Annotated in this window: 56 protein-coding genes (1 of these 56 cut by a window edge); 48 read left to right on the top strand and 8 right to left on the bottom strand. The window is 71.2% G+C overall.

Features of this window, described 5'->3' with window-relative positions:
- Window positions 1-960 carry the 5' portion of an elongation factor G-like protein EF-G2 gene (locus ABZZ17_RS29555; protein ID WP_356880397.1) on the bottom strand. 1,245 nt of this gene lie to the left of the window's left edge, so 960 of the gene's 2,205 nt are visible here — the first part of the coding sequence; its start codon is at window positions 958-960; its stop codon lies off the left edge, out of view.
- 242 nt (window positions 961-1,202) lie between these two features.
- Here ABZZ17_RS29555 and pgsA point away from each other — a divergent pair, with 242 nt between their 5' ends.
- The 3 genes from pgsA to ABZZ17_RS29540 are packed head-to-tail and all read left to right on the top strand — an operon-like array spanning window position 1,203 to window position 3,954.
- Window positions 1,203-1,886 (top strand): phosphatidylinositol phosphate synthase, encoded by a 684-nt coding sequence (gene pgsA, locus ABZZ17_RS29550; protein ID WP_356880395.1) that lies wholly within the window; start codon window positions 1,203-1,205, stop codon window positions 1,884-1,886.
- Window positions 1,886-2,788: a phosphatidylinositol mannoside acyltransferase gene (locus tag ABZZ17_RS29545; RefSeq protein ID WP_356880393.1), complete on the top strand. Its 903-nt coding sequence runs from the start codon at window positions 1,886-1,888 to the stop codon at window positions 2,786-2,788. The genes pgsA and ABZZ17_RS29545 overlap by 1 nt, the downstream gene beginning before the upstream one ends.
- Complete coding sequence (locus tag ABZZ17_RS29540) at window positions 2,788-3,954, top strand: glycosyltransferase family 4 protein (protein ID WP_356880391.1); 1,167 nt, start codon at window positions 2,788-2,790, stop codon at window positions 3,952-3,954. Before ABZZ17_RS29545 ends, ABZZ17_RS29540 begins: the two co-directional genes overlap by 1 nt.
- Window positions 3,955-3,978: 24 nt before the next feature.
- On the opposite strand, the gene ABZZ17_RS29535 is transcribed toward ABZZ17_RS29540, so the two are convergent.
- On the bottom strand, window positions 3,979-4,569 hold the full coding sequence (locus tag ABZZ17_RS29535; protein WP_356880389.1) for a hypothetical protein: 591 nt from the start codon (window positions 4,567-4,569) through the stop codon (window positions 3,979-3,981).
- A gap of 111 nt (window positions 4,570-4,680) precedes the next feature.
- Between ABZZ17_RS29535 and ABZZ17_RS29530 the strand changes: the two genes are divergently transcribed.
- The 12 genes from ABZZ17_RS29530 (at window position 4,681) to ABZZ17_RS29475 (ending at window position 16,965) form a co-directional block, all read left to right on the top strand.
- Window positions 4,681-5,223 carry a hypothetical protein gene (locus tag ABZZ17_RS29530; RefSeq protein ID WP_356880387.1) on the top strand — a complete coding sequence of 181 codons (543 nt, stop codon included), beginning with the start codon at window positions 4,681-4,683 and terminating at the stop codon, window positions 5,221-5,223.
- A gap of 138 nt (window positions 5,224-5,361) precedes the next feature.
- Entirely contained in the window at window positions 5,362-6,279 is a 918-nt protein-coding gene (gene pdxS / locus ABZZ17_RS29525; RefSeq protein ID WP_030706266.1) for a pyridoxal 5'-phosphate synthase lyase subunit PdxS, read from the top strand.
- A 7-nt stretch (window positions 6,280-6,286) separates the two neighbouring features.
- Window positions 6,287-6,880 carry a pyridoxal 5'-phosphate synthase glutaminase subunit PdxT gene (pdxT, locus tag ABZZ17_RS29520; RefSeq protein WP_356880385.1) on the top strand — a complete coding sequence of 198 codons (594 nt, stop codon included), beginning with the start codon at window positions 6,287-6,289 and terminating at the stop codon, window positions 6,878-6,880.
- Window positions 6,881-6,937: 57 nt separating this feature from the next.
- On the top strand, window positions 6,938-7,690 hold the full coding sequence (locus ABZZ17_RS29515) for a YebC/PmpR family DNA-binding transcriptional regulator (RefSeq protein WP_356880383.1): 753 nt from the start codon (window positions 6,938-6,940) through the stop codon (window positions 7,688-7,690).
- 125 nt (window positions 7,691-7,815) lie between these two features.
- Window positions 7,816-8,346 (top strand): crossover junction endodeoxyribonuclease RuvC, encoded by a 531-nt coding sequence (gene ruvC / locus ABZZ17_RS29510; RefSeq protein WP_356880381.1) that lies wholly within the window; start codon window positions 7,816-7,818, stop codon window positions 8,344-8,346.
- On the top strand, window positions 8,343-8,975 hold the full coding sequence (gene ruvA / locus ABZZ17_RS29505; protein ID WP_356880379.1) for a Holliday junction branch migration protein RuvA: 633 nt from the start codon (window positions 8,343-8,345) through the stop codon (window positions 8,973-8,975). The genes ruvC and ruvA overlap by 4 nt, the downstream gene beginning before the upstream one ends.
- Before the next feature lie 53 nt (window positions 8,976-9,028).
- The gene (gene ruvB / locus ABZZ17_RS29500; RefSeq protein WP_356880377.1) at window positions 9,029-10,102 is read left to right on the top strand and encodes a Holliday junction branch migration DNA helicase RuvB; all 1,074 of its coding nucleotides are present in this window, start codon (window positions 9,029-9,031) and stop codon (window positions 10,100-10,102) included.
- A gap of 164 nt (window positions 10,103-10,266) precedes the next feature.
- Window positions 10,267-10,737, top strand: coding sequence for a preprotein translocase subunit YajC (gene yajC / locus ABZZ17_RS29495; protein ID WP_356880375.1), 471 nt, complete (start codon window positions 10,267-10,269; stop codon window positions 10,735-10,737).
- Between the two features lie 152 nt (window positions 10,738-10,889).
- The gene (secD, locus tag ABZZ17_RS29490) at window positions 10,890-12,713 is read left to right on the top strand and encodes a protein translocase subunit SecD (RefSeq protein WP_356880373.1); all 1,824 of its coding nucleotides are present in this window, start codon (window positions 10,890-10,892) and stop codon (window positions 12,711-12,713) included.
- Window position 12,714: 1 nt separating this feature from the next.
- Window positions 12,715-13,785 (top strand): protein translocase subunit SecF, encoded by a 1,071-nt coding sequence (secF, locus tag ABZZ17_RS29485; protein WP_356880371.1) that lies wholly within the window; start codon window positions 12,715-12,717, stop codon window positions 13,783-13,785.
- A complete protein-coding gene (locus tag ABZZ17_RS29480; protein WP_356880369.1) occupies window positions 13,782-14,336 on the top strand; it encodes an adenine phosphoribosyltransferase in 555 nt (184 codons plus the stop codon). Before secF ends, ABZZ17_RS29480 begins: the two co-directional genes overlap by 4 nt.
- Before the next feature lie 190 nt (window positions 14,337-14,526).
- The gene (locus tag ABZZ17_RS29475; RefSeq protein ID WP_356880367.1) at window positions 14,527-16,965 is read left to right on the top strand and encodes a bifunctional (p)ppGpp synthetase/guanosine-3',5'-bis(diphosphate) 3'-pyrophosphohydrolase; all 2,439 of its coding nucleotides are present in this window, start codon (window positions 14,527-14,529) and stop codon (window positions 16,963-16,965) included.
- 121 nt (window positions 16,966-17,086) lie between these two features.
- On the opposite strand, the gene ABZZ17_RS29470 is transcribed toward ABZZ17_RS29475, so the two are convergent.
- The 3 genes from ABZZ17_RS29470 to ABZZ17_RS29460 form a co-directional block, all read right to left on the bottom strand.
- Window positions 17,087-18,337, bottom strand: coding sequence for a hypothetical protein (locus tag ABZZ17_RS29470; protein ID WP_356880365.1), 1,251 nt, complete (start codon window positions 18,335-18,337; stop codon window positions 17,087-17,089).
- Between the two features lie 193 nt (window positions 18,338-18,530).
- The gene (locus ABZZ17_RS29465; protein ID WP_356880363.1) at window positions 18,531-19,760 is read right to left on the bottom strand and encodes a DUF349 domain-containing protein; all 1,230 of its coding nucleotides are present in this window, start codon (window positions 19,758-19,760) and stop codon (window positions 18,531-18,533) included.
- Window positions 19,761-19,950: 190 nt separating this feature from the next.
- Window positions 19,951-20,733, bottom strand: coding sequence for a peptidylprolyl isomerase (locus tag ABZZ17_RS29460; RefSeq protein ID WP_356880361.1), 783 nt, complete (start codon window positions 20,731-20,733; stop codon window positions 19,951-19,953).
- 152 nt (window positions 20,734-20,885) lie between these two features.
- Between ABZZ17_RS29460 and ABZZ17_RS29455 the strand changes: the two genes are divergently transcribed.
- From ABZZ17_RS29455 to ABZZ17_RS29435, 5 genes are all read left to right on the top strand, one after another.
- Complete coding sequence (locus tag ABZZ17_RS29455; RefSeq protein WP_356880359.1) at window positions 20,886-21,596, top strand: MBL fold metallo-hydrolase; 711 nt, start codon at window positions 20,886-20,888, stop codon at window positions 21,594-21,596.
- Between the two features lie 8 nt (window positions 21,597-21,604).
- Window positions 21,605-22,864 (top strand): histidine--tRNA ligase, encoded by a 1,260-nt coding sequence (hisS, locus tag ABZZ17_RS29450; protein ID WP_356880357.1) that lies wholly within the window; start codon window positions 21,605-21,607, stop codon window positions 22,862-22,864.
- A 144-nt stretch (window positions 22,865-23,008) separates the two neighbouring features.
- Window positions 23,009-23,623 carry a vitamin K epoxide reductase family protein gene (locus ABZZ17_RS29445; RefSeq protein WP_356880355.1) on the top strand — a complete coding sequence of 205 codons (615 nt, stop codon included), beginning with the start codon at window positions 23,009-23,011 and terminating at the stop codon, window positions 23,621-23,623.
- Between the two features lie 44 nt (window positions 23,624-23,667).
- The gene (locus tag ABZZ17_RS29440; protein WP_356880353.1) at window positions 23,668-25,020 is read left to right on the top strand and encodes a replication-associated recombination protein A; all 1,353 of its coding nucleotides are present in this window, start codon (window positions 23,668-23,670) and stop codon (window positions 25,018-25,020) included.
- 58 nt (window positions 25,021-25,078) lie between these two features.
- The gene (locus ABZZ17_RS29435) at window positions 25,079-25,792 is read left to right on the top strand and encodes an HNH endonuclease family protein (RefSeq protein ID WP_356880351.1); all 714 of its coding nucleotides are present in this window, start codon (window positions 25,079-25,081) and stop codon (window positions 25,790-25,792) included.
- Here the strand turns inward: ABZZ17_RS29435 and ABZZ17_RS29430 are convergent.
- A complete protein-coding gene (locus ABZZ17_RS29430) occupies window positions 25,789-26,469 on the bottom strand; it encodes a DUF2470 domain-containing protein (RefSeq protein ID WP_356880349.1) in 681 nt (226 codons plus the stop codon). The two genes, ABZZ17_RS29435 and ABZZ17_RS29430, sit on opposite strands and share 4 nt — an antisense overlap.
- A 286-nt stretch (window positions 26,470-26,755) precedes the next feature.
- Here ABZZ17_RS29430 and rpsD point away from each other — a divergent pair, with 286 nt between their 5' ends.
- Complete coding sequence (gene rpsD / locus ABZZ17_RS29425; RefSeq protein ID WP_030294564.1) at window positions 26,756-27,367, top strand: 30S ribosomal protein S4; 612 nt, start codon at window positions 26,756-26,758, stop codon at window positions 27,365-27,367.
- 20 nt (window positions 27,368-27,387) lie between these two features.
- Here rpsD and ABZZ17_RS29420 read toward each other — a convergent pair whose 3' ends face one another.
- Window positions 27,388-29,655 carry an AAA family ATPase gene (locus ABZZ17_RS29420; RefSeq protein WP_356880347.1) on the bottom strand — a complete coding sequence of 756 codons (2,268 nt, stop codon included), beginning with the start codon at window positions 29,653-29,655 and terminating at the stop codon, window positions 27,388-27,390.
- Between the two features lie 146 nt (window positions 29,656-29,801).
- Here ABZZ17_RS29420 and ABZZ17_RS29415 point away from each other — a divergent pair, with 146 nt between their 5' ends.
- From ABZZ17_RS29415 to nusB, 14 genes are all read left to right on the top strand, one after another.
- Window positions 29,802-30,245, top strand: a complete 444-nt coding sequence (locus ABZZ17_RS29415; RefSeq protein WP_356880345.1) for a DUF948 domain-containing protein — start codon at window positions 29,802-29,804, stop codon at window positions 30,243-30,245.
- 8 nt (window positions 30,246-30,253) lie between these two features.
- Window positions 30,254-30,598 (top strand): DUF6167 family protein, encoded by a 345-nt coding sequence (locus ABZZ17_RS29410; RefSeq protein WP_356880343.1) that lies wholly within the window; start codon window positions 30,254-30,256, stop codon window positions 30,596-30,598.
- Entirely contained in the window at window positions 30,598-33,267 is a 2,670-nt protein-coding gene (gene alaS / locus ABZZ17_RS29405) for an alanine--tRNA ligase (protein WP_356880341.1), read from the top strand. Before ABZZ17_RS29410 ends, alaS begins: the two co-directional genes overlap by 1 nt.
- A gap of 2 nt (window positions 33,268-33,269) precedes the next feature.
- Entirely contained in the window at window positions 33,270-33,740 is a 471-nt protein-coding gene (gene ruvX, locus ABZZ17_RS29400) for a Holliday junction resolvase RuvX (protein WP_356880339.1), read from the top strand.
- A 127-nt stretch (window positions 33,741-33,867) separates the two neighbouring features.
- Window positions 33,868-35,715, top strand: coding sequence for an endolytic transglycosylase MltG (mltG, locus tag ABZZ17_RS29395; protein WP_356880337.1), 1,848 nt, complete (start codon window positions 33,868-33,870; stop codon window positions 35,713-35,715).
- Between the two features lie 6 nt (window positions 35,716-35,721).
- Window positions 35,722-36,543, top strand: a complete 822-nt coding sequence (locus ABZZ17_RS29390; protein WP_356880335.1) for a shikimate dehydrogenase — start codon at window positions 35,722-35,724, stop codon at window positions 36,541-36,543.
- 212 nt (window positions 36,544-36,755) lie between these two features.
- Complete coding sequence (aroC, locus tag ABZZ17_RS29385; RefSeq protein WP_356880333.1) at window positions 36,756-37,940, top strand: chorismate synthase; 1,185 nt, start codon at window positions 36,756-36,758, stop codon at window positions 37,938-37,940.
- Window positions 37,937-38,455 carry a shikimate kinase gene (locus ABZZ17_RS29380; protein WP_356880331.1) on the top strand — a complete coding sequence of 173 codons (519 nt, stop codon included), beginning with the start codon at window positions 37,937-37,939 and terminating at the stop codon, window positions 38,453-38,455. Before aroC ends, ABZZ17_RS29380 begins: the two co-directional genes overlap by 4 nt.
- Window positions 38,452-39,543, top strand: coding sequence for a 3-dehydroquinate synthase (gene aroB, locus ABZZ17_RS29375; protein ID WP_356880329.1), 1,092 nt, complete (start codon window positions 38,452-38,454; stop codon window positions 39,541-39,543). The genes ABZZ17_RS29380 and aroB overlap by 4 nt, the downstream gene beginning before the upstream one ends.
- Entirely contained in the window at window positions 39,540-39,980 is a 441-nt protein-coding gene (gene aroQ / locus ABZZ17_RS29370; RefSeq protein WP_281205782.1) for a type II 3-dehydroquinate dehydratase, read from the top strand. Before aroB ends, aroQ begins: the two co-directional genes overlap by 4 nt.
- 45 nt (window positions 39,981-40,025) lie before the next feature.
- A complete protein-coding gene (locus ABZZ17_RS29365; RefSeq protein WP_356880327.1) occupies window positions 40,026-40,760 on the top strand; it encodes an AAA family ATPase in 735 nt (244 codons plus the stop codon).
- Window positions 40,761-40,847: 87 nt separating this feature from the next.
- Window positions 40,848-41,954 (top strand): aminopeptidase P family protein, encoded by a 1,107-nt coding sequence (locus tag ABZZ17_RS29360; protein WP_356880325.1) that lies wholly within the window; start codon window positions 40,848-40,850, stop codon window positions 41,952-41,954.
- A 61-nt stretch (window positions 41,955-42,015) separates the two neighbouring features.
- Window positions 42,016-42,582: an elongation factor P gene (gene efp / locus ABZZ17_RS29355; RefSeq protein WP_356880323.1), complete on the top strand. Its 567-nt coding sequence runs from the start codon at window positions 42,016-42,018 to the stop codon at window positions 42,580-42,582.
- Window positions 42,583-42,584: 2 nt separating this feature from the next.
- Window positions 42,585-43,022, top strand: coding sequence for a transcription antitermination factor NusB (nusB, locus tag ABZZ17_RS29350; RefSeq protein WP_356880321.1), 438 nt, complete (start codon window positions 42,585-42,587; stop codon window positions 43,020-43,022).
- A 190-nt stretch (window positions 43,023-43,212) separates the two neighbouring features.
- Here nusB and bldD read toward each other — a convergent pair whose 3' ends face one another.
- Window positions 43,213-43,713 carry a transcriptional regulator BldD gene (gene bldD, locus ABZZ17_RS29345; protein ID WP_007263032.1) on the bottom strand — a complete coding sequence of 167 codons (501 nt, stop codon included), beginning with the start codon at window positions 43,711-43,713 and terminating at the stop codon, window positions 43,213-43,215.
- A 249-nt stretch (window positions 43,714-43,962) separates the two neighbouring features.
- Here bldD and pyrR point away from each other — a divergent pair, with 249 nt between their 5' ends.
- From pyrR to ABZZ17_RS29280, 13 genes are all read left to right on the top strand, one after another.
- A complete protein-coding gene (pyrR, locus tag ABZZ17_RS29340) occupies window positions 43,963-44,547 on the top strand; it encodes a bifunctional pyr operon transcriptional regulator/uracil phosphoribosyltransferase PyrR (RefSeq protein WP_356880318.1) in 585 nt (194 codons plus the stop codon).
- 114 nt (window positions 44,548-44,661) lie between these two features.
- Window positions 44,662-45,648 carry an aspartate carbamoyltransferase catalytic subunit gene (locus ABZZ17_RS29335; RefSeq protein WP_356880316.1) on the top strand — a complete coding sequence of 329 codons (987 nt, stop codon included), beginning with the start codon at window positions 44,662-44,664 and terminating at the stop codon, window positions 45,646-45,648.
- Window positions 45,649-45,650: 2 nt separating this feature from the next.
- Complete coding sequence (locus ABZZ17_RS29330; RefSeq protein ID WP_356880314.1) at window positions 45,651-46,937, top strand: dihydroorotase; 1,287 nt, start codon at window positions 45,651-45,653, stop codon at window positions 46,935-46,937.
- Window positions 46,934-47,515 (top strand): hypothetical protein, encoded by a 582-nt coding sequence (locus ABZZ17_RS29325; RefSeq protein ID WP_356880312.1) that lies wholly within the window; start codon window positions 46,934-46,936, stop codon window positions 47,513-47,515. The genes ABZZ17_RS29330 and ABZZ17_RS29325 overlap by 4 nt, the downstream gene beginning before the upstream one ends.
- On the top strand, window positions 47,512-48,660 hold the full coding sequence (gene carA / locus ABZZ17_RS29320) for a glutamine-hydrolyzing carbamoyl-phosphate synthase small subunit (RefSeq protein ID WP_356880310.1): 1,149 nt from the start codon (window positions 47,512-47,514) through the stop codon (window positions 48,658-48,660). The genes ABZZ17_RS29325 and carA overlap by 4 nt, the downstream gene beginning before the upstream one ends.
- Window positions 48,653-51,961: a carbamoyl-phosphate synthase large subunit gene (gene carB, locus ABZZ17_RS29315; protein WP_356880308.1), complete on the top strand. Its 3,309-nt coding sequence runs from the start codon at window positions 48,653-48,655 to the stop codon at window positions 51,959-51,961. Before carA ends, carB begins: the two co-directional genes overlap by 8 nt.
- Window positions 51,962-52,049: 88 nt before the next feature.
- Window positions 52,050-53,159, top strand: coding sequence for a quinone-dependent dihydroorotate dehydrogenase (locus ABZZ17_RS29310; RefSeq protein ID WP_356880306.1), 1,110 nt, complete (start codon window positions 52,050-52,052; stop codon window positions 53,157-53,159).
- Window positions 53,156-53,998, top strand: a complete 843-nt coding sequence (gene pyrF, locus ABZZ17_RS29305) for an orotidine-5'-phosphate decarboxylase (RefSeq protein WP_356880304.1) — start codon at window positions 53,156-53,158, stop codon at window positions 53,996-53,998. Before ABZZ17_RS29310 ends, pyrF begins: the two co-directional genes overlap by 4 nt.
- Window positions 53,999-54,316: 318 nt before the next feature.
- Window positions 54,317-54,640, top strand: coding sequence for an integration host factor (locus ABZZ17_RS29300; protein ID WP_356880302.1), 324 nt, complete (start codon window positions 54,317-54,319; stop codon window positions 54,638-54,640).
- 61 nt (window positions 54,641-54,701) lie between these two features.
- Window positions 54,702-55,265: a guanylate kinase gene (gmk, locus tag ABZZ17_RS29295; protein WP_356880300.1), complete on the top strand. Its 564-nt coding sequence runs from the start codon at window positions 54,702-54,704 to the stop codon at window positions 55,263-55,265.
- Window positions 55,266-55,335: 70 nt separating this feature from the next.
- Entirely contained in the window at window positions 55,336-55,608 is a 273-nt protein-coding gene (rpoZ, locus tag ABZZ17_RS29290; RefSeq protein WP_004948662.1) for a DNA-directed RNA polymerase subunit omega, read from the top strand.
- A gap of 110 nt (window positions 55,609-55,718) precedes the next feature.
- Window positions 55,719-56,945, top strand: a complete 1,227-nt coding sequence (gene coaBC / locus ABZZ17_RS29285; RefSeq protein WP_356880298.1) for a bifunctional phosphopantothenoylcysteine decarboxylase/phosphopantothenate--cysteine ligase CoaBC — start codon at window positions 55,719-55,721, stop codon at window positions 56,943-56,945.
- Window positions 56,946-57,140: 195 nt separating this feature from the next.
- Window positions 57,141-57,244: S-adenosylmethionine synthetase N-terminal domain-containing protein (locus ABZZ17_RS29280; protein ID WP_356880409.1), on the top strand; the 104-nt coding region annotated here is incomplete at its 3' end.

The following is a 57,244-nucleotide window of genomic DNA, read 5'->3' as shown; positions in this document are numbered from 1 at the left end:
GTCGGGGGAGGTGACGGTGAGCGGGGCGCGTTCCAGGGGGGTGGGGAAGCCGCCCGTGATCAGTTCGAGGAGTTCCACCGTCCCCAGGCCCTGGCGGGCGCCGTCGGGCGCGGGGGCGGCCATCAGGACGGGGTGGAAGGTGCCGCGGGCGACGGCCCGCTCCAGGTCGTCGACCAGGGTCTTCAGGTCGATGTCCTCGCCGCCGAGGTAGCGGTCCATGAGGCTCTCGTCCTCGCTCTCGGCGATGATCCCCTCGATGAGGCGGGAGCGGGCGGACTCGATGAGGGCGAGCTCCGCCGGGTCCGGGTCGCGGTCGGCGCGCTCGCCCGAGGAGTAGTCGTAGACGCGCCGGGAGAGCAGTCCCAGCAGGCCGGTGACCGGGGCGTGGCCGTCGGCGCCCGCGGGGCCGTGCAGGGGCAGGTAGAGCGGTATGACGGCGTCCGGGTCCTCGGCGCCGAAGATCTCCCCGCAGACGGTGGTCATCTGCGTGTAATCGGCGCGGGCTGCCTCCAAGTGGGTGACGACGATGGCGCGCGGCATGCCGACGGCCTCGCACTCGTCCCAGACCATGCGGGTGGCGCCGTCGATGCCGTCGGAGGCGGAGACGACGAAGAGGGCCGCGTCCGCGGCGCGCAGACCGGCCCTGAGCTCACCGACGAAATCGGCGTATCCGGGGGTGTCCAAGATGTTGATCTTGATTCCGGCCCATTCGACGGGGACCAGCGAGAGCTGGACGGACCGGTGGCGCCGCTGCTCGATCTCGTCGTAGTCGGAGACGGAGGTGCCGTCCTCGACCCGTCCGGCCCTGTTCACGGCCCCGGAGGTCAGGGCCAGGGCCTCGACGAGCGTGGTCTTGCCGGCGCCGCTGTGGCCGACCAGCACGACGTTCCGTACGGAAGCGGGGCGGTCGGCCGTCAGTGCCCTGCCGGCGGCCCCGGCTGTGTGTGATGTGGCTCCCATGGTGCTCGTGCCTCCCGGTGTCGCGGTGAGGAGGATGATCGGGGTCCTTCGAGCTTTGCACCGGCGTCACACTGCGTCCATACGTCGTACCCGCCACGGCCCCGGGCGTGAACCGGGTCCCGCGGGCGGATTGCCCGGAGCGAACCGGTGGGTGCGCGGCGATCGGGGCCCCGGGCGCTGGCTACGATGGGCCAGCCGGTGGCCGTGGTGGCCGTGCGGCCCAGCGACCCTCCGGGAAGGCCATGCTGAACAAGTACGCGCGTGCATTCTTCACGCGTGTTCTCACGCCGTTCGCCGCGTTTCTCCTCCGTCGGGGGGTGAGCCCGGACGCGGTCACCCTCATCGGCACCGCCGGAGTGGTGGCCGGAGCGCTGGTCTTCTTCCCCCGGGGCGAGTTCTTCTGGGGCACGATCACGATCACCCTCTTCGTGTTCTCCGACCTGGTGGACGGGAACATGGCCCGCCAGGCCGGCGTCTCCAGCCGGTGGGGCGCGTTCCTCGACTCGACCCTCGACCGGGTGGCGGACGCGGCGATCTTCGGCGGGCTCGCGCTCTGGTACGCGGGCTCCGGGAACGACAACATCCTCTGCGCGGTGGCGATCTTCTGCCTGGCCAGCGGCCAGGTGGTCTCGTACACCAAGGCCCGCGGCGAGTCGATCGGGCTGCCGGTCGCCGTGAACGGGCTCATCGAACGCGCCGAACGGCTGGTGATCTCCCTGGTCGCGGCCGGCCTGTCCGGCCTCCAGACCTTCGGGGTGCCCTCGTGGATCGGCGTCCTGCTGCCGGTCGCGCTGTGGGTTGTCGCCGTCGGCTCGCTCGTCACGCTGATCCAGCGCGTGGTCACCGTCCGCCGCGAGGCGGCCGAGGCCGACGCGGCCGCGGCCGGCCCGGCGTCGCCGTCCTCCTCCGAGAGCGGTGGCGCCTGATGGGCACGACGCGGGACAAGCTGGTCGACGGGCTCTACGGGCTGGGCTGGGCGGGGGTGAAGAAGCTCCCCGAGCCGGCCGCGGTGGCCCTCGGCCGCAAGATCGCCGACGTGGTCTGGAAGCGCCGGGGCAAGAGCGTGCTGCGCCTGGAGTCCAATCTGGCCCGCGTGGTCCCGGACGCGTCGCCCGAGCGGCTGCGGGAGCTCTCGCAGGCCGGCATGCGCTCGTACATGCGGTACTGGATGGAGTCCTTCCGGCTGCCCGCCATGGACCCCTCCCGCTTCGGCACGGACGTCGAGTTCCAGGACGAGCACCTGCTGCGCGAGGCCCTCGCCACCGGGCGCGGGGTCGTCGTGGCCCTGCCGCACCTGGCCAACTGGGACCTCGCCGGAGCCTGGGCCATCGGCCACATCGGCGTTCCCTTCACCACCGTCGCCGAGCGGCTCAAGCCCGAGACCCTCTACGACCGCTTCGTGGCCTACCGCGAGAGCCTGGGCATGGAGGTCCTGCCGCACAACGGCGGAGCCGCCTTCGGCACCCTCGCCCGCCGGCTGCGCTCCGGCGGGCTGGTCTGCCTCGTCGCGGACCGGGACCTGTCGGCCTCCGGGGTCGAGGTCGACTTCTTCGGGGCCACCGCCCGCATGCCCGCCGGGCCCGCCCTGCTGGCCCAGCAGACCGGCGCGGTGCTGCTCCCGGCGACCCTGCACTACGGGGACACGCCGAAGATGTACGGCCGGATCCACCCCGAGGTGACGGTGCCGGAGACCGGGACGCGGATCGAGAAGACCGCCGTGATGACCCAGGCCGTGGCGGACGCCTTCGCGTGGGGCATCGCGGAGCACCCGCAGGACTGGCACATGCTGCAGCGGCTGTGGCTGGACGACCTGGAGGAGCGCCCGTAGTGAAGATCGGCATCGTGTGCCCGTACTCGTGGGACGTCCCGGGCGGCGTCCAGTTCCACATCCGTGACCTGGCGGAACACCTGATCCGCCGCGGCCACGAGGTGTCGGTACTGGCCCCGGCCGACGACGAGACCCCCCTGCCGCCCTACGTGGTCTCGGCGGGACGGGCGGTGCCGGTGCCCTACAACGGGTCGGTCGCCCGGCTGAACTTCGGCTTCCTGTCGGCGGCGCGCGTACGGCGCTGGCTGCACGACGGGGTCTTCGACGTGATCCACATCCACGAACCCGCCTCCCCCTCGCTCGGACTGCTGTCCTGCTGGGCGGCCCAGGGGCCGATCGTGGCCACCTTCCACACCTCCAACCCGCGGTCGCGGGCGATGATCGCCGCGTACCCGATCCTCCAGCCGGCCCTGGAGAAGATCAGCGCCCGCATCGCGGTCAGCGAGTACGCCCGGCGCACCCTGGTGGAGCACCTGGGCGGCGACGCGGTGGTCATCCCGAACGGGGTCGACGTCGACTTCTTCGCCGAGGCCGAGCCCAAGGCGGAGTGGGGCGGTCAGACCCTGGGCTTCATCGGGCGCATCGACGAGCCCCGCAAGGGACTGCCCGTGCTCATGGCGGCCTTCCCGAAGATCGTCGAGGACTGCCCCGACGTGCGCCTGCTCGTCGCGGGCCGCGGCGACGAAGAGGAGGCCGTGGCCTCCCTGCCCGCGGAACTGCGCTCGCGCGTGGAGTTCCTCGGCATGGTCTCCGACGAGGACAAGGCCCGCCTGCTGCGCAGCGTGGACGTCTACGTCGCCCCCAACACCGGCGGCGAGAGCTTCGGGATCATCCTGGTCGAAGCCCTGTCCGCGGGCGCGGCCGTCCTGGCCTCCGACCTCGACGCCTTCGCCCAGGTCCTGGACCAGGGCGCGGCCGGCGAGCTCTTCGCGAACGAGGACGCCGCCTCCCTGGCCGCCGCGGCGACCGCCCTGCTGCGCGACCCGGCCCGGCGCGCGGAACTCAGCGCCCGCGGCTCCGCCCACGTACGCCGCTTCGACTGGTCGACGGTCGGCGCGGACATCCTCGCCGTGTACGAGACGGTCACCGACGGCGCGGCCGCGGTGGCCGCCGACGAGCGGGTTCCGCTGCGCACCCGCCTCGGCTTCTCGCGCGACTCCTCCTGAACCGGTTCCCAGGCCGGCCGGCCGTCAGCCCGGGCTGACCACGCGGTCCGGGCGGCCGTCGGGGGCGACGGCCACCTCGTGGACCCCGCCGTCGGCGGTGGTCATCCGGATCAGGCCGGGGCCGGTCCAGCGCACGTCGCGCAGTTCGTGCTCCCCGGTGTCGCCGTTGAAGTACCCGACGGACCAACGGCGTTCGAACGGCCAGTCGCCCTGGTGGACGTAGACGTACCAGAGCGGGTCGATCATGGCCGAACCCTCCTCGACGACCAGGACCCGGTCGTCGCGTCCGGGCGCCGCGCTGCGCCGCGTCTCCTCACCGCCGCCACCGAGCATCAGCAACGGCGGGGTGGCGCACAGGAACAGCGCCGCCGCGACGCCGAGGACGAGCAGGAGGCCCGCGCGGAGCCGGCCCTTCGCGCGCAGCCCGAGCCGGACGGCTCCGGCGAGCGCGCCCAGCGCCAGCCAGCCGAGCAGCAGCCCGTGGTTCTCGCCGGCCCCCATCGTCAGGGCCGGACCGCCGTCGATCCCGCTCGTCGCCTTGACGGCGACGCAGGCGGCGCAGACCAGCAGCAGCACGCCGGCCAGCGGCTCCCGCGCCCGTGGGCCGATCCTCATCCCGTTCCCTCCCCAGTGGACACCGGCTGCGCAGCCTAGTGCCGTGGTGACTCGGCCCCGGCCGGGCAGGGGTGAGCGGGGGGTGCGGCCGGAAGGGTAGTGTCGCGGCCCGTGATCGAAAACCTTGTCTGGATCGCCGTGGCGCTGGGCGCCGTCGGGGTCTACCTCAGCTGGACCGCCGGGCGGCTGGACCGGCTGCACACGCGGATGGACGCCGCCCGCGCCGCCCTCGACGCGCAGCTCGTGCGACGGGCCTCGGTGGTCGTGGAGGTGGCGACGTCCGGGGCCCTGGACCCGGCCTCCTCCCTCGTCCTGTACGAGGCCGCGCACGCCGCCCGGCAGGCCGAGGAGGAACACCGCGAGGTCGCCGAGAGCGAGCTCAGCCAGGCGCTGCGCGCGGTGTTCGCCGACGCCGACCAGGTCGAGGTGCTGAAGGCGGCCCCGGGCGGAGAGGCGGCCGCCGAGGAGCTGGCGGCGGCAGTGCGCCGGGTGCCGATGGCGCGGCGGTTCCTCAACGACGCCGTACGGGCCGCCCGCGCGCTGCGGCGGCACCGCAAGGTCCGGTGGTTCCGGCTGGCCGGACACGCGCCGTTCCCGCTCGCCTTCGAAATGGACGACGAGCCTCCGGCGGACCTCGCGGACCGGCCCGCGTAGAGCGGGCGACGGCACTTCCTAGAGCCGCGGGGGACAAATGAAGAAGCCACCGGCTCCACATTGGCCCTTGCAGTGGACTGGTCGGTGGGGTTTTCTCAGCCGAGTAGTACCCGTCTTCCTTTCGAGTGAGGTCAACCCGTGAGCACGCTTCCCACCTCCCCCCAGTCCGCTGAGTCGGCCATCGGCACCTCCCGCGTCAAGCGCGGCATGGCCGAGCAGCTCAAGGGCGGCGTGATCATGGATGTGGTCAACGCCGAGCAGGCGAAGATCGCCGAGGACGCCGGCGCCGTGGCCGTCATGGCCCTGGAGCGGGTCCCCGCGGACATCCGCAAGGACGGCGGCGTGGCCCGCATGTCCGACCCCAACATGATCGAAGAGATCATCGAGGCCGTCTCGATCCCGGTCATGGCCAAGTCCCGCATCGGCCACTTCGTCGAGGCCCAGGTGCTCCAGTCCCTCGGCGTCGACTACATCGACGAGTCCGAGGTCCTGACCCCGGCCGACGAGGTCAACCACTCCGACAAGTGGGCGTTCACCACCCCCTTCGTCTGTGGCGCCACCAACCTCGGCGAGGCCCTGCGCCGCATCGCCGAGGGCGCGGCCATGATCCGCTCGAAGGGCGAGGCCGGCACCGGCAACGTCGTCGAGGCCGTCCGTCACCTGCGCCAGATCAAGAACGAGATCGCCCGCCTGCGCGGCTACGACAACAACGAGCTGTTCGCCGCCGCCAAGGAGCTGCGCGCGCCGTACGAGCTCGTCAAGGAGGTCGCCGAGCTCGGCAAGCTCCCGGTCGTCCTGTTCTCCGCCGGTGGCGTCGCCACCCCGGCCGACGCCGCCCTGATGCGCCAGCTCGGCGCCGAGGGCGTCTTCGTCGGCTCCGGCATCTTCAAGTCCGGCGACCCGGCCAAGCGCGCCGCCGCCATCGTGAAGGCCACCACCTTCTACGACGACCCGAAGATCATCGCGGACGCCTCCCGCAACCTGGGCGAGGCCATGGTCGGCATCAACTGCGACACCCTCCCCGAGGCCGAGCGCTACGCCAACCGCGGCTGGTAGTCCCGACATGACGAACACCCCCGTGATCGGTGTCCTGGCACTCCAGGGCGACGTACGGGAGCACCTGATCGCCCTGGCTGCGGCGGACGCCGTGGCCAGGCCGGTCCGGCGTCCCGAGGAGCTCGCCGAGGTCGACGCCCTGGTGATCCCCGGCGGCGAGTCCACGACCATGTCGAAGCTCGCCGTGCTGTTCGGCATGCTGGAGCCGCTGCGCGAGCGCGTGCGCGCCGGCATGCCCGTGTACGGCACCTGCGCCGGCATGATCATGCTCGCCGACAAGCTGCTGGACGGCCGTGACGACCAGGAGACCCTCGGCGGCATCGACATGATCGTCCGCCGCAACGCCTTCGGCCGTCAGAACGAGTCCTTCGAGGCGAAGGTCGAGTTCGCCGGCATAGCGGGCGGCCCCGTCGAGGGCGTCTTCATCAGGGCCCCCTGGGTCGAGTCCGTCGGCGGCGCCGCCGAGGTGCTCGCCACGTACGACGGCCACACCGTGGCCGTCCGCCAGGGCAACGTCCTCGCCACCTCGTTCCACCCCGAACTGACCGGCGACGATCGCGTTCACGCGTACTTCGTCGACATGGTGCGCGCCGGGCTGTAACGGCGTCCCGGTAGGATCTGAGGCGAACATTGTTGGTGACGCGAAGGAGACAGGCAGATGTCCGGCCACTCTAAATGGGCTACGACGAAGCACAAGAAGGCCGTGGTTGACGCCAAGCGCGGCAAGCTCTTCGCGAAGCTGATCAAGAACATCGAGGTCGCGGCCCGTATGGGCGGTGCCGACATCGACGGCAACCCGACCCTCTTCGACGCCATCCAGAAGGCCAAGAAGAGCTCGGTCCCGAACAAGAACATCGACTCCGCGGTCAAGCGCGGCGGCGGCCTTGAGGCCGGCGGCGCCGACTACGAGACGATCATGTACGAGGGCTACGGCCCGAACGGCGTCGCGGTGCTCATCGAGTGCCTCACCGACAACCGCAACCGCGCCGCGTCCGACGTGCGCGTCGCCATGACCCGCAACGGCGGCTCGATGGCCGACCCGGGCTCGGTCTCGTACCTGTTCAACCGCAAGGGCGTCGTCCTGCTGCCCAAGGGCGAACTCTCCGAGGACGACGTCCTCGGTGCGGTGCTGGAGGCCGGCGCCGAAGAGGTCAACGACCTCGGCGAGAGCTTCGAGATCATCAGCGAGGCCACCGACATGGTCGCGGTCCGCACGGCCCTCCAGGACGCCGGGATCGACTACGACTCGGCCGACTCCAACTTCCTGCCGACCATGCAGGTCGAGCTGGACGAAGAGGGCGCGCGCAAGATCTTCAAGCTGATCGACGCGCTGGAGGACAGCGACGACGTGCAGAACGTCTTCGCCAACTTCGACGTCTCGGACGAGGTCATGGAGAAGGTCGACGCGTAGGCCGCCCCCGGCGGGGGCAGCCGCTTCGGACGGGCCGACGGGACACACCCCGTCGGCCCGTCGCTTTGTCAGTGGTGCCCTATAGCCTGCACGGACGCGGACAGGTGAGCGAGGGAGGGGGCGCGGTGCGAGTACTCGGCGTGGACCCGGGGCTGACCCGGTGCGGCGTCGGCGTGGTCGAGGGCGTCGCCGGCCGGCCCCTGACCATGCTCGGCGTCGGCGTCGTACGGACGCCCGCCGACGCCGAGCTCGGGCACCGGCTCGTCGCCATCGAGCGGGGCATCGAGGAATGGCTCGACGCGCACCGGCCCGAGGTCGTCGCCGTGGAGCGGGTCTTCAGCCAGCACAACGTCAGCACCGTGATGGGCACCGCCCAGGCCAGCGCCGTCGCCATGCTGTGCGCCGCCCGGCGCGGCATACCGGTCGCCCTGCACACACCGAGCGAGGTCAAGGCCGCCGTCACCGGCACCGGCCGGGCCGACAAAGCACAGGTCGGAGCCATGGTGACCCGCCTGCTCCGGCTGGCCGAACCGCCGAAACCGGCGGACGCCGCCGACGCCCTCGCCCTCGCCATCTGCCACATCTGGCGGGCCCCCGCCCAGAACCGCCTCCAGCAGGCGGTCGCCCTGCACGCCTCGAAAGGCCGTACCCGATGATCGCCTTCGTCAGCGGCCCCGTCGCCGCCCTCGCCCCCACCCTGGCCGTCATCGAGGTCGGGGGAGTGGGCATGGCCGTGCAGTGCACGCCGAACACCATCGCCGGCCTGCGCACCGGCGAGCAGGCCCGGCTGGCCACCTCCCTTGTCGTCCGGGAGGACTCGCTGACCCTGTACGGCTTCGCCGACGACGACGAGCGGCAGGTCTTCGAACTGCTCCAGACCGCCAGCGGCGTCGGCCCCCGGCTGGCGCAGGCGATGCTCGGCGTGCACAGCCCCGACGCGCTGCGCCTCGCCGTCTCCACGGGTGACGAGAAGGCCCTGACGGCCGTACCCGGCATCGGGAAGAAGGGCGCCCAGAAGCTCCTGCTGGAGCTCAAGGACAAGCTCGGCGCCCCCCTGGGGGCGAGCGGCCTGGTCGGCGCCCAGCGGGCCGTCGCCACCGGCCCCGCCCCGTGGACCGAGCAGCTCCAGGCCGCCCTGATCGGCCTCGGCTACGCCTCCCGCGAAGCCGACGAGGCGGTCTCCGCGGTGACCCCGCAGGCCGAGGCGGCCATCGCCGCGGGCGGCTCCGCGCCCGTCCCGCAGCTGCTCCGCGCCGCCCTCCAGACCCTCAACCGCGCCCGCTGACCGCCGCCCCGCACGACCGACACCCGCGCACCCCGAGAAGGCAGACCGACACCGTGAACTGGGACGACGAGACCACCGCCGAGGACGAGGCACGCATCGTCGCCGCCGCCGCGGACGGGGAGGACACCGCCGTCGAGGCGGCCCTGCGCCCCAAGGACCTCGGTGAGTTCGTCGGCCAGGAGAAGGTCCGCCAGCAGCTGGACCTCGTCCTCAAGGCGGCCCGCCAGCGCGGAGCCACCGCCGACCACGTCCTGCTCTCCGGTGCGCCCGGGCTCGGCAAGACCACCCTCTCCATGATCATCGCCGCCGAGATGGGCGCGCCGATCCGGATCACCTCCGGCCCGGCCATCCAGCACGCCGGCGACCTCGCCGCGATCCTCTCCTCCCTCCAGGAGGGCGAGGTCCTCTTCCTGGACGAGATCCACCGCATGTCCCGGCCCGCCGAGGAGATGCTGTACATGGCCATGGAGGACTTCCGCGTCGACGTCATCGTCGGCAAGGGGCCCGGAGCCACCGCCATCCCCCTCGAACTGCCGCCCTTCACCCTCGTCGGGGCCACCACCCGCGCCGGACTGCTGCCCCCGCCCCTGCGGGACCGCTTCGGCTTCACGGGCCACATGGAGTTCTACGCCCCCGAAGAGCTGGAACGAGTCATTCACCGCTCCGCCCGCCTCCTCGACGTGGAGATCGACACTGCCGGAGCCGCCGAGATCGCCGGGCGTTCCCGGGGCACCCCCCGCATCGCCAACCGGCTCCTGCGCCGCGTCCGGGACTACGCCCAGGTCAGGGCCGACGGGGTGATCAACCGCGAGGTGGCCGGTACCGCCCTCAAGGTCTACGAGGTGGACGAGCGCGGCCTCGACCGGCTGGACCGGGCCGTGCTGGAGGCCCTGCTCAAGCTCTTCGGCGGCGGACCGGTCGGGCTGTCCACCCTCGCGGTGGCCGTCGGCGAGGAGCGGGAGACCGTCGAGGAGGTGGCCGAGCCGTTCCTGGTCAGGGAGGGCCTGCTGGCCCGCACCCCGCGCGGGCGGGTCGCGACCCCCGCCGCATGGGCCCACCTGGGGCTCGTCCCGCCGCAGCACGGCGCGAGTGGATCAAGCGGACAACAAGGCTTGTTCGGGGCCTGACGGCGCGGAGGTTCGACCGGTCAGGAACTGCGGTGCCATGCTGGGCGTTGTTCCATCGGTGCGGACTCGCCTAGACTCCGCCGATGCCGACCCTTCGGGTCGGCGTGCCCACCCCCGTAGAAAAAGGCCGTCTCCCGTGCGGTCGTGCGAAGGATCTCCGTCCCGTGAATCTCGTGACACTCCTCCCGTTCATCGTGCTCATCGGGGCGATGTTCCTGATGACCCGCTCCGCCAAGAAGAAGCAGCAGGCGGCCGCGCAGATGCGCAACGACATGACGCCCGGCACCGGCGTCCGCACCATCGGCGGCATGTACGCCACGGTGAAGGAGATCGGTGAGGACACGGTGACCCTCGAAGTGGCCCCCGGCGTCCACGCGATCTACGCGAAGAACGCCATCGGTGCCGTCCTCGAGGACGAGGAGTACAACCGCATCGTCCACGGCGTCCTCGACGCTCCTGCCGACGACACGCCGGTCGTCCCGGACGACGCCTCCTCGCTCACCGACACCCCGAAGACGGACCGGCCGAAGACCGATCTGTCGAAGGACGCCGACGAGAACCCGAAGCTCGACCTGGGCAAGGGCGACGAGCCCAAGGGCGACGAGCCCAAGGACGGCGAGGCCGGCGCGAAGTAGCGCCGGCCGGGGGACCGCGGTGGCGCCTGACCGGCGGCCGCCGCGGATCCCGCCAGTGAACTTCTGCGGGGGGCAGGGGTCCCCACCACACATTTCGTGGCCGTCCGCGCGCTGACCCGGCGCGGGACGGTTGGACAGGGAGAAACGACAAGGTGGCAGCACCGAAGAAGGGCCGGCGGCCCACGGGGGCTCAGGGGAGGCCGGGGCGCGCCCTGGCCATCATCCTGATCGCGATGGTGGCGCTCACCGCGGGGATGTTCCTCACGAAGCAGACGACCCCCCGCCTGGGCATCGACCTCGCGGGCGGTACGAGCATCACGCTCAAGGCCAAGAGCGAGCCCGGCAAGCCGGACGCGGTCAACGAGACCAACATGAACACGGCGGTCGGCATCATCGACCGCCGCGTCAACGGTCTCGGCGTCTCGGAGGCCGAGGTCCAGGTCCAGGGCCGCGACCACATCATCGTGAACATCCCCAAGGGGACGAACGAGCAGCAGGCGCGCGAGCAGGTCGGTACCACCGCCCAGCTCTACTTCCGCCCCGTGCTCGCCTTCGCCGACGGGGCCCCGATCGCCCCCGAGACGACCCCGAGCGGGTCCCCGAGCCCCTCCGCGAGCGGTTCCGCCCCGCCGAAGGCCGAAGGCAACGGCAAGCCGTCCGCCCCGGCCACCCCGTCGTCCAGCGCCACTTCCCAGGGCCGTGCGCTCAGCGAGGCCCTCAAGGCCCCCAGCGCCCCCTCTCCCACCCCCTCCACGGGTGAGTCGAAGAAGGCAGACGACAACAAGGCCCCCTCCGGTTCGCCGAGCCCGGGCACGAGCGCGGCCCCCGGCGCCACCCCGACCCCTTCGGGCGAGGACGCCGCCGTCGCCGACCTGCAGGCGAAGTTCGCCGCGCTGGACTGCACCAACGACGAGCAGCGCGCCGCCGCCGGCAAGGGCGCCAAGCCCGAGGAGCCGATGCTCGCCTGCGGCAAGCGCGGCGACGCCTGGGGCAAGTGGGTCCTCGGTCCGGCCCAGGTCAACGGCCAGGACGTGAAGGACGCCAAGGGCGTCATCGACCAGCAGCGCGGCGGCTGGATCGTCCAGATGCAGTTCACCGACAAGGGCGCCGACAAGTTCGCCAAGATCACCGGCGAGCTGGCCACCAAGCAGTCCCCGCAGAACCAGTTCGCGATCGTCCTCGACGGCGAGGTCATCTCCGACCCCTCCGTCAGCCAGGCACTGACCGGCGGCAACGCCGAGATCTCCGGCGGCTTCACCCAGGAGAGCGCCCAGGACCTGGGCAACATGCTGTCCTACGGCGCCCTGCCGCTCTCCTTCAGCGAGGACAGCGTCACCACCGTCACCGCCGCGCTCGGCGGGGAGCAGCTGAAGGCCGGCCTCATCGCCGGCGGCATCGGCCTGGTCCTCGTCGTGATCTACCTGCTGGTGTACTACCGCGGTCTGGCCTTCATCGCGATCGTCAGCCTCCTGGTCTCCGCGATCCTGACCTACACGATCATGTCGCTGCTCGGAAAGGGCATCGGCTTCGCGCTGAACCTGCCCGCCGTCTGCGGCGCGATCGTGGCGATCGGTATCACGGCGGACTCGTTCATCGTGTACTTCGAACGCATCCGGGACGAGATCCGCGAGGGCCGCACCCTGCGTCCGGCCGTCGAGCGCGCCTGGCCGCGTGCCCGGCGCACCATCCTGGTCTCCGACTTCGTGTCGTTCCTGGCGGCCGCGGTGCTCTTCATCGTCACCGTCGGCAAGGTGCAGGGCTTCGCCTTCACACTGGGTCTGACCACCCTGCTCGACGTGGTCGTGGTGTTCCTCTTCACCAAGCCGATCATGACGCTGCTGGCCCGTACGAAGTTCTTCTCCAGCGGGCACCCGTGGTCCGGGCTCGACCCGCAGCGACTGGGCGCCAAGCCCCCGCTGCGCGGCTCGCGCCGCACCGTCGCGCCCGCCGCCCCCGTCGACGTAAAGGAGGCGTGAGATGTCGAAGCTGGGAGATCTCGGCGCCAGGCTGTACCGCGGCGAGGTCGGGTACGACTTCGTCGGCAAGCGATTCCTCTGGTACGGCGTTTCCATCCTGATCACCATCACGGCGATCGTGGCCCTGGCCGTTCAGGGCCTCAACATGGGCATCGAGTTCAAGGGCGGTGCCGTCTTCACCACCCCGAAGACGTCCGCCTCGGTGGCCAAGGTGACCGAGGTCGCCGAGAACGCCTCCGGTCACGACGCGATCGTCCAGGAGCTCGGCACGGGCGGCCTGCGCATCCAGATCTCCGGTCTGGACACCGGCTCCGCCGCCACCGCCGACGTGAAGAAGCAGCTGGCGACCGAGCTCAAGGTCACCGAAGCCGACATCAACGCGGACCTGGTCGGCCCCAGCTGGGGCTCCCAGATCGCGAACAAGGCCTGGACCGGCCTCGCCATCTTCATGGTCCTCGTGGTGATCTACCTCGCGATCGCCTTCGAGTGGCGCATGGCCGTCGCCGCCCTGATCGCCCTGATCCACGACCTCACCATCACCGTCGGCGTCTACGCGCTGGTCGGCTTCGAGGTCACCCCGGGTACGGTCATCGGTCTGCTGACGATCCTCGGTTACTCCCTCTACGACACCGTCGTCGTCTTCGACGGTCTCAAGGAGGGCTCGAAGGACCTCACGAAGCAGACCCGCTTCACCTTCAGCGAGATCGCCAACCGCAGCATCAACGGCACCCTGGTCCGCTCCATCAACACCACGGTCGTCGCGCTGCTCCCGGTCGCGGCCCTGCTGTTCATCGGCGGCGGCTTCCTCGGCGCCGGCATGCTGAACGACATCTCCCTGTCGCTGTTCGTCGGCCTCGCCGCCGGTGCGTACTCCTCGATCTTCATCGCGACCCCGCTGGTCGTCGACCTGAAGGAGCGCGAGCCGGCGATGAAGGCGCTCAAGAAGCGGGTGCTCGCCAAGCGGGCGGCCGCGGCGGCCAAGGGCGAGCCGGCCGAGGGCTACGAGGACTCCGAGTCCGACGACGCCCCCGAGGCCGTGGGCCCGGGCGGCCGCGGGAGGCGGCGCCGGTGACCGAGGCCTGTTCCCCCGAGGTCCGCGAGCTGCTGCTCAGCCGGATCAAGGACGTCCCGGACTACCCGAAGCCGGGCGTGATGTTCAAGGACATCACCCCGCTGCTCGCCGACCCGAAGGCCTTCGCGGCCCTGACGGACGCGCTGGCGGAGCTGGCCGTCCGGTACGGCGCGACGAAGATCGTCGGCCTGGAGGCGCGCGGGTTCATCCTCGCGGCCCCCGTCGCCGTGCAGGCGGGCATCGGCTTCGTGCCGGTCCGCAAGGCCGGGAAGCTGCCGGGCGCCACGCTCGCGCAGTCCTACGAGCTGGAATACGGCTCCGCGGAGATCGAGGTCCACGCGGAGGACCTCACCGCCGGTGACAAGGTCATGGTCATCGACGACGTCCTGGCCACCGGCGGCACCGCCGGCGCCTCGCTGGAGCTCATCCGGCGGGCCGGCGCGGAGGTCGCGGGCGTGGCGGTCCTGATGGAGCTGTCGTTCCTCCCGGGCCGCGCCAGGATCACCCCGTCGCTGGCGGGGGCTCCGCTGGACGCGCTGATCGTGGTCTGACCCACTGCGCTCACCGAAGCGGCGGGCACCGGGGAACACCCCGGTGCCCGCCGCTTCCGCATGGGGCGGGTACCGGCCGGACGGCCGGCGCGTCCCAGGGGGCGGGCGCGGGGGAACGGGCCGGCGCAACCCTCGCTACCATGGGTTATCCGGACCTGACCGGGGCCCCGGATCCGCATGAGGAGCGCTCTTGCCAGACGAGGTCCAGCCACTCTCCGCCGCGCAGCCCGACCCGCAGGCCGAGCCGGCCGCGGCGGCCGCCGCCACGCCCCCGCCGGCCCCGCCGGTCAAGCCCGCTCCGGCGAAGCCCGCTCCGGCGAAGCAGGCCGGGTCCTCCAACCGGGTGCGCGCCCGGCTCGCCCGCCTCGGGGTACAGCGTTCCAACCCGTACAACCCGGTGCTGGAACCCCTGCTCCGCATAGTCCGCAGCAACGACCCGAAGATCGAGACGTCGACGCTGCGCCAGATCGAGCAGGCCTACCAGGTCGCCGAACGCTGGCACCGGGGCCAGAAGCGCAAGAGCGGCGACCCGTACATCACCCACCCGCTCGCGGTGACGACCATCCTCGCCGAGCTCGGGATGGACCCCGCCACCCTCATGGCGGGCCTGCTGCACGACACCGTCGAGGACACCGAGTACGGCCTCGACCAGCTGCGCCGCGACTTCGGCGACGCCGTGGCCCTGCTCGTCGACGGCGTCACCAAGCTCGACCGGGTCAAGTTCGGCGAGGCCGCGCAGGCCGAGACCGTCCGCAAGATGGTCGTCGCCATGGCCAAGGACCCCAGGGTCCTGGTCATCAAGCTCGCGGACCGCCTGCACAACATGCGCACCATGCGCTACCTCAAGCGGGAGAAGCAGGAGAAGAAGGCCCGCGAGACCCTCGAGATCTACGCGCCGCTGGCCCACCGCCTCGGCATGAACACCATCAAGTGGGAGCTGGAGGACCTCGCCTTCGCGATCCTCTACCCCAAGATGTACGACGAGATCGTGCGCCTGGTCGCCGAACGCGCCCCCAAGCGCGACGAGTACCTGGCCGTCGTCACCGACGAGGTCCAGACGGACCTCAGGGCCGCCCGCATCAAGGCCACGGTCACCGGCCGCCCCAAGCACTACTACAGCGTCTACCAGAAGATGATCGTCCGCGGCCGTGACTTCGCGGAGATCTACGACCTGGTGGGCATCCGCGTCCTCGTGGACACCGTCCGGGACTGCTACGCGGCCCTCGGCACGGTGCACGCGCGCTGGAACCCGGTCCCCGGCCGGTTCAAGGACTACATCGCGATGCCCAAGTTCAACATGTACCAGTCGCTGCACACGACGGTCATCGGGCCCAGCGGCAAGCCGGTCGAACTGCAGATCCGCACCTTCGACATGCACCGCCGCGCCGAGTACGGCATCGCCGCGCACTGGAAGTACAAGCAGCAGACCGTCGCCGGCACCTCCAAGGTCCGCACCGACGTCCCGCAGGCGGCCAAGGGCAGCGCCGGCCACGACACCGTCAACGACATGGCCTGGCTGCGCCAGTTGCTGGACTGGCAGAAGGAGACCGAGGACCCGGGCGAGTTCCTCGACTCGCTGCGCTTCGACCTCTCCCGCAACGAGGTCTTCGTCTTCACGCCCAAGGGCGACGTCATCGCCCTGCCCGCCGGCGCGACCTCCGTGGACTTCGCGTACGCCGTCCACACGGAGGTCGGCCACCGCACGATAGGGGCGCGGGTCAACGGGCGGCTCGTCCCGCTCGAATCGACCCTCGACAACGGCGACCTCGTCGAGGTCTTCACCTCCAAGGCCGAGGGCGCGGGCCCGTCCCGCGACTGGCTCGGCTTCGTCAAGTCCCCCCGGGCCCGCAACAAGATCCGCGGCTGGTTCTCCAAGGAGCGCCGCGACGAGGCCATCGAGCACGGCAAGGACGCCATCGCGCGGGCCATGCGCAAGCAGAACCTGCCGATCCAGCGCATCCTGACCGGCGACTCCCTCGTGACCCTCGCGCACGAGATGCGCTACCCCGACATCTCCTCGCTCTACGCGGCGATCGGCGAGGGCCACGTGGCCGCGCAGGGCGTCGTGCAGAAGCTGGTGCAGGCCCTCGGCGGCGAGGAGGCGGCCAACGAGGACATCGAGGAGAGCATCCCGCCGGCCCGCGGCCGCAGCAAGCGACGGGGCAACGCCGACCCGGGCGTGGTGGTCAAGGGCGTCGACGACGTGTGGGTCAAGCTGGCCCGCTGCTGCACCCCGGTGCCGGGCGACCCGATCATCGGCTTCGTCACCCGCGGCAGTGGCGTATCGGTTCACCGCGCGGACTGCGTCAACGTCGACTCCCTCTCCCAGCAGCCCGAGCGGATGCTGGAGGTGGAGTGGGCGCCGACCCAGTCCTCCGTCTTCCTCGTCGCCATCCAGGTCGAGGCGCTGGACCGGTCCCGGCTGCTGTCGGACGTCACCCGGGTCCTGTCGGACCAGCACGTGAACATCCTCTCGGCCGCCGTGCAGACCTCGCGCGACCGGGTGGCCACCTCCCGGTTCACCTTCGAGATGGGCGACCCGAAGCACCTGGGGCACGTCCTGAAGGCCGTACGGGGCGTCGAGGGTGTCTACGACGTCTACCGCGTGACCTCGGCCCGCAGGCCGTAGCAGGCGGCAGCAGGCCGCAGCGGCGGGCCAACGGCCGCCGCGGGCACCGGACATGACGATGGGCGCCACCCCCGAGGGGGTGGCGCCCATCGTCATGAGGACAGGTGGCGTCCGGACCGGATCAGGGGCAGCCCCACCAGACGAAGTTGAGGTTGCCCCCGAAGAGCGCGGACACCACGGTGGCCGATCCGATGATCCACACCACCGTGCTCCTGCGGGCCCTCGCGAGCGCCAGCGCGAAGGGGAACAGCAGCGGGAAGGCGGGCATGATGAAGCGCATCTTCGAGAAGTAGAAGCCGGCGCCGCCCAGCGCCATCAGCATGATCATCGCAGCGAAGATCCACACGACCATCGGGGGCCGGCGCTTGCGGGTCATCAGCACGAACAGGACCACGGCCGTGACCACGGTCAGCGAGACGACCACGTGGTTGAGGGTGGTGTGGACCTCGGTGAAGGTCTTCTTCAGCTCCGTCAGCGTGTCGAAGCCGCCGTCGTAGACGGAACCCCACCGGCGCTGGAGCTCGAAGTAGCCGTCCCAGCGCCCGAAGTGCCAGCCCACGTAACCCACGTATCCGAACCAGCCCAGCGGGGCGATCAGCGAGGCCGCCACGATCCGGCCCACCGGCGGCCGCTTCGAGCGCCGCTTGCGCAGCCACTGCACGTACTCCCAGACGCCCGCCAGGACCACGGCCGCGACGATGGCCGAACCGGAGGGACGGGTGGCGCCGGCGGTGAAGGCCAGCACACCGGCCGTCAGCCAGGACTTCGTCATCACCGCGTACATCGCCCACACGGACAGGGCGAGGAACAGCGGCTCGGTGTACGCCATCGACTGGACCAGCGCGGCCGGCACGATCGCGAACAGGGCGCAGGTGAAGAGCGCGACGCGGCGGCCGTAGATCTTGTCGGTGACGGCGAAGATGCCCCACGCGGCGACGACCGAGGCGAGGAGCGCGAGCCCCATCGCCACCCAGTTCATGGGCAGTCCGCTGACGTACGACGTGTACCGGACCATCATCGGATAGACGGGGAAGAACGCCATCTGGCAGCTCGGCCCCGCGAACGCGCACGGAGAAGGGGTCGCCAGCGGCGTCGTCAGACCGTTCTCGGCGATGTGCAGGTAGTAGATGGCGTCCCAGCGGCCACCCAGGATCTCCAGCGGCTGCACACCCTTGCGCTCGGCCCAGACGGCCATGACGGCCAGTCCGGTGGCACGGAGCGCGATGTGGATCAGCAGCGCCTTGCGGGCACGCTGAAGGCTGGCGAGTACGCGCCGTCCGACACCTCGGAGTCCGGAGTCCTTCGTGCTCGTGAGCGGCTCGGCAACGAGTAGCGAGTCGGGGACATCAGCGCGTATCTGGGTATGCGTCACATTCGATCCTGGTCGTCGCCCGGCAGAAGGCCGCCACCTGCGGCACCGTACAACGGTACACAGGTGTCAGGTGCTACCAGTGCGCACCCTGTATTGAAACCACGTAACGAATCGGAAGAACGCACAACGGACGGGCACCACCGGACACGTCCGGTGATGCCCGTCACTTCCGTCGGGAACGGCGTCCGGCGGTTCAGCCGCCGAACTCCTCCAGGCCCTTGAGCGCCTGGTCCAGGAGCGCCTGCCGGCCCTCCAGTTCCCGGGCGAGCTTGTCGGCCTTCGCGTTGTTGCCCGCCGCGCGCGCGGCGTCGACCTGCTCACGCAGCTTGTCGACCGCCGCCTGCAGCTGCCCGGTCAGACCGGCGGCACGCGCCCGCGCCTCCGGGTTGGTACGCCGCCACTCGCCCTCCTCGGCCTCCTGGATCGCGCGTTCCACCGCGTGCATCCGGCCCTCGACCTTGGGACGGGCGTCACGCGGAACGTGACCGATGGCCTCCCAGCGCTCGTTGAGGGAGCGGAACGCGGCTCGGGCCGCCTTCAGGTCCGTCACCGGGACGAGCTTCTCCGCCTCGACGGCCAGCTCCTCCTTCAGCTTGAGGTTCTCGGTCTGCTCCGCGTCCCGCTCGGCGAAGACCTCGCCGCGCGCCGCGAAGAAGACGTCCTGCGCACCGCGGAAGCGGTTCCACAGGTCGTCCTCGGCCTCGCGCTGCGCCCGCCCGGCCGCCTTCCAGCTGTCCATCAGCTCGCGGTAGCGGGCCGCCGTCGGACCCCAGTCCGTCGACTTCGACAGCGACTCGGCCTCCGCGACCAGCTTCTCCTTGGCCTTGCGGGCGTCCTCGCGCTGGGCGTCCAGCGCGGCGAAGTGCGCCTTGCGGCGCTTGGAGAACGCGGAACGGGCGTGCGAGAAGCGGTGCCACAGCTCGTCGTCCGACTTGCGGTCCAGCCGGGGCAGGCCCTTCCAGATGTCCACCAGCGCGCGCAGCCGCTCGCCGGCGGACCGCCACTGGTCGCTCTGCGCCAGCTGCTCGGCCTCGGTGACCAGCGCGTCCTTGGCCGCGCGGGCCTCGTCCGCCTGCTTGGCCTTCTGGACCTTGCGCTCCTCGCGCCGCGAGTCGACGGTCGCCACCAGCTTGTCGAGCCGCACGCGCAGTGCCGCGAGGTCACCCACGGCGTGGTGCTCGTCCACCTGGGTCCGCAGGTGCTCGATGGCCGTCTGGGCGTCCTTGGCGGACAGATCGGTGGTCCGCACCCGCCGTTCGAGGAGGCCGATCTCGACCACCAGGCCCTCGTACTTGCGCTCGAAGTAGGCCAGGGCCTCCTCGGGGGTGCCCGCCTGCCACGAGCCGACGACCTGCTCGCCCTCGGAAGTACGCACGTACACGGTGCCGGTCTCGTCGACTCGGCCCCACGGGTCGCTGCTCACAGCGCCTCCTCCACCTGATGCCCTCGAAGGGGTTCGCCCCCCGGGCATCGTCCACAGTTTCCTGGGGCGGGCAGCGCCCGCCCTGCACAACGCCAACATAGGCGACCGCCGGGCCGGCTGTCCGCATCCCGCACGACGGAATATCGACGTACGGGAGGCGGACCGGCCGGGCCCGGGGCCGCCGCCCCGGTCAGTTCTGGGTGACCGTGGCCTTCTCGATGGTCACGGGGGTCTTCGGGGCACCGTCCGGCGCTCCGTTGGCCGTGCCGGCCTTGGCGACCTCCTCCAGGACCTTCACGCCGGCCGGGTCGATCTTGCCGAAGGGCGTGTACTGCGGGGGCAGCGGGCTGTCCTTGTAGACCAGGAAGAACTGGCTGCCGCCGGTGCCGGGCTGGCCCGTGTTGGCCATCGCCACCGTGCCCGCCGGGTAGGTCACCGTGCCCTGCTCGTTCGGCTTGCCGAGCGCGTCCAGGTTCTCGTCCGGGATGTTGTAGCCCGGCCCGCCCGAACCGGTGCCCTCGGGGTCACCGCACTGGAGCACGAAGATCGAGCCGGTCACCAGGCGGTGGCACTTGGTGTTGTCGAAGAAGTTCTTGTCGGCCAGCGACTTGAACGAGTTCACGGTCTGCGGGGTCTTCGCCGCGTCCATCTCGAACTTGATCTCGCCCGCGCTGGTCTTCAGACCGAAGGTGTACTTCGCCTTGTCGTCGATCGCCATCGCCGGCGAGGGCGACTGCTTCGGCGTCGGGGCGGCGGAGGGGGAGGAGTCCGCCGACGGCTCGACCGTCTTCTCCTCGCTGTCGAAGACACCGCCCGCGATGAGGCCCACCAGAGTGGCCACCACCACGGCCGCGGCCGCGCCGATCACCGCCAGACGCTGCCTCGACTTGCGGCGGGCCTCCGCCCGGCGCTTCTGCTGGCGCTCGTACTTCTCCCTGGCGAGCTGTCGCCGACGCTGATCGCTCGTGACCACCGGGTCGTCTCCTTGTGCGTCTCTGGTACCGCTGTCCGGGCTGGGTTAGGCCGTACCGTATATGGGTTCGCTGTGTAATGAGCGGCGCCGGTAGGCTCTGAGCAGCAGATTCCGATCCGCTGCCTCCCGCCGGACGACGATTGAGGACGAACGTGCTGATTGCCGGGTTCCCCGCCGGGGCCTGGGGGACCAATTGCTACCTGGTCGCCCCCGCCGCAGGTGAGGAGTGCGTCATCATCGACCCGGGCCACCAGGCCGCCCAGGGTGTCGAGGAGACGCTGAAGAAGCATCGGCTCAAGCCCGTCGCGGTCGTCCTCACCCACGGCCACATCGACCACGTGGCGTCGGTGGTCCCGGTGTGCGGAGCGCACGACGTACCGGCCTGGATCCACCCCGAGGACCGCTACATGATGAGCGACCCGGAGAAGGCCCTCGGCCGTTCCATCGGGATGCCGCTCATGGGGGAGCTCACCGTGGGGGAGCCGGACGACGTCCGCGAGCTGACCGACGGCAGCAGCCTGAAGCTGGCCGGCATGGAGTTCTCCGTCGCGCACGCGCCCGGGCATACCAAGGGGTCGGTGACCTTCCGGATGCCCGAGCTGGCCGACGTTCCGCCGGTCTTCTTCTCGGGCGACCTGCTATTCGCCGGCTCCATCGGACGTACCGACCTGCCCGGCGGCTCCCACGCCGAGATCCTCGAATCGCTGGCCCGCGTGTGCCTGCCGCTCGACGACTCGACCGTGGTGCTGTCCGGCCACGGTCCCCAGACCACCATCGGCCGCGAGCGGACGACCAACCCGTACCTGCGGGAAGTCGCCGCCGGCCTGGGGGACGGCACGGCCGCCCCACGACGAGGAATGTGACGAGTTTCGTGAGCACCTTCAAGGCCCCCAAGGGCACGTACGACCTGATCCCGCCCGTCTCCGTGAAGTACCTGGCGGTGCGCGAGGCCATCTCCGCCCCGCTGCGCGACGCCGGCTACGGCTACATCGAGACGCCCGGCTTCGAGGACGTCGGCCTCTTCGCCCGCGGCGTGGGCGAGTCCACCGACATCGTCTCCAAGGAGATGTACGCCTTCGAGACCAAGGGCGGCGACCAGCTGGCCCTGCGCCCGGAGGGCACCGCCTCGGTCCTGCGCGCGGCGCTGGAGGCCAGCCTGCACAAGCAGGGCAACCTCCCCGTCAAGCTCTGGTACTCCGGCTCCTACTACCGCTACGAGCGCCCGCAGAAGGGCCGCTACCGGCACTTCTCGCAGGTCGGCGCCGAAGCGATCGGCGCCGAGGACCCGGCCCTGGACGCCGAGCTGATCATCCTGGCCGACCAGGCGTACCGCTCGCTGGGCCTGCGGAACTTCCGGATCCTGCTGAACTCGCTCGGCGACAAGGAGTGCCGGCCGGTGTACCGGGAGGCGCTCCAGACCTTCCTCGGCGGACTGGACCTCGACGAGGAGACCGTCCGCCGGTCCGAGATCAACCCGCTGCGCGTCCTCGACGACAAGCGGCCCGACGTCCAGAAGCAGCTCGTCGGCGCCCCCGTGCTCCGCGACTACCTCTGCGACGCCTGCAAGGCGTACCACGAGGAGGTCCGGGCGCTGATCACGGCCGCCGGGGTCGTCTTCGAGGACGACGAGAAGCTGGTGCGCGGGCTCGACTACTACACCCGCACCACCTTCGAGTTCGTCCACGACGGCCTGGGCTCGCAGTCCGCGGTCGGCGGCGGCGGCCGCTACGACGGCCTGTCCGAGATGATCGGCGGACCGGCGCTGCCGTCGGTCGGCTGGGCGCTCGGCGTGGACCGAACGGTGCTGGCCCTGGAGGCCGAGGGCGTGGAGCTGGACGTCCCGGCGTCGACGTCGGTGTTCGCGGTGGCCCTGGGCGAGGCCAAGCCGACCGTGTTCGGGCTGGTCACGCAGCTGCGCAAGGCGGGCGTCGCGGCGGACATGTCCTACGGCGGCAAGGGACTCAAGGGCGCCATGAAGGACGCGAACCGCAGCGGTGCCCGGCTGACGGTCGTCGCGGGCGACCGCGACCTCGCCGAGGGCGTCGTCCAGCTCAAGGACATGGAATCGGGCGAGCAGGCCCCCGTGGCCCTCGCCGACCTGGTGGCCGAGGTCAAGGCCCGGCTGGCCTGACCGAGGGCGTCCGTCCGTGGGGCGGTACGGGGACCCGGTCCCCGTACCGCCCCACGTCCTTATCTCCATCGAACGGTGGACCGGTACCCCCGTACGGCACAATGGCCGGTGCTTGATGACCTTGCAGACGTGGAGCGGGCGGGTATGACGACAACAGGTGCAGACGCGGGAACCGCCCCGCGGACCATCGGCGGCAGCCGCGCCCTGGCGCTGCTGCTGGTGATCACGGGGGCCGCGGGACTGCTGGCGGCCTGGGTGATCACGATCGACAAGTTCAAGCTGCTGGAGGACCCGAACTTCACCCCGGGCTGCAGCCTGAACCCGATCGTCTCCTGCGGCAACATCATGAAGAGCGACCAGGCGGCCGTCTTCGGCTTCCCGAACCCCATGCTGGGACTGGTCGCCTACGGCATCGTGATCTGCGTCGGCATGAGCCTGATCGCCGGCGCCCGGTTCCGCCCCTGGTACTGGCTGACGCTGAACGCGGGCACCCTGTTCGGCGTCGTCTTCTGCGCCTGGCTGACCTACCAGTCGCTGTACAACATCAACTCCCTGTGCCTGTGGTGCTGCCTGGCCTGGGTCGCGACGATCTTCATGTTCTGGTACGTGACCGCGCACAACGTGCGCGAGGGCCTGCTGCCCGCCCCCGGCTGGCTGCGCGGCTTCCTCGACGAGTTCACCTGGGTCCCGCCCGTGCTCCACGTCGGGATCATCGGCATGCTCGTCCTGACCCGCTGGTGGGACTTCTGGACCTCCTGAGCCGCCCGGCCGGGAGTGTCGGTGGCCTCGCATAGGCTTCGAGTGTGGAACCAGACCTCTTCACCGCCGCCGCCGAGGACCGCCAGGAGAAGGACCCCTCGGCCTCGCCGCTCGCCGTCCGGATGCGCCCGCGCACCCTGGACGAGGTGGTCGGCCAGCAGCACCTGCTGAAGCCCGGCTCACCGCTGCGCCGGCTGGTGGGGGAGGGCGCCGGCGGACCGGCCGGGGCCTCGTCGGTGATCCTCTGGGGCCCGCCCGGCATCGGGAAGACCACCCTCGCCTACGTGGTCAGCCAGGCCACGCAGAAGCGCTTCGTGGAACTCTCCGCGATCACGGCGGGCGTCAAGGAGGTCCGGGCCGTCATCGAGGGCGCCAAGCGCGCGGCCGGCGGCTACGGCAAGGACACCGTCCTCTTCCTCGACGAGATCCACCGCTTCAGCAAGGCGCAGCAGGACTCGCTGCTGCCCGCCGTGGAGAACCGCTGGGTCACGCTGATCGCGGCGACCACGGAGAACCCCTACTTCTCGATCATCTCGCCGCTGCTCTCGCGCTCCCTGCTGCTCACCCTCGAACCCCTGACGGACGGCGACCTGACCGCGCTCATGCGCCGCGCGCTGACGGAGGAGCGGGGCCTGGGCGGGGCCGTGACCCTGCCCGCGGACGCGGAAGCGCACCTGCTGCGCATCGCCGGCGGAGACGCCCGCCGGGCGCTCACCGCCCTGGAGGCGGCGGCCGGCTCGGCCATCGCCAAGGGCGAGGGCGAGATCACCCTCCAGACGGTCGAGGAGGCGGTCGACCGCGCTGCCGTCCGGTACGACAAGGACGGCGACCAGCACTACGACGTGGCGAGCGCGCTCATCAAGTCGATCCGCGGCTCGGACGTGGACGCGGCGCTGCACTACCTGGCCCGGATGATCGAGGCGGGGGAGGACCCGCGGTTCATCGCCCGACGCCTGATGATCTCCGCGAGCGAGGACATCGGCCTGGCGGACCCGGCCGCCCTGCCGCTCGCGGTGGCGGCGGCGCAGGCCGTGGCGATGATCGGCTTCCCGGAGGCGGCGCTGACCCTGTCGCACGCGACGATCGCGCTGGCGCTCGCCCCCAAGTCGAACACCGCCACCACCGCGATCGGCGCCGCGCTGGCCGACGTACGGGCCGGCCTGGCGGGCACGGTGCCGCCGCACCTGCGCGACGGGCACTACAAGGGGGCGGCGAAACTGGGCCACGCCCAGGGGTACGTGTACCCGCACGACGTGCCGGGCGCCATCGCGGCGCAGCAGTACGCCCCGGACGAGATCCACGGCAAGCGGTACTACGAGCCGACCCGCTACGGCGCGGAGGCCAGGTACGCGGACGTGGTGGACAAGGTGCGCGAGCGGCTGCGAGGCGGGTCCTGACCCCCGGCCACCGCGAGCCGTCCGGCTCCGTACCGGGGCCGGGCATACCCTCCCGGTCATGGGACGCCGTGCTCCGCTCCTCGTCGTGACGGTGACGCTGCTCCTCGGCGGCTGCCACCACGGCCAGCCGGAGCAGGGGCGGGCGAGCGCCGCCGCCCTGGCCGCCCGGGTGCCGTCGGCGAGCCCCGGGTTCCCGCCCACCGCGGCCGGGGCGAGGGAGCGGCTGGCCGGGCTGAAGGTCGAGTGGGGCAAGAACTGGCAGACGTACAAGCGGGAGAACTTCGGCAGGTACTGGTCCGACGCGACCGACGCCGTCGGCGGCCGCAACGGCTGCGACACCCGGGACGACGTCCTGCGGCGCGATCTGAAGGAGCTGCGCGAGGGCGACCGCAATCCGTGCGTGGTGGTGTCCGGGGTGCTCGACGATCCGTACACCGGGCAGCGGCTCCCCTATTCCTACCGCCGGGCCTCGCAGATCCAGACCGACCACGTCGTGGCGCTCGGCGCCGCCTGGCGGGGCGGCGCGTACGCCTGGACGCCCCAGCGCAGGCTGGAGTACGCCAACGACCTCGACGTACTGCTCGCCGTGGACAAGCAGACCAACTACGACAAGGGCAGCAGGACCGCGGACAAGTGGAAGCCGCCGCGGCGGGCCTTCTGGTGCGAGTACGGGCGCCGGTACACCGGCATCAAGGCCAAGTACGGGCTCTCCGTCACCCCGCCGGAGAAGACGGCGCTGGCGGAACTGCTCGCCACCTGCCCCCCTCCCTAGTGCGAGGCGGCCGAGAAGAGGGTGTGCATGGCGCGGCGCAGTCCGCAGATGTCCGTGACCGGCTCCGGGAAGTCGAAGCGGGCGTCGAAGGAGGACTCCGCGGCGGCGCCGGCGAAGCGCACGCGCAGGCCGAGCCGGTCCAGGGCCAGCGGGACGGCCGTCATGCCCTCCGCCCGCCGCGGGCCCAGCAGTCCGCACAGGTCCGCGATGCGGTCCGCGTGGGCGGTGTGCAGGTGCTGGAGCAGTTCCGTCTCGTGCGCCGTCATCGGGTCCGGCTCGGCGCCGGAGAGCTCGTCGGGGTCCACGTGCTCGGCGCCCCAGAGGTCGTCCACCGAGATCTCGCCGACCTCCAGGCGGAGCATCATCCAGGCAGGGCGGCCGGAGTACGGGGGGTCGAGGGACTCGGACATGCCCAGCAGCTCGCCCACCGGACGGCGCTCGGCGAGCAGCGCGGCGCAGACCGCGCGGTCGTCCCCGCGCACCGGCGTCAGCCACCCGGCCAGCCACGCGCGGCCTCGGATACGATGGGGCACGGACACCGGCGCCACGTCCGTGATCTCGATCACGGCGGTGAGGTCGTCGTCCTGGGCGTGAGCGGCTGCCCTGGCAGCCGCGGATTCCCCGGAAACAAGGAGAATCACGTCCCCGTCCGGGGTGACGGTCCGCGCGACCGGCATCCCCGTCCCGAACTCGTCGGGCTCGTGCGTGTCACGAGCACCCGGCAGGGTGAGGGATACTGAGGCGTTGGACTCTACGAGGGTTCGTACGCGTTCGGCTCCGGTGAGCTGCCGAACGCCTTCCCTGGGACGCGGCTGACCTTGCCTATCGTCGTCGAAAGCGGATTCCGTTTCGTTGGAACCCGAACTTCGGTGCGCACTGGGCAGGGGGATCCCATGTGGTCGAGACATTACGTCCTCCTCGCTAAGGTAAGCCTCACCTAACTTACATGGAGGTAGGTTCCACGTGAACCAGAAGCGACCCAAGGTCAAGAAGTCGCGTGCCCTCGGCATTGCGCTGACCCCGAAGGCCGTCAAGTACTTCGAGGCCCGCCCCTACCCGCCGGGCGAGCACGGCCGTGGCCGCAAGCAGAACTCGGACTACAAGGTTCGTCTGCTGGAGAAGCAGCGTCTGCGCGCTCAGTACGACATCTCTGAGCGTCAGATGGCCCGCGCGTACGACCGCGCCAAGAAGGCCGAAGGCAAGACGGGCGAGGCGCTGGTCGTCGAGCTCGAGCGTCGCCTCGACGCCCTGGTCCTGCGTTCGGGCATCGCCCGCACCATCTACCAGGCCCGCCAGATGGTCGTTCACGGCCACATCGAGGTCAACGGTGGCAAGGTCGACAAGCCGTCGTTCCGTGTCCGCCCGGACGACGTCATCACCGTGCGCGAGCGCAGCCGCGAGAAGGTTCCGTTCCAGGTTGCCCGCGAGGGTGGCTACGCAGGCGAGGGCGAGACCCCGCGCTACCTGCAGGTCAACCTGAAGGCCCTGGCCTTCCGCCTGGACCGCGACCCGAACCGCAAGGAAATCCCGGTCATCTGCGACGAGCAGCTCGTCGTCGAGTACTACGCCCGCTGATCCGTCGGCAGGCGTAGCCCTCACAGGCTGGTGTCAACCCGTCGCCCCCTCCGGGGGGCGGCGGGTTTTCCCGTTCTCGGCCCCGGACCGCCCTCCCGGCCGGGCACCCACCGCGCCCGCAGCACCAGCGCGTCCACGCTCAGCTGCCGCCCCTCGGCGGCGTGCGCCGCGTACCGCTCGGGGCCCAGCACCTCGCCCGCCCGCTCCTGGCACATCAGCCGGGGCGCGTTGAAGTACCCCGAGCCGAACAGCCGCAGGCCCACCCCGTCCCACATCGGCTCCGCCGCGCCCTGGAGCACCGCCGCCTCCGCCGGCCGGCCTTCCGCGACCGTGACCAGCGCCAGCAGCTCCACCGCCAGGACCAGCCCCACCAGGTCCCGGAACGCGTGGTTCACCGTCACGCACTCGGTCAGCAGCAGCCGGGCCCCGGCCATGTCCCCCGCGTCCAGCGCCGCGTACGCCAGCACGTAGAGGGCGTACGCCTTCGTCCAGAGCTCCCCGCGCTCCTCGCAGATCTCCCGGACCTCCTCGCACAGCGACGCGGCGCCCGCGAGCTCGCCCCGGAAGGCCATCGCCATCGCCAGCTCCACCTGGCACATCAGCACGTTGCTGTTCAGCTCCCCGGTCTCCCGGTACAGCTCCAGCGCCGAGCCCAGCAACTCCCCGGCCCGCGCCATGTCGTCCGAGACCAGGGCGAGGCAGCCCATCCGGTGCACCGCGTACGCCGCCGCCACCCGGTTCCCGGTCCGCTCCGCACCGTCCCGGCACTCGTGGAGGGCGCTCATCGACGCCACCGCGTCGCCCTGGAGCGCGGCCACGTAGCCGAGCACCCACAACGCCTTCAGCCGGGAGCTCTCGTACTCCGCCTGCCCCTCGCCCGGGACCGTCTCCAGGGTGCGGTCGAGCCAGTGCCGCCCCTCGGTGAGCCGGCCGCACCCCGCCCAGTAGAACCAGAGGGTGCCCGCCAGGTACTGGCCGAGGTGCAGCTCCTCCGGCTCGTCCAGGCAGGTCTCCAGGGCGAGGCGCAGGTTCGCCAGCTCCACCTCCACCAGGGCGGCCACCTCCTGCTGGCGCGGGCTGAACCAGTCCAGCTCGCACCAGGTCGCCAGGCCCATGTACCAGTCCCGGTGGCGGCGCCGCAGCCGCGCGGCGTCACCCTGGGACTCCAGCCAGCCCGCCCCGTACAGCCGTACGGTCTCCAGCATCCGGTAGCGCACCCCGGCCGGGGTCTCCTCCCGGACCAGCAGGGACTGCGCGAGGAGCTCGCCCACCAGGTCGAGCACCCCGTCCACCGGCAGGTCCGGGCCCGCGCACACGTACTCGGCGGCGTCGAGGTCGAACTGCCCGGCGAAGACCGACAGCCGGGCCCACAGCAGCCGCTCCCCGGGGGTGCACAGCTCGTGGCTCCACCCGATCGCCGTCCGCAGGGCCCGGTGCCGGGGCAGCACCCCGCGCGGGCCGCCGGTGAGCAGGGCGAAGCGGTCCTCCAGCCGGGCCAGCACCTGGGCGGGCGACAGCGCCCGCAGCCGGCCCGCCGCCAGTTCCAGGGCCAGCGGGATCCCGTCGAGCCGCGCGCACAGCTCGGCCAGCACCGGCCGGTTCGCCTCCGTCACCGCGAAGGCCGGGTCGGCGGCGGCCGCCCGCCCGGCCAGCAGCTCCAGGGCCTCGGCGGGCGCCAGGGGGGCGAGGGGGAAGGCCTGCTCCCCGTCCAGGCCGAGCGTGCGGCGGCCCGCCGCGAGCACGCGCAGGCCGGGGGAGCGGCGCAGCAGTTCCGCCAGCAGCTCGGCCGTCTCCTCGACCAGCTGCTCGAAGCCGTCCAAGACCAGCAGCAGCCGCCGCCCCGCCAGGTGCTCCGCCAGGACCGTCCGGGGCGGCCGGGTGGTGTGGTCGGTGAGCCCGAGCGCCTCCGCCAGCGTGAACTCCAGCAGCGCCGGATCGCGTACGGAGGACAGTTCGGCCAGCCACACGCCGTCGCAGTAGCGTTCCTGCGCCCCGACCCCCTGACCGGGCACCGGCCCGGTCGCGGGCCCGCCGGTCCCGTCCGCGGCGCCGTGCCCGGTGCCGTGCCCGGTGCCGGCGAAGGCCCCGGCCGATCCGGTGTCCGCCGCCCGCGCCGCGGCCAGGGCCAGCCGGGACTTGCCCACCCCGCCGACCCCGGTGACCGTCACCAGCCGCGAGGACTCCAGGAGCCGCCCCAGCCGGGCCAGTTCGCCACCCCGCCCGACGAACCCGCTGAGCTCCGAGGGAAGATTGCCCGGGGTCCTGTTCCGCAGGGGTCTGTGTCGCATGGGACACGGAGGGTACTGGTCCGGAAGCGCTGCGTACAAGGCGATCACGCGGGCCCCGGAATTCCGGTACTGCGCCGGATCTCCGGCGCGATAGGGTCGGAGGAGACTTTTCTCCGTAGGTTTCCAGATTCAGGGAGCGGTGCAACGTGTCCGGTGGAGAGGTGGCCGGGATCCTCGTGGCCGTCTTCTGGGCCATCCTGGTCTCCTTCCTCGCCGTGGTGCTGGTGAGGCTCGCCCAGGTGCTGAAGGCGACGACGAAGCTGGTGGCCGACGTGACCGAGCAGGCGGTCCCGCTGCTCGCGGACGCCTCCACCACCGTCCGCTCCGCGCGCACGCAGCTCGACCGGGTCGACGCCATCGCCAGCGACGTCCAGGAGGTCACCTCCAACGCCTCCGCCCTGTCCTCCACCGTGGCCTCCACCTTCGGGGGACCGCTGGTGAAGGTCGCCGCCTTCGGCTACGGCGTCCGCCGGGCCCTGGGCCGGACGGACACCGCGGAGACCGGCCGCGACCCGAAGAAGACGTCCCGGCGTACCGTGATCGTCGGCCGTACGGTGCCGGCGCCCCGCCGCCGGAAGCAGAAGGGCTGAGACCGCCGATGTTCCGCCGAGCCTTCTGGTTCACCGCCGGCGCCGCCGCCGGTGTGTGGGCCACCACCAAGGTCAACCGCCAGCTCAAGAAGCTGACGCCGGAGAGCCTCGCCGCCCAGGCCGCCGACAAGGCGGTGGAGGCCGGTCACCGCCTCAAGGACTTCGCCCTCGACGTCAAGGCGGGAATGACGCAGCGCGAGGACGAGCTGAACGACGCACTGGGGCTGACCCAGGATCCCGACCGGCCCGACAACGTCACCGCCCTCCCCGGGCCGCGGCGGCTGCGGGCGATCGCGCACGACAAGAACACCCACCGACCGAAGTTTTCGTACAACCGGAATGAGGACCACTGATGGAGTCGGCTGAAATCCGCCGCCGCTGGCTGAGCTTCTTCGAGGAGCGCGGTCACGCCGTTGTCCCTTCGGCGTCGCTCATCGCGGACGACCCGACTCTGCTGCTGGTGCCCGCGGGCATGGTGCCGTTCAAGCCGTACTTCCTGGGCGAGGTCAAGCCGCCCGCGCCCACGCTCACCAGCGTGCAGAAGTGCGTCCGCACCCCGGACATCGAAGAGGTCGGCAAGACCACCCGCCACGGCACGTTCTTCCAGATGTGCGGCAACTTCTCCTTCGGTGACTACTTCAAGGAAGGCGCCATCAAGTACGCCTGGGAGCTGCTCACCAGCTCCGTGGCGGACGGCGGCTTCGGCCTGGAGCCCGAGAAGCTCTGGATCACCGTCTACCTCGACGACGACGAGGCCGAGCAGATCTGGCGCGAGAAGATCGGCGTTCCCGCCGAGCGCATCCAGCGCCTGGGCAAGAAGGACAACTTCTGGTCCATGGGCGTCCCCGGCCCCTGCGGCCCCTGCTCGGAGATCAACTACGACCGCGGTCCCGAGTTCGGCGTCGAGGGCGGCCCGGCCGTCAACGACGAGCGCTACGTGGAGATCTGGAACCTGGTCTTCATGCAGTACGAGCGCGGCGCCGGCGACGGGAAGGAAGACTTCCCGATCCTCGGCGACCTGCCGTCGAAGAACATCGACACGGGCCTCGGTCTCGAACGCCTCGCCATGATCCTCCAGGGCGTACAGAACATGTACGAGACCGACACCCTGCGCGTGGTCATGGACAAGGCCACCGGCCTGACCGGCGTCCGGTACGGCGCCGCACAGGGCACCGACGTGTCGCTGCGCGTGGTCGCCGACCACATCCGCACCTCCGTCATGCTCATCGGCGACGGCGTCACCCCCGGCAACGAGGGCCGCGGCTACGTGCTGCGCCGCATCATGCGCCGCGCCATCCGCAACATGCGCCTCATGGGCGCCACCGGCCCCGTCGTCCAGGACCTCATCGGTGTCGTGATCGACACGATGGGCCTCCAGTACCCGGAGCTGATCACCGACCGCAAGCGCATCGAGACCGTCGCGCTCGCCGAAGAGGCGGCCTTCCTCAAGGCCGTCAAGGGCGGCACGAACATCCTCGACACCGCCGTCACCGAGACCAAGGCCGCCGGCGGCACGGTCCTCTCCGGCGACAAGGCGTTCCTGCTCCACGACACCTGGGGCTTCCCGATCGACCTCACCCTGGAGATGGCCGCCGAGCAGGGCCTCTCCGTGGACGAGCCCGGCTTCCGCCGCCTCATGCAGGAGCAGCGCGACCGCGCCAAGGCCGACGCCAAGGCCAAGAAGACCGGCCACGCGGACATGTCCGCCTACCGGGAGATCGCCGACGGCGCCGGCGCCACCGAGTTCACCGGCTACGCCACCACCCAGGGCGAGTCCACCATCGTCGGCCTGCTCGTCAACGGCGTCTCCGCGCCCGCGGCCTCCGAGGGCGACGAGGTCGAGGTCGTCCTCGACCGCACCCCCTTCTACGCCGAGGGCGGCGGCCAGCTCGCCGACCAGGGCCGCATCAAGCTCGACACCGGCGCCGTGATCCAGGTCCGCGACGTCCAGCAGCCGGTCCCCGGCGTCTCCGTGCACAAGGGCTCCGTCCAGGTCGGCGAGGTGACGGTGGGCGCCTCCGCGTACGCCGCCATCGACGTGACCCGCCGCCGGGCCATCGCCCGCGCGCACTCGGCCACCCACCTGACGCACCAGGCGCTGCGCGACGCCCTCGGCCCCACGGCCGCCCAGGCCGGCTCCGAGAACTCGCCCGGCCGCTTCCGCTTCGACTTCGGTTCGCCGAACGCCGTCCCCGGGACCGTCCTCACCGACGTCGAGCAGAAGATCAACGACGTGCTCTCGCGCGAGCTCGACGTCACCGCCGAGATCATGAGCATCGACGAGGCGAAGAAGCAGGGCGCCATCGCCGAGTTCGGCGAGAAGTACGGCGAGCGCGTGCGCGTCGTCACCATCGGCGACTTCTCCAAGGAGCTGTGCGGCGGCACGCACGTCGGCAACACCGCCCAGCTGGGCCTGGTGAAGCTGCTCGGCGAGTCCTCCATCGGCTCGGGCGTGCGCCGCGTCGAGGCCCTGGTGGGCGTGGACGCGTACAACTTCCTCGCCAAGGAGCACACGGTCGTCGCCCAGCTCCAGGAGCTGGTCAAGGGCCGTCCGGAGGAGCTTCCGGAGAAGATCGCCACCATGCTCGGCAAGCTGAAGGACGCCGAGAAGGAGATCGAGAAGTTCCGCGCGGAGAAGGTCCTCCAGGCCGCCGCCGGTCTCGCCCAGAACGCCCAGGACATCCACGGCGTCGCCCTCGTCGTCGGCCAGGTGCCGGACGGCACCGGCGCCGACGACCTGCGCAAGCTGGTCCTCGACGTCCGCGGCCGCATCCAGGGCGACCGCCCGGCCGTCGTGGCCCTGTTCACCGTGGCGAACGACCGCCCGCTGACCGTCATCGCCACCAACGAGGCCGCCCGCGAACGCGGTCTCAAGGCCGGTGACCTGGTCCGCACGGCCGCCAAGACCCTCGGTGGCGGCGGTGGCGGCAAGCCGGACGTGGCCCAGGGCGGCGGCCAGAACCCGGCCGCCATCCCGGAGGCCATCAGCGCCGTCGAGCGCCTCGTCGTCGAGACGGCCTGACGATGACGCTGCGCCGCGGCCGCCGACTGGCCATCGACGTGGGCGACGCCCGGATCGGGGTCGCCTCCTGCGACCCCGACGGGGTGCTGGCCACACCGGTGGAAACCGTCCCGGGCCGGGACGTTCCCTCCGCCCACCGGCGGCTGCGGCAGCTCGTGGCGGAGTACGAGCCCCTCGAAGTCGTGGTCGGCCTCCCCCGCTCGCTCAGCGGGCGGGAGGGGCCGGCCGCGGCCAAGGTGCGTGCCTTCGCGAACGAGCTGGCCAAGGGCATCAAACCGGTGACGGTCCGGCTGGTGGACGAGCGGATGACCACGGTCACCGCCGCCCAGGGGCTCCGGGCCTCCGGCAGGAACGCGAAGAAGGGCCGGTCCGTCATCGACCAGGCGGCCGCCGTGGTGATCCTCCAGAACGCCCTGGAGACCGAACGGGTATCAGGTAATCCGCCCGGTGAGTGCGTCGAAGTGGTTGTCTGATCGCGATACGGTAACGTTCCGCGAAATGAGACGGCATTCGAACAGCCGTCGCCACCACTAAAGAGGCGGAACCGGGTGTCGCGGCGAGGAGAAGCCGTGGCCTTCGTCTCGCGGCTCTAGGGGACCGATGACTGAGTATGGCCGGGGCGGCGGCTCCGAACCGTGGCACCCCGAGGATCCCCTCTACGGGGACCAGGGGTGGACCGCGCACCAGACCCAGCAGGGACAGGTGCCGTACGGCGGTGCCCAGCAGCAGTATCCGCAGGAGCCGCAGTACCCGGGGCCCCAGCAGTCGCAGTACCAGGACCCCCAGCACCAGGAACTCCAGTACCCGGGGTCCCAGCAGGCGCAGTACCAGGAGCAGCAGGTACCGCAGTACCAGGGGGGTCCGCAGCAGTACGCGGACCCGCAGTACCCGGACGCGCAGTACCAGCAGCAGTACGCCGCCCCGTACCCGCAGTACGCCGACCAGCAGCAGGGGTACGCCCCGCAGCAGGCGCAGCAGCTCCATGAGCAGCAGCAGCCCCAGCAGCCGCAGCACCCCCAGCCTCAGCCGCAGACGCAGTACGACGCGCAGGGCTGGGACACCGGCCAGGGCCAGTACGCGGCCGCGGTGCAGGCCGACCCCTACCTGGGCGCCGACCCGTACGCCCAGCAGGCCGTCGCGGGCTATCCCGGCGAGGCCCCCGACCTGTACACGACCGACGACGCCTACCCGCCGCCGGCGCCCCCGGGCCGGCGCCACCTGGAACCGGAACCCGTGGAGGAACCCGAGGAAGAGCTCGGGGAGTCGCTGCTCGCCACGGGCGGCGGGGGCGACGACGGCGAAGAGCGCGGCCGCAGGGGCGGGCGCTCGAAGGGCGGCAAGGGCGGCAAGGGCAAGAAGGAGCGCAGCGGCGCGGCCTGCCTGATCGCGGCCCTCGTCATCGTGGGCGTGGTCGGCGGTGGCGGCTACTACGGCTACAGCTACATCAAGGCCAGGTTCGCCACGGCCGAGGACTACGCGGGCGAGGGCAGCGGAGAGACGGTCGACGTCGAGATCCCGCCGAACTCCTCCCTGGCGAGGATGGGCAACATCCTCAAGGAGAAGGGGATCGTCGCGAGCGTGGACGCGTTCACCGCCGCGGCGAACGCCAACCCCAAGGGCAAATCGATCCAGCCGGGCGTCTACCCGCTCAAGAAGAAGATGTCGGCCGCGGCCGCCGTCACCTTCATGACCGACCCCACGAAGCTCAACGTGATCACGATCCCCGAGGGCAAGAAGAACGTCGACGTCTACAAGCTGATCGACACCCGGCTCGGCAAGTCGGAGGGCACGACCGCGGAGATCGCCAAGCGCGAGGCCAAGAACCTCGGCCTGCCGGCCTGGGCGGGCAACAACCCGAAGCTCATCGACCCGCTCGAAGGCTTCCTGCTCCCCGCGCGCTACGACGTGAGCCAGGACAGCACGCCCGAGTCCCTGCTCAAGCAGATGGTCAAGAACGCGACGGACAAGTACAGCGAGCTGGGAGTCGAGGGCAAGGCCAAGGACCTCGGCCTGGAGAACCCGCTCCAGGTGATCACGGTCGCCAGCCTCGTCAACGCCGAGGGCAAGCACCACGAGGACTTCCGCAAGATGTCCGAGGTCGTCTACAACCGCCTGAAGAAGACCAACGACGTCACGAACCAGAAGCTCGAGTTCGACTCGACCTACAACTACATCAAGGGCACGAGCGAGCTGAACTTCAACATCAAGGAAGCCCGGTCGCTCGACAACCCCTACAACACGCACTTCGTCAAGGGGCTGCCGCCCGGTCCGATCGGGAACCCCGGCGTGGAGGCCCTGACCGCTACGCTCGACCCTGACCACGGCGGCTGGATGTTCTTCGTGTCGGTCGACAGCAAGACCACGACCTTCACCAAGACGTACGAGGAGCACCAGAAGCTCGTGGACGAGTTCCTGGAGCGGCAGAAGCAGCAGAAGAACGGCGGTTAGCAAGGCATGTCACGGATACGGGCCGCGGTGCTGGGTTCGCCCATCGAGCACTCCCTCTCACCGGTGCTGCACCGCGCCGCCTACCGGGAGCTCGGCCTCGACGACTGGTCCTACGACCGGTTCGAGATCGACGAGGCCGCCCTCCCGGCGTTCGTGGGCGGCCTCGGCCCGCAGTGGCGGGGGCTGTCGCTGACCATGCCGCTCAAGCGGGCGGTCATCCCGCTCCTCGACGGCGTCAGCGACACCGCCGCCTCGGTCGAGGCGGTCAACACGGTCGTCCTCACCGAGGACGGCCGTCGCCTCGGTGACAACACGGACATCCCCGGCATCGTCGCGGCCCTGCGCGAGCGGGGCGTCGAGAAGGTGCCCTCCGCGGCCGTCCTCGGGGCGGGGGCCACCGCCTCCTCGGCGCTGGCCGCCCTCGCGCGGATCTGCACCGGCGAGGTCACCGCGTACGTCCGCTCCCGCGCCCGCGCCGACGAGATGCACCGGTGGGGCGAACGGCTCGGCGTGGCCGTCCGGACGGCGGACTGGTCGCAGGCGGCCGAGGCGCTCGGCGCCCCGCTGGTCATCGCGACCACCCCGGCCGGCACGACGGACTCCCTCGCGGGGGCCGTCCCCGAAGCCGCCGGGACGCTCTTCGACGTGCTCTACGACCCCTGGCCGACCGCCCTGGCGGCGGCCTGGTCCGCACGCGGCGGGCAGGTCGTCGGCGGCCTGGACCTCCTGGTCCACCAGGCGGTGCTCCAGGTCGGGCAGATGACCGGCCGTCCCGGACCGCTCGCGGCCATGAGGGCCGCGGGGGAACGGGCCCTCGCCGAACGCTAGTGCCGTGCCGGGCGTCGCGACCCGGTGGACCTTCCCGGTCACGGCACCAGGAGCGGAGGCGCCGCTGCCGGTTCAGCTGGTGGACGAGCCGTCCGATAGTTGGACCGGGGCCCTGGACATCCCTCCGGACGTGGGAGGATCGGGTACGGCGGGTCAGGGCCGCGCACCCGATCGCGCCGTCGCAGTGCCAGGCGCGAGCATGAGGAGCATCGTTGAGCAGGTTGCGTTGGCTGACCGCAGGAGAGTCGCACGGACCGGCACTGGTCGCGACGCTGGAGGGTCTTCCCGCCGGCGTCCCGGTCACCACCGAGCTGGTGGCCGATCACCTGGCCCGGCGCCGACTCGGCTATGGCCGCGGTGCGCGGATGAAGTTCGAGCAGGACGAGATCACCTTCCTCGGCGGCGTCCGCCACGGGCTCTCGCAGGGTTCGCCGATCGCCGTCATGATCGGTAACACCGAGTGGCCGAAGTGGGAGACCGTCATGTCGGCCGACCCGGTCGACCCCTCGCTGCTCAAGGACACCGGCCGCAACGCGCCGCTGACCCGCCCGCGCCCCGGCCACGCCGACCTCGCGGGCATGCAGAAGTACGGCTTCGACGAGGCCCGGCCGATCCTGGAGCGCGCCAGCGCCCGCGAGACCGCCGCCCGCGTCGCCCTCGGCGCCGTCGCCCGGTCCTTCATCAAGGAGGTCGCGGGCATCGAGATCGTCTCCCACGTGGTGGAACTGGCCGCGGCCAAGGCCCCGTACGGAGTCCTCCCGACCCCCGCCGACGTCGACAGGCTCGACGCCGACCCGGTGCGCTGCCTCGACGCCGACGCGAGCAAGGCGATGGTCGCCGAGATCGACCAGGCCCACAAGGACGGCGACACCCTCGGCGGCGTCGTCGAGGTCCTCGCCTACGGGGTCCCCGTCGGCCTCGGCTCGCACGTCCACTGGGACCGCCGTCTCGACGCGCGCCTCGCGGCCGCCCTCATGGGCATCCAGGCCATCAAGGGCGTCGAGGTCGGCGACGGCTTCGAACTGGCCCGCGTGCCCGGCTCGAAGGCCCACGACGAGATCGTCTCCACCCCCGAGGGCCTCAAGCGGACCACCGGCCGCTCCGGCGGCACCGAAGGCGGTCTGACCACCGGCGAGCTGCTGCGCGTACGGGCCGCGATGAAGCCCATCGCCACCGTGCCGCGCGCGCTGGCGACCGTCGACGTGGCGACCGGCGAGGCGACGGTGGCCCACCACCAGCGCTCCGACGTCTGTGCCGTCCCGGCCGCGGGCATCGTCGCCGAGGCCATGGTCGCCCTCGTGCTCGCCGACGCCGTCGTCGAGAAGTTCGGCGGCGACTCCGTCCCCGAGACCCGCCGCAACGTGCGCTCGTACCTCGACAACCTGCAGATCCGGTGACGGGCGGACCACTGGTCGTCCTCGTCGGACCCATGGGGTCCGGCAAGTCCACGGTGGGGGGCCTGCTCGCCGAGCGGCTCGGCGTCCCCTACCGCGACACGGACGCCGACATCGTCGCGGCCCAGGGCCGCGCGATCTCGGACCTGTTCGTCGACGAGGGCGAGCCCTACTTCCGCGAGCTGGAACGGCGGGCCGTCGCGGCCGCCGTCGCCGAGCACACCGGAGTCCTCGCCCTCGGCGGCGGCGCCGTCCTCGACGAGGGCACGCGCGGCCTGCTCACCGGGCTGCCCGTCGCCTACCTGTCGATGGACGTCGAGGAGGCCGTGCGCCGCGTGGGCCTCGGCGCCGCGCGCCCGCTGCTCGCCGTCAACCCGCGCCGCCAGTGGCGCGAGCTGATGGAAGCCCGCCGCCACCTGTACACCGAAGTCGCGCGCGTCGTCGTGGCCACCGACGACCGCACCCCCGAAGAGGTCGCCCAGGCGGTCCTCGACGCTCTGGAGTTGAAGGACGTATGACAGACCAGGTGACGCGGATCAACGTCGGCGCGAGCGCCGGGCACGACGCGTACGACGTGCTGGTCGGCCGGCAGCTGCTCGGCGAGCTGGGCAGCCTGATCGGCACGAAGGCCCAGCGGGTCGCCGTGATCCACCCCGAGGCGCTCGCCTCGACCGGCGAGGCACTGCGGGACGACCTGGCGGCCCAGGGCTACGAAGCCGTCGCCATCCAGGTGCCGAACGCGGAGGAGGCCAAGACCGTCGAGGTCGCCGCCTACTGCTGGAAGGCCCTCGGCCAGTCCGGCTTCACCCGCACCGACGTGATCGTCGGCGTGGGCGGCGGGGCCACCACCGACCTCGCGGGCTTCGTCGCGGCCTCCTGGCTGCGCGGGGTCCGCTGGATCGCCGTCCCGACCACCGTCCTCGCGATGGTGGACGCGGCCGTCGGCGGCAAGACCGGCATCAACACCGCCGAGGGGAAGAACCTCGTCGGCGCCTTCCACCCGCCGGCCGGAGTGCTCTGCGACCTGGCGGCGCTGGACTCGCTGCCGGTCAACGACTACGTCAGCGGCCTCGCCGAGATCATCAAGGCCGGATTCATCTCCGACCCGGCGATCCTCGACCTGATCGAGGAGGACCCGCAGGCGGCCCGTACGCCCGCGGGCCCGCACACGGCCGAGCTGATCGTCCGCTCCATCCAGGTCAAGGCCGACGTGGTCTCCAGCGACCTCAAGGAAGCCGGGCTGCGGGAGATCCTCAACTACGGCCACACCCTCGCGCACGCCATCGAGAAGAACGAGCGCTACAAGTGGCGGCACGGCGCGGCCGTCTCCGTCGGCATGGTCTTCGCCGCCGAGCTGGGCCGGCTCGCCGGACGCCTCGACGACGCGACCGCCGACCGGCACAAGGCGGTCCTCGCCTCCGTCGGCCTGCCGCTGACCTACCGCGGCGACCAGTGGCCCAAGCTGCTGGAGACGATGAAGCTCGACAAGAAGTCCCGCGGCGACCTGCTGCGCTTCATCGTCCTCGACGGGCTCGCCAAGCCCACCGTCCTGGAAGGCCCCGACCCGGCGGTGCTGTTCGCCGCCTTCGGCGAGGTCGCGGCGTGAGCCGGCGGGTACTCGTCCTGAACGGCCCGAACCTGGGCCGGCTCGGCTCCCGCGAGCCCGACGTGTACGGGGCCACCTCGTACGCCGGGCTCGTGGAGAGCTGCCGCACCCTGGGCGCGGAGCTCGGCTTCGACGTCGAGGTCCGCGAGACCAACGACGAGGGCGAGCTCGTGCGCTGGCTGCACGAGGCGGCGGACGGCAAGATCCCCGTCGTGATCAACCCGGGTGCCTTCACGCACTACTCGTACGCCATGCGGGACGCGGCGGCGCAGCGGACCGCTCCGCTGATCGAGGTGCACATCTCCAACCCGTACGCCCGGGAGGAGTTCCGTCACACCTCGGTCATCGCGGCCGTGGCGACCGGTACCGTGGCGGGCTTCGGGCTGGGCTCCTACCGGCTGGCGCTGCGTGCGCTGGCCGAAGAGGTCACGGCCTGAGATAACGTTCTCGCATCATCGCCTGAACGAGACGGAGTGGCGCGGATGCAGCACGGAGTGGGGGGCTGGGGTCCGCCGGGACAGCACCCGGCGGCGCCCCCGCAGCCGCCTATACCCCCTGCGCAGGGCTGGCCGGTGACCCCGGTGCCCGACGCCACGGGACACGTCCCGCTGCCCCCGGCCGTGCCCGCGCCGGCCGGGCCGCCCCCGCCCGGCACGGGCGGGGCCACCCTCGCGGTGCTGCTCATCGGCCCCGCGGGCGCCGGGAAGACCACCGTGGCCCGGCACTGGGCGGGGACCCGCCCGGTGCCGACCGCGCACATCAGCCTCGACGACGTCCGGGAATGGGTCTGCTCGGGCTTCGCGGACCCGCAGGCCGGCTGGAACGAGCACTCCGAGGCCCAGTACCGCCTCGCCCGCCGCACCTGCGGGTTCGCGGCCCGCAACTTCCTGGCCAACGGCATCTCCTGCATCCTCGACGACGCCGTCTTCCCCGACCGGCCCGTGGTCGGCCTGGGCGGCTGGAAACGGCACGTGGGCCCGGGCCTGCTGCCCGTGGTGCTGCTGCCGGGCCTGGAGATCGTCCTCGACCGCAACGCCGCCCGCTCGGGCAACCGCAGGCTCTCCGACGAGGAAGTCGCCCGCATCCACGGCCGGATGGCCGGCTGGTACGGGTCCGGCCTGCCGATCATCGACAACTCCCACCTCGACGTCGAGGGCACCGCCCGCGCCCTCGACGAGGCCCTCGCCCGGGCCCTGGCCAGCCCCGGCGGCTGGTAGCCGCGCCGAGGGCGGCCACCTGCGGCCCGCCCCCGTGCGGACGCGCTCGCCGGGCCGGATGCGCGGGGCGCTCGTAGGCTCGAAGACATGTCAGACGTGTACGCGGCCCGCAGGGGCCTGCTCCGCGACCGCTGTGCAGCCGCGGGCAACTCCGCCGCCCTGATCACGCGTCCGGCGAACGTCCGCTACCTCGCCGGGGCGTCCCCGCTGGGCGCCGTCCTGCTGGTCGGACCCGCCGACGACGTCATGTTCTGCGCGGGCGCACCCACCGGCGAAGCCGACGAGGGACGCCTCGACGAACAGCTGCGGCTCTCGGTGCTGCCGAGCCCCGGCGCGGATCCGGCGGTGGCCGCGGCCGACCTCGCGGCGTCCGTGCGGGCCGAGTCGCTCGCCGTCGAGGAACACCACCTGACCGTCGGCCGGCACCGCGCCCTGCACTCCGTGGCGCCCCGGCTGCGCCTGGCCGACCTCGGCACCGCCGTCGAGCAGCAGCGCCTCGTCAAGGACGAGGACGAGATCGCCTGCCTGCGGATCGCCGCCGAGATCGCCGACCAGGCCCTCGGAGAGCTGCTGGAGTCGATCCTCGTCGGCCGCACGGAACGCCACCTCGCCCTGGAGCTGGAACGCCGCCTCGTCGACCACGGCGCCGACGGGCCCGCGTTCCCGACCTCGGTCGGCACCGGCCCGCACTCCGGGCGCTCCCGGCACCGGCCCTCGGACCGGCGGGTGGAGGAGGGCGACTTCCTCTCCGTCTGCCTGGGCGCCAACTACCGGGGCTACCGCTGCGAGATCGGCCGTACCTTCGTGATCGGCACCACTCCGGCCGACTGGCAGATCGAGCTCTACGACCTCGTCTTCGCCGCCCAGCGGGCCGGCCGGGAGTCCCTGCTGCCGGGCGCCGCGTACCGCGACGTCGACCGCGCGGCGCGCTCCGTACTGGACTCCGCGGGGCACGGCGAGGCCCTCGCCGGGTCGATGGGACACGGGGTCGGCCTCGAAATCGACGAGGACCCGCAGCTTGCACCTACGGCAATGGGTAAACTGGACGCTTGCGTGCCGGTCACCGTCGAACCGGGGGTTCACCTCCCGGGCCGGGGAGGTGTCCGGATCGATGACACGCTCGTCGTACGCCCCGAGGCGGACGGCGGTCCCGAGCTACTCACCATTACGACCAAGGAGCTGCTCGCGCTCTAGCCCGCGTTGCCGGGCCGTGAGTGCGCACCCTCGGTCTTCCAGTGCAGGAGATTCCGCAACCGTGGCTTCCACGAACGACCTCAAGAACGGCATGGTGCTCAAGCTCGACGGTGACCAGCTCTGGTCCGTCGTCGAGTTCCAGCACGTCAAGCCCGGCAAGGGCCCGGCCTTCGTGCGCACCAAGCTCAAGCACGTGCTCTCCGGCAAGGTCGTGGACAAGACCTTCAACGCCGGCACGAAGGTCGAGACGGCCACCATCGACCGCCGTGACATGCAGTTCTCTTACATGGACGGCGAGTACTTCGTCTTCATGGACATGAGCACCTACGACCAGCTGATGGTCGACAAGAAGGCCGTCGGCGACGCCGCGAACTTCCTGATCGAGGGCTTCACCGCCTCCGTCGCCCAGCACGAGGGCGAGGTGCTCTACGTCGAGCTCCCGGCCGCCGTCGAGCTCGTGATCGAGCACACCGACCCGGGCGTCCAGGGCGACCGCTCCACCGGCGGCACCAAGCCGGCGCGCCTGGAGACCGGTCACGAGATCCAGGTCCCGCTCTTCGTCACCACCGGCGAGAAGATCAAGGTCGACACCCGCACCAGCGGCTACCTCGGCCGGGTGAACAGCTAACCGTGGCTGCCCGGAGCAACGCGCGCAAGCGCGCTTTCCAGATCCTCTTCGAGGCCGACCAGCGCGGTGTGCCCGTGCGCGAGGTCCTCGCGGACTGGATCCGCCACGCGCGGTCGTCGGACGACCGGCAGCCGCCGGTCAGCGCCTTCACGATGGATCTCGTCGAGGGTTACGCCGACAAGGTGAACCGGATCGACGATCTGATCATCACCTACGCCGTGGACTGGGAGCTCGACCGCATGCCGGTCGTCGACCGGAACATCCTGCGGCTGGGTGCCTACGAGCTGATCTGGGTCGACGAGACCCCGGACGCCGTGGCCATCGACGAGGCCGTCCAGCTCGCCAAGGAGTTCTCCACGGACGACTCGCCGTCGTTCGTGAACGGACTGCTGGGCCGCTTCAAGGACCTCAAGCCGAACCTGCGCCGCAGCGAGAGCTGAGGCGCGGTACCGCGTCCCTACGGAAGGGCCCGCAGCGTGCGCGCTGCGGGCCCTTCCGTGTGCCCGGGAAGCCGACGGGTGGGCGGCGGGTGCCGGCGGGGGTGTGAAAAAACCGGTGGGTGCCGGGACCCGAAGAGGTCCCGGCACCCACCGGTAAACGTTTCTGCTGGGGCTGGACGGCCCCTGGGGACTAGATGTCCTCGTGTGCCACCGCGCGGCGCGCGTCGGCGTCCAGCACGCCCCAGCTGATCAGCTGCTCGGTCAGGACCGAGGGGGACTGGTCGTAGATCACGGCCAGGGTGCGCAGGTCGTCCTGGCGGATCGACAGGACCTTGCCGTTGTAGTCACCACGCTGGCTCTGGATCGTGGCGGCGTAACGCTGGAGCGGGCCGGCCTTCTCGGCGGGTACGCCCGCCAGGCGCTCCAGGTCGAGGCGGAGCTTCGGCGGCGGCTCGGCGGCCCCGCCGGGAGTCGTGCCCGGAAGCAGCTCCTGCACCGGAACCCCGTAGAAGTCCGCCAGCTCGGCAAGACGCTGGACGGTCACGGCGCGGTCCCCGCGCTCGTAGGACCCGACCACCACGGCCTTCCACCGGCCCTGGGACTTCTCCTCGACACCGTGGAGGGAAAGGCCCTGCTGGGTGCGGATGGCCCGGAGCTTGGCCCCGAGCTGTTTGGCGTATTCGCTGGACATAACGCTCCCGGACGCTGTGACGCTGTGACGACATGGACAGCATGCGGCTCCGCCGCGCGGCTGGTAACTCACTGTGAGGTTACGCAGCGTTACGTGGATGCGTCAAGCCGAATGGTCGGCGACGCCCACGGACGAGGGGATCGGAGTGGGCCCGGTGCGGGGGCGGGCGCCCGCCCCTGGTACCGTGGACGGCGTACATCAGACGTCCTTTAAGGTCCGTCCCGTGAGGCGGAGAAGGAGGTCCTTTTCATGGACACCCGTACCCAGCCCGACCAGAACCCGATGCGCCCCGTACTCGAGGCGCAGGACATCGCCCGGGTCCTGACGCGCATCGCCCACGAGATCGTCGAACGCGCCAAGGGCGCCGACGACGTGGTCCTCCTCGGCATCCCCACCCGTGGCGTCTTCCTCGCCCGCCGGCTGGCCGAGAAGCTCGAAGAGATCACCGGCACGAAGATCCCGGTCGGTTCCCTCGACATCACCATGTACCGCGACGACCTGCGCCTGAAGCCCGCCAGGGCGATCGGCCGCACCGAGATCCCCGGCGACGACATCGACGGCCGCCTCGTGATCCTCGTCGACGACGTGCTCTTCTCCGGCCGCACCATCCGGGCCGCCCTCGACGCGCTCGGCGCCATCGGACGCCCCCGCGCCGTACAGCTCGCGGTCCTCGTCGACCGGGGCCACCGCGAGCTCCCGATCCGCGCCGACTACGTCGGCAAGAACCTCCCCACGTCGCTGCGGGAGACCGTCAAGGTCCAGCTCCAGGAGGAGGACGGCCGTGACGCCGTGCTGCTCGGCCAGCGGACCGCCCAGGCAGCCGGGCAGCAGTAGCCCCCTACCGGTCCGGGTCCCGCCGCGGGGTCCGCGCCGAGGTCTGCCCTGCCCCGCCCGCACCCCGGCACGCCCGTCAGCCTGCCCGCCCTCCCGACCTACGGAGCCATCCAGATGAAGCGTCACCTCATCTCGGCCGCCGACCTCACCCGCGACGACGCCGTCCTCATCCTCGACACCGCCGAGGAGATGGCCCGCGTCGCGGACCGGCCGATCAAGAAGCTGCCCACCCTGCGCGGCCTCACGGTCGTCAACCTCTTCTTCGAGGACTCGACCCGCACCCGGATCTCGTTCGAGGCCGCCGCCAAGCGGCTGTCCGCCGACGTCATCAACTTCTCCGCCAAGGGTTCCTCCGTTTCCAAGGGCGAATCCCTGAAGGACACGGCGCTGACCCTGGAGGCCATGGGCGCCGACGCGGTCGTCATCCGCCACCACGCCTCCGGCGCCCCCTACCGCCTCGCGACCTCCGGCTGGATCGACTCGGCCGTCGTCAACGCCGGCGACGGCACCCACGAGCACCCCACCCAGGCCCTGCTGGACGCCTTCACCATGCGCCGCCGCCTCGTCGGCCGCGACGCCGGACTCGGCAAGGACCTCGGCGGCCGCCGGATCACGATCGTGGGCGACGTCCTGCACAGCCGCGTCGCCCGCTCCAACGTCCAGCTGCTCCACACGCTGGGCGCCGAGGTCACCGTGGTGGCCCCGCCCACGCTGGTGCCGATCGGCGTCGAGAGCTGGCCCTGCGAGGTCTCGTACAACCTCGACGAGGTGCTGCCGAAGTCCGACGCGGTCATGATGCTGCGTGTGCAGCGCGAACGCATGAACGCCGCCTTCTTCCCGACCGAGCGCGAGTACTCCCGCCGGTACGGGCTCGACGGCGAGCGCATGGCCCGGATGCCCGAGCACGCCATCGTCATGCACCCCGGCCCGATGAACCGCGGCATGGAGATCACCGCCCAGGTCGCCGACTCCGACCGGTGCACGGCCGTCGAGCAGGTCGCCAACGGCGTCTCCACCCGGATGGCCGTCCTGTACCTGCTGCTCGGAGGCTCCGAGCCCGCCGTCACCACCACCGCCGCCCGTACCGAGGAGAGCAAGTAACCATGAGCAAGATCCTTATCCGTGGCGCGAAGGTACTGGGCGGCGAAGCGCAGGACGTCCTGATCGACGGCGAGACCATCGCCGAGGTCGGCACCGGCCTGTCGGCCGAGGGCGCGACCGTCATCGAGGCCGAGGGCCAGGTCCTCCTGCCGGGCCTCGTCGACCTCCACACCCACCTGCGCGAGCCCGGCCGCGAGGACAGCGAGACCGTCCTCACCGGCACCCGGGCCGCGGCCTCCGGCGGCTACACCGCCGTCTTCGCCATGGCGAACACCTTCCCGGTCGCCGACACCGCCGGCGTCGTCGAGCAGGTGTGGCGCCTGGGCAAGGAGTCCGGCTACTGCGACGTGCAGCCCATCGGCGCCGTCACCGTCGGCCTGGAGGGCAAGCAGCTCTCCGAGCTGGGCGCCATGCACGACTCCGCCGCCCGCGTCACCGTCTTCTCCGACGACGGCAAGTGCGTCGACGACGCCGTGATCATGCGCCGCGCCCTGGAGTACGTGAAGGCCTTCGGCGGCGTCGTCGCCCAGCACGCCCAGGAGCCCCGCCTCACCGAGGGCGCCCAGATGAACGAGGGCGTCGTCTCCGCCGAGCTCGGCCTCGGCGGCTGGCCCGCCGTCGCCGAGGAGTCGATCATCGCCCGCGACGTCCTCCTCGCCGAGCACGTCGGCTCCCGCGTGCACATCTGCCACCTCTCCACCGCCGGCTCCGTCGAGATCGTCCGCTGGGCCAAGTCCCGCGGCATCGACGTCACCGCCGAGGTCACCCCGCACCACCTGCTCCTCACCGACGAGCTCGTCCGCTCGTACAACGCGGTCTACAAGGTCAACCCGCCGCTGCGCACCGAGCGCGACGTGCTGGCCCTGCGCGAGGCGCTCGCCGACGGCACGATCGACATCGTCGCCACCGACCACGCCCCGCACCCGCACGAGGACAAGGACTGCGAGTGGGCCGCCGCCGCCATGGGCATGGTGGGCCTGGAGACCGCGCTCTCCGTCGTCCAGCAGACGATGGTCGAGACCGGACTGCTCGACTGGGCGGGCGTCGCGGAGCGGATGTCCTTCGCCCCGGCGCGCATCGGCGGCCTGGAGAACCACGGCCGTGGCGTCTCGGCAGGTGAACCCGCGAACCTGACCTTGGTCGATACCTCGTACCGTGGTGTCGTGGACCCCGCACACTTCGCCTCCCGCAGCCGCAACACGCCTTACGAGGGCCGTGAGCTGCCGGGGCGCGTCACTCATACCTTCCTGCGGGGCCGGGCAACGGTCGTGGACGGGAAACTGGCGTGACACCTGCAGTAATCCAACTGGCCGCAGAAGCCGCCGAGCGAAAGTCGGCGGAGGTGACGGACTGGGACGCCCGCGTGGCGTGGCTGATCGGTCTGGTCGTCTTCATCGCGTTCGTGTACTGGCTGATGCGGCAGGGCTGGAAATGGCGCGGCGCACTGCAGAGCGATCTGCCGGAGCTGCCCGCCGCCCCCGGCGGTCTCCCCGAGCACCGGCTGGCCCTGACCGGCCGGTACCACGGCTCGACCACCGCCGGGCAGTGGCTGGACCGGATCGTCGCCCACGGCCTGGGCGTCCGCAGCCGGGTCGAGCTCACGCTCACCGACACGGGCCTCGACGTGGTCCGACCGGGTGCCACCGACTTCTTCGTACCGGCCGCGCAGCTGCGCGGCGCCCGCCTCGACAAGGGAATCGCGGGCAAGGTACTCACCGAGGGCGGTCTCCTCGTCGTCACCTGGGCGCACGGCGACAAGCTGATCGACTCCGGATTCCGCTCCGACCGCGCGGCCGAGCACGCCGCCTGGGTCGAGGCGATCAACAACATGAACTCATCCATCACGACGGAAGGCGCCGAACGATGACGACCTCCACCAGGGGAGCAGCCAAAGCTCCCGCCGTACTCGTCCTGGAGGACGGTCGGATCTTCCGCGGCCGCGCCTACGGCGCTGTGGGGGAGACCTTCGGCGAGGCCGTGTTCTCCACCGGCATGACCGGCTACCAGGAGACCCTCACCGACCCGTCGTACCACCGGCAGGTCGTCGTGATGACCGCCCCGCACGTGGGCAACACCGGCGTCAACGACGAGGACCCCGAGTCCTCCCGCATCTGGGTCGCCGGCTACGTCGTCCGCGACCCCGCCCGCGTCCCCTCCAACTGGCGCTCCCAGCGCTCGCTGGACGAGGAGCTGGTCAAGCAGGGCGTCGTCGGGATCTCCGGCATCGACACCCGCGCCCTGACCCGCCACCTGCGCGAGCGCGGCGCCATGCGCGTCGGCATCTTCTCCGGCGACGCCTGGACCGGCGTCCGCGACGAGACGCTGCTGGCCCGCGTCAAGGAAGCCCCGCAGATGAAGGGCGCCGACCTCTCCGCCGAGGTCGCCACCAAGGAGACCTACGTGGTCCCCGCGATCGGCGAGAAGAAGTACACCGTCGCCGCCGTCGACCTCGGCATCAAGGGCATGACCCCGCACCGGATGGCCGAGCGCGGCATCGAGGTCCACGTCCTGCCCGCCACCGCCACCGTCGAGGACGTGTACGCGGTCAACCCGGACGGGGTGTTCTTCTCCAACGGCCCCGGCGACCCGGCCACCGCCGACGGCCCCGTGGCGGTCATGCAGGGCGTCCTCGCCCGCAAGACCCCGCTCTTCGGCATCTGCTTCGGCAACCAGATCCTGGGCCGCGCGCTCGGCTTCGGCACCTACAAGCTGAAGTACGGCCACCGCGGCATCAACCAGCCGGTCCAGGACCGCACCACCGGCAAGGTCGAGGTCACCGCGCACAACCACGGCTTCGCCGTCGACGCGCCCCTCGACAAGGTCTCCGAGACCCCCTACGGCCGCGCCGAGGTCTCGCACGTCTGCCTGAACGACAACGTGGTGGAAGGCCTCCAGCTGCTCGACCAGCCGGCCTTCTCCGTCCAGTACCACCCCGAAGCGGCCGCCGGCCCGCACGACGCCGCGTACCTCTTCGACCGTTTCGTCACCCTGATGGAGGCCGAGCGTGCCTAAGCGCACCGATATCCAGTCCGTCCTGGTCATCGGCTCCGGCCCGATCGTCATCGGCCAGGCCGCCGAGTTCGACTACTCCGGCACCCAGGCCTGCCGCATCCTCAAGGCCGAGGGCCTGCGGGTCATCCTGGTGAACTCCAACCCGGCGACGATCATGACCGACCCGGAGATCGCCGACGCCACGTACGTCGAGCCGATCACCCCCGAGTTCGTCGAGAAGATCATCGCCAAGGAGCGCCCCGACGCGCTGCTCCCCACCCTCGGCGGCCAGACCGCGCTCAACACCGCGATCTCCATGCACGAGCAGGGTGTGCTGGAGAAGTACGGCGTCGAGCTCATCGGCGCCAACGTCGAGGCCATCAACAAGGGCGAGGACCGCGACCTCTTCAAGGGCGTCGTCGAGGCCGTCAAGGCCAAGATCGGCTACGGCGAGTCCGCCCGCTCGGTCATCTGCCACTCGATGGACGACGTCATCAAGGGCGTCGACACCCTCGGCGGCTACCCCGTCGTCGTCCGCCCCTCCTTCACCATGGGCGGCGCCGGCTCCGGCTTCGCCCACGACGAGGACGAGCTGCGCCGCATCGCCGGCCAGGGCCTCACGCTCTCCCCGACCACCGAGGTGCTCCTGGAGGAGTCCATCCTCGGCTGGAAGGAGTACGAGCTGGAACTGATGCGCGACACCAAGGACAACGTCGTCGTCGTCTGTTCCATCGAGAACTTCGACCCGATGGGCGTCCACACCGGTGACTCGATCACCGTCGCCCCGGCCATGACCCTCACCGACCGCGAGTACCAGCGGCTGCGCGACATCGGCATCGCGATCATCCGCGAGGTCGGCGTCGACACCGGCGGCTGCAACATCCAGTTCGCGATCGACCCGGCCGACGGCCGCGTCATCGTCATCGAGATGAACCCCCGCGTCTCGCGCTCCTCGGCGCTCGCGTCGAAGGCCACCGGCTTCCCGATCGCCAAGATCGCCGCCAAGCTGGCCATCGGCTACACGCTCGACGAGGTCCCCAACGACATCACCGAGAAGACGCCGGCCTCCTTCGAGCCGTCCCTCGACTACGTCGTCGTCAAGGCACCCCGCTTCGCCTTCGAGAAGTTCCCGCTCGCCGACGCCACCCTCACCACCACCATGAAGTCGGTGGGCGAGGCCATGGCCATCGGCCGCAACTTCACCGAGGCCCTCCAGAAGGCCCTGCGCTCCCTGGAGAAGAAGGGCTCGCAGTTCACCTTCGTCGGCCCCACGGGCGACAAGGAAGAGCTCCTCACCACCGCGGTCCGCCCCACCGACGGCCGCATCAACACCGTCATGCAGGCCATCCGCGCCGGCGCCACCCAGGAAGAGGTCTTCGAGTACACGAAGATCGACCCCTGGTTCGTCGACCAGCTCTTCCTCATCAAGGAGATCGCGGACGACCTGGCCGCCGCCGAGAAGCTCCATCCCGAGCTGCTCGCCGAGGCCAAGCGCCACGGCTTCTCCGACTTCCAGATCGCGGAGATCCGCGGCCTGCGCGAGGACGTCGTCCGCGAGGTCCGGCACGCGCTGGGCGTCCGCCCGGTCTACAAGACGGTCGACACCTGCGCCGCCGAGTTCGCCGCGAAGACCCCGTACTTCTACTCGTCCTACGACGAGGAGTCCGAGGTCGCCCCGCGCACCAAGCCCGCGGTCATCATCCTGGGCTCCGGCCCGAACCGCATCGGCCAGGGCATCGAGTTCGACTACTCCTGCGTCCACGCCTCCTTCGCCCTCAGCGACGCCGGCTACGAGACCGTGATGGTCAACTGCAACCCCGAGACCGTTTCGACGGACTACGACACCTCCGACCGCCTGTACTTCGAGCCGCTGACGCTGGAAGACGTGCTGGAGATCGTCCACGCCGAGTCGCTGGCCGGCCCCATCGCCGGCGTCATCGTCCAGCTCGGCGGCCAGACCCCCCTCGGTCTCGCCCAGGCGCTCAAGGACAACGGCGTCCCCGTCGTCGGCACCTCCCCGGAGGCCATCCACGCCGCCGAGGACCGCGGCGCCTTCGGCCAGGTCCTCGCCGACGCCGGCCTCCCGGCCCCCAAGCACGGCACCGCCACCACCTTCGCCGGTGCGAAGGCGATCGCGGACGAGATCGGCTACCCGGTCCTCGTGCGCCCCTCGTACGTGCTCGGCGGCCGCGGCATGGAGATCGTCTACGACGAGACCCGGCTGGAGTCCTACATCGCCGAGTCCACCGAGATCTCCCCGACCCGCCCCGTGCTGGTCGACCGCTTCCTCGACGACGCCATCGAGATCGACGTCGACGCCCTCTACGACGGCACCGAGCTCTACCTCGGCGGCGTCATGGAGCACATCGAGGAAGCCGGCATCCACTCCGGCGACTCGGCCTGCGCCCTGCCCCCGATCACCCTCGGCGGCTACGACATCAAGCGCCTGCGCGCCTCCACCGAGGCGATCGCCAAGGGCGTCGGGGTCCGCGGCCTGATCAACATCCAGTTCGCCATGGCCGGCGACATCCTCTACGTCCTGGAGGCCAACCCGCGTGCCTCCAGGACCGTCCCCTTCACCTCGAAGGCGACCGCCGTCCCGCTCGCGAAGGCCGCCGCCCGCATCTCGCTCGGCACCACCATCGCCGAGCTGCGCGAGGAGGGCATGCTGCCCAAGAGCGGCGACGGCGGCACCCTGCCGCTCGACGCGCCGATCTCCGTCAAGGAGGCCGTCATGCCGTGGTCGCGCTTCCGCGACATCCACGGCCGCGGCGTCGACACGGTCCTCGGCCCGGAGATGCGCTCCACCGGCGAGGTCATGGGCATCGACTCGGTCTTCGGCACGGCGTACGCCAAGTCGCAGGCCGGGGCCTACGGCCCGCTGCCCACGAAGGGCCGCGCCTTCATCTCCGTCGCCAACCGCGACAAGCGCACGATGATCTTCCCGGCGCGCGAGCTCGTCGCCCACGGCTTCGAGCTGATGGCCACCTCCGGCACCGCGGAGGTGCTGCGCCGCAACGGCATCAACGCCACCGTCGTGCGCAAGCTCAGCGACGGCGAGGGCCCGAACGGCGAGAAGAACATCGTCCAGCTGATCCACGACGGCCAGGTCGACCTGATCGTCAACACCCCGTACGGCACCGGCGGCCGCCTCGACGGCTACGAGATCCGCACGGCCGCCGTGGCGCGCAGCGTCCCGTGCCTGACCACGGTCCAGGCGCTCGCCGCCGCCGTCCAGGGCATCGACGCGCTCAACCGCGGCGACGTGGGCGTCCGCTCCCTCCAGGAGCACGCGGAGCACCTGACCGCGGCCCGCGACTAACACCCGTACAGCCCGGACACGGGAGGGGGGACACCGGTTTCACGACGGGTGTCCCCCTTTCCATGAGCGCAGAGGGATCTTCTCGACGATGTACAAGCTCTTCTTCAACCTGGTCTTCAAGCGGATGGACCCCGAGCGGGCCCACTACACGGCCTTCCGCTGGATCCGCCTCGCCGCCCGCACCCCCGTGCTGCGCACCTTCGTCGCGGCCGCCCTGGCACCGCGCTACGAGGGGCTCCGCACCGAGGCCCTCGGCCTGCGGATGCACGGCCCCTTCGGCCTCGCCGCAGGCTTCGACAAGAACGCCGTCGCCATCGACGGCATGTCGATGCTCGGCTTCGACCACGTCGAGATCGGCACGGTCACCGGGCAGGCACAGCCCGGCAACCCCAAGAAGCGGCTCTTCCGGCTGGTCCCCGACCGGGCGCTGATCAACCGCATGGGCTTCAACAACGAGGGCTCCGAGGCCGTCGCCGAGCGCCTCGCGGCCCGCAACCCGGTCTTCAGGACCGTCGTCGGCGTCAACATCGGCAAGACCAAGGTCGTGCCGGAGGACGAGGCGGCCGCCGACTACGTGCTCTCCACCGAGCGCCTCGCCCGCCACGCGGACTACCTGGTCGTCAACGTCTCCTCGCCGAACACCCCGGGCCTGCGCAACCTCCAGGCGACCGAGTCGCTGCGCCCGCTGCTGACCGCCGTGCGCGAGGCCGCGGACCGCGCGGTCACCGACCGCCGCGTCCCGCTGCTGGTCAAGATCGCCCCGGACCTGGCGGACGAGGACGTCGACGCGGTCGCCGACCTCGCCCTGGAGCTCGGCCTGGACGGCATCATCGCCACGAACACCACCATCGCCCGGGAGGGGCTGGGCCTGAAGTCCGCCCCGTCCCTGGTGAAGGAGACCGGCGGACTGTCCGGCGCCCCGGTCAAGGAGCGCTCCCTGGAGGTCCTGCGCCGCCTGTACGCGCGCGTCGGGGACCGGATCGTCCTGGTGGGCGTCGGCGGCATCGAGAACGCCGAGGACGCCTGGCAGCGCATCCTCGCGGGCGCCACCCTGATCCAGGGCTACAGCGCCTTCGTCTACGAGGGCCCGTTCTATGCCCGCGCCATCCACAAGGGCCTCGCCGCGCGCCTGGCCAACAGCCCCTACGCGACCCTCGCGGAAGCGGTGGGCGCCGAGACCCGAAAGGCCGCCCTGTGAGCCCCGTGACCCCCTTCGGAACCCGTCTGCGCGCCGCCATGGACGCCCGGGGCCCGCTGTGCGTCGGCATCGACCCGCACGCCGCCCTGCTGGCCTCCTGGGGCCTCGACGACGACATCGCGGGCCTGGAGCGGTTCTCCCGCACCGTCGTGGAGGCCCTGGCGCAGGAGGTCGCGGTGTTCAAGCCGCAGGCCGCCTTCTTCGAACGGTTCGGCTCGCGCGGCGTCGCGGTGCTGGAGCGGACCGTCGCGGACGCCCGGGCGGCCGGGACCCTCGTCGTCATGGACGCGAAGCGCGGGGACATCGGCTCGACGATGGCCGCCTACGCCGCCGCCTTCCTGGACCCCTCGTCCCCGCTGTTCTCGGACGCGCTGACCGTCTCCCCGTACCTCGGCTACGGCTCGCTGAAGCCGGCCGTCGACCTGGCGCGGGAGTCCGGCGCGGGCCTGTTCGTCCTGGCCCTCACCTCCAACCCGGAGGGGGCCGAGGTCCAGCGGGCGGTGCGCGAGGACGGCCGCACCATCGGCGCGACCATGCTGGCGCACCTGGCGGCGGAGAACGCCGGCGCCGAGCCGATGGGCTCCTTCGGCGCGGTGGTCGGCGCCACCCTGGGCGACCTGTCCTCCTTCGACCTGGACATCAACGGCCCGCTGCTGGCCCCGGGCATCGGCGCCCAGGGCGCGACGGCGGCCGACCTCCCGGCGGTCTTCGGCCGGGCCGTCGGCAACGTCGTCCCGAACGTCTCGCGGGGCGTCCTGAAGCACGGTCCGGACGTGGCGGCGCTGCGAGCCTCGGCGAAGGGCTTCGCGGACGAGGTCCGCGCGGCCGTCGCCGGGTAGCGCGGTCCGCCCCTCGGCCCCGGATTTCGAGCGGTCCGCCGGGGCCGCCGGACGGGCACTTGGAACGGCCTGACGAAATTCGAACGTCTTTCCCCGGACAAAACCGGGGTAGTTTGTCCGTGATGTACGGTTCAGTGGAGGCTGACCAGGACTTTTCGTCCGTTCTCGCTGACTGGAGCGGCCTTGGCCGCTAGTCTCCGACCAGAGTGAACGAGCAGCGAACGAATTTCGTCGCTGTTCGGAGGCTCGCCCGGCGTGGTGCCCGCAAGCTCCCCGCCGGTCCGTATCCGACAGTTCGACATCCGAGGTGACGTAGGCGTGGCTCTTCCGCCCCTTACCCCTGAACAGCGCGCAGCAGCGCTCGAAAAGGCCGCCGCGGCTCGCCGGGAGCGGGCCGAGGTGAAGAATCGACTCAAGCACTCCGGCGCCTCCCTCCACGACGTCATCAAGATGGGTCAGGAGAACGACGTCATCGGCAAGATGAAGGTCTCCGCCCTTCTCGAGTCGCTGCCCGGCGTCGGCAAGGTCCGCGCCAAGCAGATCATGGAGCGCCTCGGCATCTCCGAGTCCCGGCGTGTCCGAGGTCTCGGTTCCAACCAGATCGCCTCTCTGGAGCGTGAGTTCGGCGGTAGCAACGCCTGAGGCGTCGCCCGAAGTTCTCCCGGCGTTCTCAGGCAGTCCCTGGAACCTGGATAATCGCTCTATGGCAGCAGAGGTTCGTCCGCGGCTGACCGTGCTCTCCGGCCCCTCGGGGGTCGGCAAGAGCACGGTCGTCGCGCATATGCGCACAGTCCACCCCGAGGTATGGCTCTCGGTGTCGGCCACCACCCGCAAGCCGCGGCCCGGTGAGCGACACGGAGTCCACTACTTCTTCGTCAACGACGACGAGTTCGACAAGCTGATCGCCAACGGCGAGCTGCTGGAGTGGGCCGAGTTCGCGGGCAACCGCTACGGCACACCGCGCGGCGCGGTGCTGGAACGCCTCGACAACGGCGAGCCGGTACTGCTGGAGATCGACCTCCAGGGCGCCCGGCTCGTCCGCGAGTCCAAGCCCGATGCCCAGCTGGTCTTCCTGGCTCCTCCGAGCTGGGAGGAACTGGTCCGCCGGCTCACCGGCCGCGGGACCGAGTCCGCCGAGGTCATCGAGCGCCGCCTCGCGGCCGCCAAGATCGAACTCGCTGCCGAACCCGAGTTCGACACCACCCTCGTCAACACCTCCGTCGAGGACGTGGCACGCGAGCTGCTAGCCTTGATGAATGTCGTCTGATCGTTGATCGATGTCATTTCGGTCAACACTTGATCGTTTCGATCATTCACCCATCTTCGGAAGGTAGAGCGTGTCCTCTTCCATCACCGCGCCCGAGGGCATCATCAACCCGCCGATCGACGAGCTGCTCGAGGCCACGGACTCGAAGTACAGCCTCGTGATCTACGCGGCCAAGCGCGCGCGTCAGATCAACGCGTACTACTCGCAGCTCGGTGAGGGCCTGCTCGAGTACGTCGGCCCGCTGGTGGACACCCACGTCCACGAGAAGCCGCTTTCGATCGCGCTGCGCGAGATCAACGCGGGTCTGCTGACCTCCGAGGCCATCGAGGCCCCGGCCCAGTAAGGCACCGAGAATTCCTTCACCACAGGCCCGGCAGAACATCTGCCGGGCCTGTGGTGTGTCATAGGCGTGACGGGTGTCACCGACAGATGGATCCTGAAGGGGAGTGCGTGGTGGGTAAGCCGAAGGTCGTGCTGGGTGTCAGCGGCGGGATCGCCGCCTACAAGGCCTGCGAGCTGCTGCGCCGGCTGACCGAGTCCGGACACGACGTACGGGTGGTGCCGACGGCGGCGTCCCTGAACTTCGTCGGCGAGGCCACCTGGGCCGCGCTCTCCGGGAACCCCGCCTCCACGCAGGTCTGGGAGACCGTCCACGAGGTGCCCCACGTGCGCATCGGCCAGTCGGCCGACCTCGTCGTGGTCGCCCCGGCCACCGCCGACATGCTGGCCAAGGCCGCGCACGGGCTGGCCGACGACCTCCTCACGAACACCCTGCTCACCGCCCGCTGCCCGGTGGTGTTCGCACCCGCGATGCACACCGAGATGTGGGAGCACCCCGCCACCCAGGAGAACGTCGCCACGCTGCGCCGGCGCGGGGCCCTCGTCATCGAGCCCGCCGTCGGCCGGCTCACCGGCAAGGACACCGGCAAGGGCCGGCTGCCCGACCCCGAGGAGATCTTCGAGTTCTGCCGCGGGGTGCTCGCCCGCGGCTCCGCCGGACCGGACCTCGCCGGGCGGCACGTGGTGATCAGCGCCGGCGGGACGCGCGAACCCCTGGACCCCGTCCGCTTCCTCGGCAACCGCTCCTCCGGCAAGCAGGGCTACGCCCTCGCCCGCACCGCCGTCGCCCGCGGCGCCCGGGTCACCCTGATCGCCGCGAACACCTCCCTGGCCGACCCGGCCGGGGTGGACCTCGTACGCGTGGGCACGGCCCTCCAGCTGCGGGAGGCGGTGCTGAAGGCGGCGGCCGACGCCGACGCCGTCGTGATGGCGGCGGCCGTGGCCGACTTCCGGCCCGCCCGGTACGCGGACGGGAAGATCAAGAAGCGGGACGGGCAGGAGCCCGAGCCGGTGGCCCTCGTACGCAATCCGGACGTCCTCGCGGAGATCTCCGCCGAACGGGCCACGGACGGGCAGATCGTCGTCGGCTTCGCCGCCGAGACCGACGACGTCCTCGCCAACGGACGCGCGAAGCTCCGGCGCAAGGGATGTGACCTTCTCGTCGTGAACGAGGTGGGTGAGGCCAAGACCTTCGGTTCGGAGGAGAACGAGGCCGTGATCCTCGCCTCCGACGGAACGGAAACACCCGTTCCCTACGGTCCCAAGGAAGCCCTGGCCGGATTGATCTGGGACCAGGTCGCCCCCCGGCTCGCCCCGCCACGGCCGTCCCGACGCGCCTGAGCGTCGGCCTTTTCGAGGGCGACCGAGTGCGTCAGAATGGAGTGCCGCAGGTCACATGGCTCCCATAAGGCGAGACGGGTGGTCCGGCAAACGGTGGCGACCGATAAACTGCACCAAGGAACGTGATCGGGCGCAGCCCCCGATGTGGTTCCGCCAAATGATCAGCCAGCAGCCGCTGCAACCCCAGGGAGCGTTGTGTCCCGTCGCCTGTTCACCTCGGAGTCCGTGACCGAGGGTCACCCCGACAAGATCGCTGACCAGATCAGCGACACGATCCTCGACGCGCTCCTCACCGAGGA

It is taken from the genome of Streptomyces sp. NPDC006512 (assembly GCF_040611935.1).
GTDB lineage: Bacteria > Actinomycetota > Actinomycetes > Streptomycetales > Streptomycetaceae > Streptomyces.
This window is presented reverse-complemented; position numbering and strand designations above follow the sequence as displayed.

Bases quoted from the DNA above. Each gene is read 5' to 3' on its own strand.
- pgsA (WP_356880395.1), top strand. From the start codon at position 1,203: ATGCTGAACAAGTACGCGCGTGCATTCTTCACGCGTGTTCTCACGCCG.
- ABZZ17_RS29545 (WP_356880393.1), top strand. From the start codon at position 1,886: ATGGGCACGACGCGGGACAAGCTGGTCGACGGGCTCTACGGGCTGGGC.
- ABZZ17_RS29535 (WP_356880389.1), bottom strand. From the start codon at position 4,569: ATGAGGATCGGCCCACGGGCGCGGGAGCCGCTGGCCGGCGTGCTGCTG.
- pdxT (WP_356880385.1), top strand. From the start codon at position 6,287: ATGACGAACACCCCCGTGATCGGTGTCCTGGCACTCCAGGGCGACGTA.
- ABZZ17_RS29515 (WP_356880383.1), top strand. From the start codon at position 6,938: ATGTCCGGCCACTCTAAATGGGCTACGACGAAGCACAAGAAGGCCGTG.
- ruvA (WP_356880379.1), top strand. From the start codon at position 8,343: ATGATCGCCTTCGTCAGCGGCCCCGTCGCCGCCCTCGCCCCCACCCTG.
- secF (WP_356880371.1), top strand. From the start codon at position 12,715: ATGTCGAAGCTGGGAGATCTCGGCGCCAGGCTGTACCGCGGCGAGGTC.
- ABZZ17_RS29445 (WP_356880355.1), top strand. From the start codon at position 23,009: ATGACGACAACAGGTGCAGACGCGGGAACCGCCCCGCGGACCATCGGC.
- ABZZ17_RS29435 (WP_356880351.1), top strand. From the start codon at position 25,079: ATGGGACGCCGTGCTCCGCTCCTCGTCGTGACGGTGACGCTGCTCCTC.
- ABZZ17_RS29430 (WP_356880349.1), bottom strand. From the start codon at position 26,469: ATGCCGGTCGCGCGGACCGTCACCCCGGACGGGGACGTGATTCTCCTT.
- ABZZ17_RS29420 (WP_356880347.1), bottom strand. From the start codon at position 29,655: ATGCGACACAGACCCCTGCGGAACAGGACCCCGGGCAATCTTCCCTCG.
- ABZZ17_RS29410 (WP_356880343.1), top strand. From the start codon at position 30,254: ATGTTCCGCCGAGCCTTCTGGTTCACCGCCGGCGCCGCCGCCGGTGTG.
- alaS (WP_356880341.1), top strand. From the start codon at position 30,598: ATGGAGTCGGCTGAAATCCGCCGCCGCTGGCTGAGCTTCTTCGAGGAG.
- ruvX (WP_356880339.1), top strand. From the start codon at position 33,270: ATGACGCTGCGCCGCGGCCGCCGACTGGCCATCGACGTGGGCGACGCC.
- mltG (WP_356880337.1), top strand. From the start codon at position 33,868: ATGACTGAGTATGGCCGGGGCGGCGGCTCCGAACCGTGGCACCCCGAG.
- ABZZ17_RS29390 (WP_356880335.1), top strand. From the start codon at position 35,722: ATGTCACGGATACGGGCCGCGGTGCTGGGTTCGCCCATCGAGCACTCC.
- aroB (WP_356880329.1), top strand. From the start codon at position 38,452: ATGACAGACCAGGTGACGCGGATCAACGTCGGCGCGAGCGCCGGGCAC.
- ABZZ17_RS29365 (WP_356880327.1), top strand. From the start codon at position 40,026: ATGCAGCACGGAGTGGGGGGCTGGGGTCCGCCGGGACAGCACCCGGCG.
- ABZZ17_RS29360 (WP_356880325.1), top strand. From the start codon at position 40,848: ATGTCAGACGTGTACGCGGCCCGCAGGGGCCTGCTCCGCGACCGCTGT.
- bldD (WP_007263032.1), bottom strand. From the start codon at position 43,713: ATGTCCAGCGAATACGCCAAACAGCTCGGGGCCAAGCTCCGGGCCATC.
- pyrR (WP_356880318.1), top strand. From the start codon at position 43,963: ATGGACACCCGTACCCAGCCCGACCAGAACCCGATGCGCCCCGTACTC.
- ABZZ17_RS29335 (WP_356880316.1), top strand. From the start codon at position 44,662: ATGAAGCGTCACCTCATCTCGGCCGCCGACCTCACCCGCGACGACGCC.
- ABZZ17_RS29330 (WP_356880314.1), top strand. From the start codon at position 45,651: ATGAGCAAGATCCTTATCCGTGGCGCGAAGGTACTGGGCGGCGAAGCG.
- carA (WP_356880310.1), top strand. From the start codon at position 47,512: ATGACGACCTCCACCAGGGGAGCAGCCAAAGCTCCCGCCGTACTCGTC.
- ABZZ17_RS29310 (WP_356880306.1), top strand. From the start codon at position 52,050: ATGTACAAGCTCTTCTTCAACCTGGTCTTCAAGCGGATGGACCCCGAG.
- gmk (WP_356880300.1), top strand. From the start codon at position 54,702: ATGGCAGCAGAGGTTCGTCCGCGGCTGACCGTGCTCTCCGGCCCCTCG.